Source organism: Pseudomonas sp. KH_046_2 (genome assembly GCF_057838985.1).
On sequence record NZ_CM174480.1, the window covers coordinates 2,152,271 to 2,209,267 of the forward strand.

The following is a 56,997-nucleotide window of genomic DNA, read 5'->3' on the forward strand; positions in this document are numbered from 1 at the left end:
TTGACCGGAGATTCGCCGATGAACAGCTCGAAATCATTACCGGCCAACACCTGGGGTTCGCCGGGGCTGCTGATCGCCCAGACCGGCGTGCGCCATAACCCGAGGCCGCCGAAGAGCCCGCCGATGGCCAGGCCTTTGACGAAGGTGCGTCTTGAAGTGTAGGAGTGCATGCCGTGTGTTCCGCCCGTCAGCCTGTTGAACTTGTCGACTAGTCTAGCGGGCGGTGCTTTCAGCAGGCTGAGGCGAAGATTACAGTTTTGACAGGTTGGGCGTCGCTTTCTGGCTTGAAGTGGACTTTTCTCTTGAGGCCACGGTGTCGCCGCCACAGTTGATGTAGGAAGACGACTTCAGCCAGCGTTGGTCCGGGTAGTAGGAAAACAACAACTGCCCGTCCTTCATCGAATCAATCAGGCGATGGGCAATCGCCGGCCTGACGGCGGGGCAACCGAGGCTGCGGCCGATACGGCCATTGGCGCGGGCCAGCACCGGGCTGACATAGGGCGCGCCGTGAATGACGATGGCCCGGTCAAAGGCGTTGTCGTTGAAGCCGGGCTCCAGGCCTTCCATGCGCAACGAGTAACCGTTCTGGCCGCGGTAGCTTTGCTGGGTGCGGAACAGGCCGAGGCTGGTGGCGTGGCTTTCGTTGCGGTTGGAGAACAGCGTGGCCATGTTTTCACCGCTGTTGCGGCCATGGGCGACCAGTTCGTGAAACAGCAACTTGCGCCGCTTAAGATCAAAGACCCACAGGCGTTGTTCGGTCGAGGGCAGGGAGTAATCGATCACCGCCAGTCTTTGGGCGGGGGCGACACCTTGGGCACGGCTGCATTGGGTGGCGCGAACGGCCAGGGCAATCACTTTGGCGTCGGCGCCGGGTGCTGCTTTGACCAGCGCGTTTTCAAGCGAATCGGCGTAGGCTGACGTTACTGAAAGGCACGTCAGTAAAATGGCAAATAAAAGGCCAAAGCGGTTTAGCGCCATAGTCGGGTCTCATCATGATAATTTCGAGTCTAGCTGGCAGCGAGTGGAAAGCTAGCCGTTTGAAACGCAGGATTAAGGATTATCCATGGTGCAATTAACAAGGTCATTCGTCATAAGCCGCATGTTTTTTATGGGCTTTCTGATCAGCGGTGCGGCGTTTGGACAAACTTCGCCGATTGAGCCGGTATCTGCGGCGAGCAGTGCAATCGATGCCGCAGCGCCCGACGACGCGGTCGGCCAAGCGATTCAAGCGACGCTGGAACCGCTGCGCTCGGCCTTTCCTCCGTTGCTCACCTCCAGGCGCCATCAGCGTGTGGATGTCAGCCGGGTGGTGCTGGATTTCTATATGCATCGCAACTATCGCGCGGCGTGGATGGACGATCGTGATGTGGCCCAGTTGCTCAAGAGCCTTGAAGACACTCGCATCGACGGTCTGAATCCGGCGGATTTCCGTATCACCGAACTGGCTCAGGCCCATGAATCGCTGATGGCCGCCATGCCGTCCACGGCGCAACGGGCGATGTTCGACATGGCAGCGACCCGCACCTTCATCACCGCGCTGCTGCAACTGCGGCGGGGCAAGGTCGATCCGTCGCGGCTGGACATTCACTGGAATTTCGATCCGGCCGGCGGCGATGCCCATGAGGACATGAACAACCTGTTCGTCGCCCTCGATGCCCATGACGTGGCGCGTGCATTCGCCGATGCACCGCCTCAGGAAGTGATTTACCGCAACTTGCGTGAGGGTCTGGCCCGGTTGCGCCAGGTCCGGGATGCGGGCGGCTGGCCGAAAGTCACCGAAGGTCAATCGCTCAAGCCCGGCATGGACGGGGTGGCGGTCGCACAATTGCGTGCGCGTCTGGTGGCGGGCGGTTACCTGGACCCGCACCTGTCGAAAAAAGCCGGATACGACGACAAGGTCATTGCCGCGGTGAAGAGGTATCAGACCGAGCAATACCTGGGGACCGATGGCGTGGCAGGGGCGGCGACGCTGGCGGCACTGAACGTGCCTGTGGAGGCGCGGATCGATCAGGTGCGGGTCAACATGGAGCGCGCCCGCTGGCTGTTGTACAAACTCCAGGGAACCTTCGTGATCGTCGATATCGCCGGCTACAAGGTGGCGATGTACCGCGACGGTCTGCCGATCTGGCGTTCGCGGGTGCAGGTCGGTAAACCGGTGCGCAGTACGCCGGTGTTCCAGGCCGAAATCACCTACATCACGTTCAACCCGACCTGGACCGTGCCGCCGACCATCCTCAAGCAGGACGTGATTCCGAAGGTCCAGAACGATCCGGGCTATCTGGCGGCCAACCGCATTCGCGTGCTCGACCGCGAAGGCAATGTGCTCGACCCGTCGGACGTTGACTGGAGCAATCCGCGGGGCATTCACCTGCGTCAGGATGCCGGGCCTGACAGTTCGCTGGGGCAGGTGGTGATCCGCTTCCCCAACGACTATGCGATTTACCTGCATGACACGCCGCACCGCGAGCTGTTTGCCAAGACAGTCCGGGCCACCAGTTCAGGCTGCATCCGCGTGGAAAACCCGCTGCAACTGGTCGAGCTCTTGTTCAACGACCCGGTGCGCTGGAACAGCGCCGGCATCCAGAAGCAATTGGCCAATGGCCGGACCGAGAACGTCCTGCTGCCGGTGAAAGTGCCGGTGCTGTTGGCCTATTGGACCGTGGACCTGAGCGATGACGGGCGGGTGACGTTCAAGCCCGACATTTATGATTACGATGCCAGGGTGCTGCAGGGCTTGAGTCAGCCTACGAAGTTGCCCGCCCTGGACTTGCGTCGTGCAGAGATACCGCTGGTGGTGACGGGGCAGAACCAACAGTAATGACCAAACCCGGACACTGTAGGAGCGAGCCTGCTCGCGAAGACGTCGTGTCAGTCACTATCAGTTTGGTCTGACACACCGCATTCGCGAGCAAGCTCGCTCCTACAGGGGGGCGGTATACAGCTCCCCCTAAAGCGCCAACCCTTGTTGCACCACCACAAGCAGATCGGTTTCAGTCAGCGCCACCGCGTCCAGTTGCGCGGTGGCCTGCTCGATCGTTTGTAGCCACCAGTGTGTTTCACCGTGCTCGTCCACGGTGCGCAACAGGGCGAGTTCGTTGCCAGTTGTGTGGATCTCGACCCGCCCCTCGCCATCGGCGGTGAAGCGTGCAACCGGGTCAAAGGTGAGGCTGTGCTCGTTGCCGGAGATGACCAACTGGTCGATGGCGTAGTCGTAAGCGTCGCCGTCGGGGTGACTCTCGAACACATGGGTGGGGTTGCGCCGCAGGACCAGGCCCGCTTCGGTCAAGGGCAGCAGCCAGGCCTCTATCCGTTGATACAGTTCGTAGACCTGGCCCGGCCAGCCATCGATCGCCTGATCCGCGCTGGTCAGCCGTGTCTGTTTCAATCTTGCGGCGAGTTCGTCTGCCTTGCTCATGTCGATTCCCTGTATGGAGTTCAGACTAATCGTAGCTCGTTGACGCGCAGGCAGCGCTTGCCCTGGATCATGTTTGCTGCACGGGCAGGGCAGGCGTGATACCGCTGGGCAAGTGGCCACCCATTTATCATGGATAACCCCGTAAACTACGCCCCCCCCGAAGACTGAGTGCTTTGGGTTGTTGCCCATGCCTTGCCCCCCGACAGGATGAATTTTTGCCCACGCGCTTTAACGACCCGGACCACGCCCCTGGCGTCGCATTGAAACGCATACCGCTGCGCAAGGCCGCGGTATTGTTCATTGCCACGGTGTGCCTGTGCCTGTGCGGTTTGCTCTACCTGCAACTGGAACAGTCCCGTCGCCATGATCTGAACCTGGCGCAAGTGGCATCCTCGAACCTGACGCGGGCCATGGCACAGCAAGCCGAAGACACCTTCATGAAGGCTGACCTGGTGCTGACCAGCCTGGTGGATTGGATTCAGGTCGACGGGTTCGGCCCGGACCAGAGACCACGCTTGCAGCAGATCTTCGCCCGGCGGGTGCTGGCGCTGGATCAACTGCACGGCATCCTGCTGTTCGACCGAAAGGGCCTGTGGGTGGTGACCTCGTTTGAAAACCTGCCCCGGGGGCCCGGCGTCGCCGATCGCGAGTACTTCAAGTATCACCAGCAGAATGTATCGTCGGTGGCGCATATCGGCCCGGCCATCCGCAGTCGGGAAAACGGCGAGTGGATCATTCCGGTTTCCAAGCGGGTCAACGACAGGAACGGGCATTTCCAGGGCGTGTTGCTGGCCGGCATCAAGATGTCTTACTTCGACCAGTTCTTCAAAAGCTTCAGCCTCGACGACAACGGCTCGATGTTTCTTGGTCTGACCGATGGCACCTTGTTGGCGCGGCGACCTTTTGTAGAGGCGCAGATCGGCGTGTCACTGGCCCAGAGCGAGATTTTCCAGAAGTTCCTGCCACTGGCCACCTCCGGCAATGCGATGATCACGTCCATCATCGATGGTGTAACGCGCATGTACGGTTACCGACAGCTGGAGGCCTACCCGCTGGTGGTCGCCGCTGCGTCGTCCACGGAGTCCATTCTCGCGGGCTGGTACGACACGGCGTTTCGCTCCAGCCTCATCGTTGCCCTGGTGTTGCTGGGCGTGGGGTTGTTCGGGTGGGTGTTCCTGCATCAGGTGCGTGTTGGCGAGCGGATCGAGTCGGATTTGCGCCGGGCCCAGCAAGCGCTGGAGCTGATTGCCACCCACGACAGCCTGACCGGGCTGGCCAATCGCAGATTGTTCGAGCGGGCGCTGGACATCGAGTTCGGGCGCGGCGCCCGGCAGGCCAGCCCGTTGAGCCTGATCATGCTCGATATCGATTACTTCAAGCGCTACAACGATACCTATGGCCACGTGGTGGGGGATCACTGCCTGGCCGAAGTGGCACGCGCGCTGAAGGGTTGCTGCCACCGCAAGGCCGATCTGGCGGTGCGTTACGGCGGTGAAGAGTTTGCGGTGCTGCTGCCGGACACCGACATCCACGGCGCCATGACGATTGCCGAGCAGATCCGCCGCAGCGTCATCGACAAGCACATCAGTCACACCGGCTCGCCCAACGGTTACGTGACGGTCAGTCTGGGTTGCTATTCGTTTGTGCCATCGGGGCGTGACAGCATGGATGTGTTTGTCGAGCGGGCGGATGCGGCGTTGTATCAGGCCAAGCATTCGGGGCGAAACCGCGTGGCAACCTTGTCGATGGCCGGTGGCGTCGAGGCGTTGATGCGCTCCGACCGTTGAAGTGCTTTTGCTGCCGGTGGTCCTTCTCCCGGGCCTGGCGGCCGTTCAACCTGACCATGCGTCTGTACGGCTCGAAAACCGAGGCGTTGAATGGAAAATGGAACCCGCCGGCGGTCAAGCCGATGTAAGTCTCAGGTGACCTGAAGCCGCCAACGACTGTATGTCATTGGCGGCTTTGGCCTGTCCAGCTACCCGTCCCGCCGCCAGCACCGCCGGTTCCGCCACCGGGCGCACCGGTGCCACCGCCCGCGCCACTGCCCGGACCATTGACGCCGGTGCTGCCGCTTGACGAGCTGGGGCGCTGACTGCGGCTGTTGTTGCCCGAGGGATCGCTGGGTCGGTTGTTGTCTGGCAGCAGGGTTGAGTTGCGGGTTGCGCCGGGTGCCATACCGGACGCGCCAGGGCCATCACCGGACGCCGCAAAGGTGGCCAGGGACGCTGCCGACAACCATCCGGCCATGAGCAGCGAAGTCATTTTGATGTTCATCATGGTCGTCTCCTGGGATGAGTCGTTACCCGATGTTGGTGTGACGGGACACGCGGTTGGTGCCGAACGGTTGACGAGTGGCTGTCTCAGCGCCGGCCATCATCGTCCAGTTTACGCTCAAGGTACTACCGCACCCGAGATTGCTGACGCAACCACCCAAACGTGCTGGTGTCACAAGTCAGGCACCTCGTCCTCAGGAGTGTCCGTTCATGAAGAAGCTGCGGATCGCCACGTTCAACGTCAATGGCCTGCGCGCACGGCTGCCGAATCTGCTGGCCTGGCTTGAGCGGGAAAAACCGGACATCGCCTGCCTGCAGGAACTGAAGGCGGTGGACAGCGCATTCCCGGCGGCTGAACTTGAAGCGGCCGGCTACGGTGCCATCTGGCAGGGTCAGGCGTCCTGGAACGGCGTGGCGATCCTGGCGCGAGATGCGCAGCCGCTGGAAAGCCGGCGCGGGTTGCCCGGCGATGACAGCGACACCCATAGTCGTTATCTGGAAGCCGCTGTCCACGGGGTGCTGGTGGGTTGCCTGTATCTGCCCAACGGCAACCCGCAGCCGGGGCCGAAATTCGAGTACAAGCTGGCGTGGTTCGAGCGGCTTATCCGTCATGCGCAGACACTTCAGGGCAGTGAACATCCGGTGGTGCTGGCGGGGGACTACAACGTGGTGCCCACCGACCTGGACATCTACAACCCGCGCTCCTGGCTCAAGGACGCCTTGCTGCAACCGGAAAGTCGCGAGTGCTACCAGCGGTTGCTGGACCAGGGCTGGACCGATTCATTGCGGTATTTGTATCCGCAGGATCGGCTCTACACGTTCTGGGATTATTTTCGCCAGCATTGGCAGAAAAACTCGGGGCTGCGCATTGACCATCTGCTGCTCAACCCGGCACTGAGTCCGTATCTGCAAGATGCCGGGGTGGATGCCTGGGTGCGCAACGAGCCCCATGCCAGCGACCACGCGCCGACCTGGATTCAATTAGGCTCGCACAAGCGGCGTTGAGTTGTTTCATGCCGGGTGATTGGCTAAATCAATTGTCGGTGGCAGTGCTTGATCCCGTATACATAGCGGCCACTGGCGGAGCAATCCGCCGCTTGCGTGCAAAAGGACTGAACGATGAGCGAGCCACGCCTGACCGACCTTGCTTTGTATCTGCGGCGCCTGGGTTTCGATGCACCTCCGGCACCGACCCTGGAAACCTTGCGCCAGCTGCAACTGCGCCATACCGGCGTTTTCCCGTTTGAGAACCTCACCACGTTATCCGGCGAGCCGGTGCTGATCGACTTGCCGTCCATCGAGCAGAAGGTCTTGCACGATGGTCGTGGCGGTTACTGCTACGAACTCAATAATCTGTTCCTGGCCTTGCTTCAGGATTTGGGTTTCGACGCCCGCGCCATCAGCGGCCGGGTGGTGATGGGCCAGCCAGAGGGTGCCTGGACTGCCCGGACCCATCGCCTGAGCCTGGTCATCATCAATGACGTGCGCTACATCACCGACGTCGGCTTCGGCGGCATGGTGCCGACCGCGCCCCTGTTGCTCGATACCCGCGCCGAACAACCCACCCCGCACGAGCCGTATCGCATCGACCTGCACGTCGACGGTTTTACCTTGCGCGCCAACGTCGCGGGTGAATGGCGAGCGATGTACATCTTCGACCTGCAACGCCAGGAAGATGTCGATTTCGCTGTGGGCAACTGGTACGTCTCGACCCACCCCGAGTCGTCCTTCGTCAAGCAATTGATGGTGGCGCGCACCGGCGAGGGCTGGCGGCGCACGCTCAACAACGGCAGCTTCGCGATTCACCGGATTGGCCATGACAGCGAGCGGCGGGAGGTAACGGATGTGCAGGAACTGATTGGCCTGTTGGGCAGCGAGTTCGGCATTCGCGTACCGGAACAGGCGCAATTGGCGCGGACGCTGGAACGATTGATCGCTGCACCCCAGTAGCTGGCTGATCCAGGACATTGCAATGGGCTGATCTGATGATCGGCCCTTTGTGTTTCAGGGTCGAACACCTGGCTCCATCACCCGTTGGATTTCGCGCAAGGCCTCTGCCAGTTTCTGCTCCAGGCCCTTGAGTTCGGCAGGGGTGAGGGTTTGTTTCAGGTGCGCGCTCTTGCCTTCGTTGAGCAGGGCCCGGCGCAACGTATTGTTGATCGCCGTCTGGTAGCCGTACCCCTCGTTTTCTGCCAGGGCCCGGGCGGCTTCGATGACCGCGTCATCGAGCATGATGGTAATGCGGGTCTTGCCTTTGGCGGGCACCACGGCCCCGCGCCTGGCGTTACTGAAATCGTATTCGTCTTTCATCGCTCATGCCTCCAGGTACTGACGGCGCTCGCTTTTGGTGGCGATGCGCGCGGAAATGATTCGAACGAAATTCGGATCGCGATGGGTGTACGCGACGACCAGCAATCGGCCTTTGGCATCCAGACCCAGGGTGATCCAGCGTTGTTCATCATGGTGGTTGTCCTCGATGGTCAGCGCTCGTTCGTCATGGAATACCGGTTCAGTCTCTGCGAGGCTGATGCCTTGGTGCTTGAGTTTGTTGGCTGCGTTCTTTGCCTTGTGGAACTGAATTTCGAATGACTTCATTATGCATACTTTATATGTATATGGAAGCGGCGGGCCTTACCGATGGTCGCCAGGAATTCGAAAGACTAGTCAGCAGCAGGGAGTGGACACCGAGGGATGTATTTCAAGGTTTTTGAGCGGGGCCAGGAGGGTGGGAGAGCAGAGGAAATGGACAGGTATCCACTTTGTGACTGATAAGTTGTATACAACTCTATAGACATTTGTCCTGACTATTGCATACAGTGTGCGAATAACAAAAACCAGGGAACCCCCTACCATGAAAACGCCCCATGTTTCACACCAACGGCCCGAGGACGAAAATCTTGGGATCGGCGCGAATATGGCTTATGGCCTGCAACATGTTCTAACCATGTATGGCGGTATTGTCGCGGTGCCATTGATCATCGGCCAGGCGGCCGGGCTCTCGCCGGCGGACATCGGTTTGTTGATTGCTGCTTCATTGTTTGCGGGGGGGCTGGCAACGCTGCTGCAAACCCTGGGCTTACCGTTTTTTGGTTGTCAATTGCCGCTGGTACAGGGCGTGTCCTTCTCCGGCGTCGCGACCATGGTGGCGATTGTCAGCAGTGGCGGGGAGGGCGGGTTTCAGTCGGTGTTGGGCGCGGTCATTGCGGCGTCCCTGATCGGACTGCTGATAACTCCGGTGTTCTCACGCATCACCAGGTTCTTCCCGCCGCTGGTGACCGGGATCGTGATTACCACCATCGGTTTGACGCTGATGCCGGTAGCCGCGCGCTGGGCCATGGGTGGTAACAGCCATGCGCCGGACTTCGGCAGCATGGCGAATATCGGTCTGGCGGCGGTGACACTGGTGCTGGTGCTGTTGCTGAGCAAAATCGGCAGTGCGACCATCTCCCGCCTGTCGATTCTGCTGGCCATGGTCATCGGTACGGTGATTGCGGTGTTCCTCGGCATGGCGGACTTCACGTCCGTAACCCAGGGTCCGATGTTCGGCTTCCCGACGCCGTTCCACTTCGGTATGCCGACCTTCCATTTCGCCGCAATCCTGTCGATGTGCATCGTGGTGATGGTGACGTTGGTGGAGACGTCGGCCGACATTCTGGCCGTCGGTGAAATCATCGGCACCAAGGTCGATTCCAAGCGCCTGGGCAACGGTCTGCGCGCCGACATGCTGTCGAGCATGTTCGCGCCGATCTTCGGTTCGTTCACCCAGAGCGCCTTTGCCCAGAACGTCGGGCTGGTGGCGGTCACCGGCATCAAGAGCCGCTATGTGGTGGCCACTGGCGGTCTGTTCCTGGTCATCCTCGGCCTGCTGCCCTTCATGGGCCGGGTCATCGCCGCCGTGCCGACCTCCGTACTGGGTGGCGCCGGCATCGTGCTGTTTGGCACCGTCGCGGCCAGCGGCATTCGGACCTTGTCCAAGGTCGATTACCGCAACAACGTCAACCTGATCATCGTTGCCACCTCGATCGGCTTCGGCATGATCCCGATCGCGGCACCGAGCTTCTACGATCAATTCCCGAGCTGGTTCGCGACCATTTTCCATTCGGGCATCAGTTCTTCGGCGATCATGGCCATCGTGCTGAACCTGACCTTCAACCACCTCACCGCCGGTAACTCCGACCAGCAATCGGTGTTTGCGGCCGGTACCGAGCGGGTGTTGCGTTATCAGGATCTGGCGGCGTTGCGCGAAGGGGACTACTTCAGCGACGGTAAACTGCATGATTGCGATGGCAAGGAGATTCCGGTGGTTGAGGTGGATCACGGGCATGGCGAACCACGCGCGACGCACTTAAAAAGCAGTGAGCATGTCTGACGTTCACGGCGACTGAAAAAAGGGCCGATCTGTCGAATAGACAGATCGGTTTTTTGTTTTTCAGCAGTTGGCTTTTCAATCGACCACAAAAAAGCCCCTGGATCTTTCGATTCAGGGGCTTTTCGATGTTGCTGTCTGGCTCCACGACCTGGACTCGAACCAGGGACCCAGTGATTAACAGTCACTTGCTCTACCAACTGAGCTATCGCGGAATGGCGCGTATCTTACTGATTCAAAAAGAGAAGTCAAGCATCGAATAACAATTGGAGCGAATCAGCGGGACGGGCGGTGGTTTAGCGGCGATTGGCGGTTACCAGGATCGCCCCAGAGGTCTACCATGGCCACCCGGAAGTGGTGACACGCGCTGCCGGCCATTCGCCGAAAAGGTACGCGCCATGAATCATTTGACCCTCACACCTCGATACCACGGGGTGCACCCATGAGCATCTCTCAGATCAGCCTGCCCAAGGGTGTCGGCCCCCACGCCGAAAAGTTGTTCGACGCCATCACTCAGGCCGGTACCGCTGAAGCATTGAACCGCGCTGGCGGCAAGGCCGAAGGTTTTGTCCTGGGCCTGGAAAGCACTAAAGCGATCAAGAGCCAGGTCGCGGAATCGCTGTATGTCGCCTACGACGACGCTGCCAGCCAGCGTGCGACCGAACTGGCTTAACCGCCGAAGGTAATCGTGGCAAGCATCAGTTTGGCGTAGAGCGCCGTGGCCGCCAATTGCACCAGCCACAGGGCCAGGCCGCCGAGAAACACACCAGCGGCCACTTGCATCACCAGGTTGTTGCCACGTTTTGTCGGGGCGCGGGGGGTGAAGTGATCCAGGTCATCCAGGTCATCGCGATCGGCGCGCAGGTCATCGTTTTTCATGTGGGTTCTCGCAGGAATTCCAGGGTGTACACAAAACCTGTAGGAGCGAGCCTGCTCGCGATGGCAACAGCACATTCACCATCAATGGTGACGGGTACATCGCTATCGCGAGCAGGCTCGCTCCCACATTTTGGATTGTGTGGAGTTTAGAGGGCTGCGTCGTTGCGTTGAGAATTATCTGAAGCAAATAAAAAACGGGAAGCCAGTGGCTTCCCGTTTTCAGGTCAAGGCGTAATCAGATGACCTGGACGATAGCGTCCGTCACAACCTTGATGTTGCTCTGGTTCAGCGCGGCCACGCAGATGCGGCCGGTGTCCAGGGCGTAGATGCCGAACTCGTTGCGCAGGCGGTGAACTTGCTCAACCGTCAGGCCGGAGTACGAGAACATGCCGCACTGACGACCGACGAAGCTGAAATCGCGCTGAGGCGCTTTTTGTGCCAGCAGGTCGACCATCTGGGTACGCATGCCACGAATGCGCAAGCGCATTTCGGCCAGTTCGGCTTCCCACTGGGCGCGCAGTTCCGGGCTGTTCAGCACCGCAGCGACAACGCTGGCACCGTGGGTCGGCGGGTTGGAGTAGTTGGTGCGGATCACGCGTTTGACTTGCGACAGCACGCGCGCGCTTTCTTCTTTCGATTCGCTGACGATCGACAGGGCCCCAACGCGCTCGCCGTACAGCGAAAACGACTTGGAGAACGAGCTGGAGGCGAAGAAAGTCAGGCCCGACTCAGCGAACAGGCGTACGGCAGCGGCATCTTCGTCAATGCCATCGCCAAAGCCCTGATACGCCATGTCGAGGAACGGCACGTGGCCTTTGGCTTTAACGACTTCCAGGACGTTCTTCCAGTCCGCCGGGCTCAGGTCCACGCCGGTCGGGTTGTGGCAGCAAGCGTGCAGCACAATGATCGAGCCGTTTGGCAGCGCGTTCAGGTCTTCCAGCATACCGGTACGGTTCACGTCGTGGGTCGCGGCGTCGTAGTAACGGTAGTTCTGCACCGGGAAACCGGCGGTTTCGAACAGGGCGCGGTGGTTTTCCCAGCTCGGGTCGCTGATCGCCACGACGGCGTTCGGCAGCAGTTGCTTGAGGAAGTCGGCACCGATTTTCAGTGCGCCCGTACCGCCTACGGCCTGGGTAGTCATCACGCGGCCAGCGGCGATCAGTGGCGAGTCATTGCCGAACAGCAATTTCTGCACAGCCTGGTCGTAGGCGGCGATGCCGTCGATTGGCAGGTAGCCACGGGAAACGTGTTGAGCGGCGCGAATGGTTTCGGCTTCGACAACGGCGCGCAGGAGTGGAATTCGCCCCTCCTCGTTGCAGTAAACACCGACTCCCAGGTTGACTTTGTTGGTCCGGGTATCGGCGTTGAATGCTTCGTTGAGGCCCAGGATTGGATCGCGTGGTGCCATTTCGACAGCGGAGAACAGGCTCATTATTGCGGCGGCTCTGAATGGAGAGTGGAGGGACGTGTCGCGCTCCAGCCGAATGCACTAGAGCGGTGCACAAACGGGGAGCTAGTATAGAGGCCATCGGCGAGTGCTGGCGACAGGCGAATCAGTATTTCGGGTAAGTTTTTCCGATTATTTCTCGACCGGTAGTCAAATGGCGTCGGCAAAGGTTTTGCGCGATGTAGGACGTTTGCCTTGAAAGCGCTGGCAATCGGCTCCACATTGAGCACAATCCAGTTTTTTCTTCGGGCGACATCGGTCGTTTGCGGTCTTTCTCGTTCGTGCCGGTTTTACCGGCAAGAGTGATCCAGAGGTATTTCATGTCTGAATTCCAGCTAGTCACCCGTTTCGAGCCCGCCGGCGATCAGCCGGAAGCCATCCGCCTGATGGTCGAGGGTATCGAAGCCGGGCTGGCGCACCAGACGCTGCTCGGTGTGACCGGTTCGGGCAAGACCTTCAGCATTGCCAACGTGATCGCCCAGGTGCAGCGTCCGACCCTGGTGCTGGCGCCGAACAAGACCCTGGCGGCGCAGTTGTACGGGGAGTTCAAGGCGTTCTTCCCGAACAACGCGGTGGAATATTTCGTTTCCTACTACGACTATTACCAGCCGGAAGCCTACGTGCCGTCCTCGGACACCTTCATCGAGAAGGATGCCTCGATCAACGACCACATCGAGCAAATGCGTCTTTCGGCGACCAAGGCATTGCTGGAGCGCAAGGACGCGATCATCGTCACCACGGTGTCCTGCATCTACGGTCTGGGCAGCCCGGAAACCTATTTGAAGATGGTGTTGCACGTGGATCGCGGCGACCGGCTCGATCAGCGCGAATTGCTGCGACGCCTGGCCGACCTGCAGTACACCCGCAACGACATGGATTTTGCCCGTGCGACCTTCCGCGTACGTGGGGATGTGATCGATATCCACCCGGCGGAATCCGATTTCGAGGCGATCCGCATCGAGCTGTTCGACGATGAAGTGGAAAGCCTGTCGGCGTTCGACCCGCTGACCGGCGAAGTCATTCGCAAGCTGCCGCGCTTTACCTTCTATCCGAAGAGTCACTACGTGACGCCACGGGAAACCCTGATGGGCGCGGTCGAAGGCATCAAGGTCGAGTTGCAGGAGCGCCTGGAATACCTGCGCTCCAACAACAAACTGGTGGAAGCTCAGCGCCTGGAGCAGCGCACCCGTTTCGATCTGGAGATGATCCTCGAACTGGGTTACTGCAACGGCATCGAAAACTACTCGCGCTATCTGTCCGGTCGCGAAGCCGGCGCGGCGCCACCAACCCTTTACGATTACCTGCCGGCCGATGCCTTGCTGGTGATCGACGAGTCCCACGTCAGCGTTCCGCAGGTTGGCGCCATGTACAAGGGCGACCGCTCCCGCAAGGAAACCCTGGTCGAATACGGTTTCCGCCTGCCTTCGGCGCTGGACAACCGGCCGATGCGTTTCGATGAATGGGAAAGCATCAGCCCGCAGACGATTTTCGTCTCGGCGACCCCCGGTAACTACGAAGCCGAACACGCCGGGCGCGTCATTGACATGGTGGTGCGCCCGACCGGGCTGGTGGACCCACAAATCGAGATCCGCCCGGCACTGACCCAGGTCGACGACTTGCTGTCGGAAATCAGCAAGCGCGTCGCTCTGGAAGAGCGAGTGCTGGTCACCACGCTGACCAAGCGCATGGCCGAGGATTTGACCGATTACCTGGCCGACCACGGCGTGCGCGTGCGTTACCTGCACTCGGACATCGATACCGTGGAACGGGTCGAGATCATCCGCGATCTGCGCCTTGGCACCTTCGATGTGCTGGTAGGGATCAACCTGCTGCGCGAAGGCCTGGACATGCCGGAAGTCTCGCTGGTGGCGATCCTCGATGCCGACAAGGAAGGCTTCCTGCGTTCCGAGCGCTCGCTGATCCAGACCATCGGCCGCGCGGCGCGTAACCTCAATGGCCGGGCGATTCTGTATGCCGACCGGATCACCGGCTCCATGGAGCGCGCCATCGGCGAAACCGAGCGCCGCCGCGACAAGCAGATCGCCTTCAACCTGGCCAATGGCATCACGCCAAAAGGCGTGTTCAAGGACGTTGCCGACATCATGGAAGGCGCGACCGTACCCGGTTCGCGCAGCAAGAAGCGCAAGGGCATGGCCAAGGCCGCCGAGGAAAACGCCAAATATGAAGCGCAATTGCGCTCGCCGGGCGAGATCGCCAAGCGTATCAAGGCCCTGGAAGAGAAGATGTATCAGCTTGCTCGTGATCTGGAGTTCGAAGCAGCAGCGCAGATGCGCGACGAGATTACCAAGTTGCGTGAGCGCCTACTGACTGTTTGATCCTTAGTGCTTGACAGGGCCTCATCGCGGGCAAGCCCGCTCCCACAGGTCTGTGGCTGGACACAAGTTTTGTGAGCACCATCAATCCTGTGGGAGCGGGCTTGCCCGCGAAGGCGTCCGAGAGGACGCTACTAGTTTTCAGGACTAATGAGTCTCACCTGCCTTCAACCCCTCCGGCAACTTCCTGGTCAACAACACCGCCACCATACTGATCCCCAGCGCAATCCCGACAAAGTGAAACGCATCGTTATAGGCCATGATCGACGCCTGCTGATGGGCGATCTCGCTGAGTTTGCCCAGTGCTGCCGTTTCGTTGCCCAGCCGGTCAGCCAGCGAGGCGATCCGTTCGGCCACCTGTGGATTGCTCGGCACGATGGATTCACGCAGGTAATCAAAGTAAACCTTGGTCCGCGCATCCAGCAGCGTGGCGAGCAGGGCGATGCCGATGGCGCCGCCGAGGTTGCGCAGGATGTTGAACAGGCTCGAGGCCGATCCCGCATCCTCGGGCAGGATGTAGGCGGTGGCGATCAGCGAGATGGTCACCATGATCAGCGGCTGCCCCAGGGCGCGGATGATCTGGATCTGATTGAACTGCGGCCCGGCAAAGTCCGGGTTCAGCACGCCCGAAGAGAAACTCGCCAACCCGAACAGCCCGAAGCCCAACGTGCACAGCCATTTCGGCGAGACATACTTCATCAACTTGGGCACCAGCGGGATCAGGAACAGCTGCGGCACGCCCATCCACATGATCACTTCACCGATCTGCAGTGCGTTGTAGTTCTGGATCTGCGCCAGGTACAGCGGCAGCAGGTAGATCGAGCCGTACAGCCCGACCCCCATCCCGACGCTGGAAATACTGGATAAGCCAAAGTTGCGATTGCGCAGGATGCCGAGGTTGATCAGCGGATTGGGTTTGGAGGTCTGCACGATCACAAAGCTGATCAGGCTGACCAGTGCGATGCTGCCCAGGGTTACGATCAGGCTTGATTCCAGCCAGTCCTTGCGATGGCCTTCCTCCAGGAACACCTGCAAGCAACCGAGCCCGACGCCGAGGGTGAGAATGCCGGCGTAGTCGGTGCTTTTCAGCAATTCCCAGTGGGCTTCTTTCTTCTCCAGGCCGTACATCAGGCCGGCGATCATGATCAGGCCGGGCGGGATGTTGATGTAGAAAATGTATTCCCAGCCCCAGTTCTCCGTCAGCCAGCCGCCGAGGGTCGGGCCGATGGAGGGGGCGAAGGTGGCGGTCATGGCGAACATGGCCATGCCTTTGGCGCGGTGGTGTTCCGGGAGCTTGATCAGGGTCAGGGTGAACGCCAGCGGAATCAGCGCGCCACCGGTAAATCCCTGTAGCGCTCGGAAGACGATCATGCTTTCCAGACTCCACGCCATGGAACACAGCAGCGAGGCGAACAGGAATCCGAGGGACACCCAAACCGCCAGGCGCCGGGCCGACAGCAACTGCACGAGCCAGGCGGTGAGCGGGATCATGATGATTTCCGCCACCAGGTACGAGGTGGAAATCCACGAGCCTTCTTCCAGGGTCGCCGACAGCGCGCCCTGGATGTCCTTGAGCGAGGAGTTGGTGATCTGGATGTCCAGCACCGCCATGAACGCACCGAGCATCACGCTCATCACCGCAATCCAGTCCCGCCGGGTCGGTTCGCCGACCGGGCGGACCAGTTGATCACCGGCCATCGTCAGGGGCGTCTTTGTGGCTCACTTTGGGGGTGACATCTTCAGGGGCGTCCTTGATGTTCACCTTGGCGGTGACCGACATGCCCGGGCGGATCTTGCCGCGTAGCGGATTGTCCGCGGCGAAGGTCAGTTTTACCGGAATCCGTTGTACGACTTTGGTGAAGTTGCCCGTGGCATTGTCCGGCGGCAACAGGCTGAACTGCGCCCCCGAGGCGGCGAACAGGCTGTCGACCCGGGCTTTGATCGGGGTGTCGCTGTAGGCGTCGAAGGTCAGTTCGGCTTCCTGGCCGGGCTGCATGTGGCCAATCTGGGTTTCCTTGAAATTGGCCTGAATCCAGATGTCTTCGTCCGGGACGATCGACAACAGGTAGGCGCCGGTCTGCACGTATTGGCCTTCGCGGGCTGCACGCTGGCCAATCAGGCCGCTGATGGGCGCGTGGATTTCGCTGCGGGTCAGGTTCAGTTCGGCCTGGGCCAAGTCGGTTTTGGCGTTGGCGATCTGCGCGTCGAGGCGTTTGATTTCCGCATTCAGCGCATTGACCTGTTGGCGCTGACTTTGCGCGTCGGCCTGGGCCTTGGCCACTTGCGAGCGGGCAATGTGGGATTCGGCGGAGAGGGTGGTCACCCGTTCTTCCGAGATATAGCCGGGTTTGCGCAAGGTCTCGGCGCGGGTCAGGTCGATCTGCGAGCGACCCAGGCTGGCCTGGCTGGACGCGACTTGCGCTTCGCTGGCGGCAATCAGGCTGGCCTGCCGGGTCAGTTTGCTCTGGGCTTGCAGACGCTCGGCCTGGCGGGTGGCCAGGGCGGCATTGGCGCGGTCGACAGCGAGGCGGAAGTCGTCGCCTTCGAGTTTGACCAGCAGCTGGCCTTTCTCGACATGCTGGTTGTCCTGCACCAGCACCTGATCGATACGCGCCCCCAATTGGCTCGACACGCGGGTGATCTCGCCCTGGACATAAGCGTTGTCGGTGCTTTCATAAAAGCGCCCCTTCAAGAGCCAATGGGCAAACAGGCCCCCGGCAATCAACAGGACAATCAGCAGAAACGAGAAGAGGCGACGCTTGAGTTGGGCAGGCATGGGGCAAACTGTAGTCGAGAAATTGTAAGAGAAGGTATCAGCAGGCAAATCTGGCATACAGCCGATAAGCGGTAAATGCCATCGGCTGATTTTCGACCATTCACCTCGCCATACGGGCGTTACAGACGCAACCTTGGCTTAAATGCCCTGTTCACTGGAGCCGGGCGGGTGTCGCCTGTTACCATTCGCGCCTTGTTTGAACTTCGCTTTTATTCTTTTTGAGACATGCCATGACCACCGTCCGCACTCGCATCGCGCCATCGCCTACCGGGGATCCCCACGTAGGTACCGCCTACATCGCCTTGTTCAACTACTGCTTTGCCAAGCAGCATGGCGGTGAGTTCATCCTGCGGATCGAAGACACCGACCAGTTGCGTTCGACCCGCGAGTCCGAACAGCAGATTTTCGACGCCTTGCGCTGGCTGGGGATCGACTGGAGCGAAGGCCCGGACGTCGGCGGCCCGCACGGTCCGTACCGTCAAAGCGAGCGCGGCGATATTTATCAGAAGTATTGCCAGCAACTGGTTGAGATGGGCCATGCCTTCCCGTGCTTCTGCACCGCCGAAGAGCTGGACCAGATGCGCGCCGAGCAGATGGCTCGCGGTGAAACCCCGCGTTACGACGGTCGCGCGCTGTTGCTGTCCAAGGAAGAAGTCGCCCGTCGCCTGGCCGCTGGCGAACCCCACGTCATCCGGATGAAAGTACCGAGCGAAGGCGTCTGCGTGGTGCCGGACATGCTGCGTGGCGACGTTGAAATCCCGTGGGACCGCATGGACATGCAAGTCCTGATGAAGACCGACGGCCTGCCGACGTACTTCCTGGCCAACGTGGTCGACGACCACCTGATGGGCATCACCCACGTATTGCGTGGCGAAGAGTGGCTGCCATCGGCACCGAAGCTGATCCTGCTGTACGAATACTTCGGCTGGGAACAACCGGAGCTGTGCTACATGCCGCTGCTGCGTAACCCGGACAAGAGCAAGCTGTCCAAGCGCAAGAACCCGACCTCGGTGACCTTCTACGAGCGCATGGGCTTCATGCCCGAAGCGATGCTCAACTACCTGGGCCGCATGGGTTGGTCGATGCCGGACGAGCGCGAGAAGTTCTCGTTGCAGGAAATGGTCGACAACTTCGATCTGAAGCGTGTGTCCCTCGGCGGGCCGATCTTCGACATCGAGAAGCTGTCCTGGCTCAACGGCCAGTGGCTGCGTGACCTGCCGGTGGAGGAGTTCGCCGCGCGCGTGCAGAAGTGGGCGTTCAATTCCGAATACATGATGAAGATCGCGCCGCACGTGCAGGGCCGGGTCGAAACCTTCAGCCAGGTGGCACCGCTGGCCGGGTTCTTCTTTGCCGGTGGCGTGAACCCCGATGCCAAGCTGTTCGAGTCGAAGAAGCTGTCGGGTGATCAGGTCCGCCAACTGATGCAGTTGATCCTGTGGAAGCTCGAAAGCCTGCGTCAGTGGGAGAAGGACAGCATCACCGCAACCATTCAGGCGGTGGTCGAGTCCCTGGAATTGAAGCTGCGTGACGCCATGCCGTTGATGTTCGCTGCAATCACCGGCCAGGCCAGCTCGGTGTCGGTGCTCGATGCGATGGAAATCCTCGGGCCGGACCTGACCCGTTTCCGTCTGCGTCAGGCGATTGACCTGCTGGGCGGCGTGTCGAAGAAAGAAAACAAAGAGTGGGAAAAGCTGTTGGGCGCTATCGCCTGATTGCGTTTGCCTCTGCGGTAATGGCCGAAGGCCGGGATCTTTTGCTCCCGTTCTTCGGCGCTTCCCCTGAATTTACGAGGGGGAGGGCGGTAAGTGGTTGTTATGTCGGCAAAAAATTTTAAATTTTTTGAAAAATAAGTTTGACAGACTTTCGATACGCCCTTAAGATTCGCCCCGTCCTCAGCGATGACATCCACGATGCATCAACGATGAGGGGCTATAGCTCAGCTGGGAGAGCGCTTGCATGGCATGCAAGAGGTCGACGGTTCGATCCCGTCTAGCTCCACCAATTTACACTTCAAGGCCTGGCCACACCGGCCTTGGAGCGATCAACACTCAGCGTTGATCAGTTGTATAGAAGGGTTTGCGTCCCCTTCGTCTAGTGGCCTAGGACACCGCCCTTTCACGGCGGTAACAGGGGTTCGAGTCCCCTAGGGGACGCCAGTTTTACAGAAGCGATGTTGCAAGATATCGCTCCGCCGCGAGGCGAAAAATCCGGGGCTATAGCTCAGCTGGGAGAGCGCCTGCATGGCATGCAGGAGGTCAGCGGTTCGATCCCGCTTAGCTCCACCAATTTTACAGTTCAAGGTCTGGCCACACCGACCTTGAATCGATCAGCTCTCAGCACTGATCAGTTGTATAGAAGGGTTTGTGTCCCCTTCGTCTAGTGGCCTAGGACACCGCCCTTTCACGGCGGTAACAGGGGTTCGAGTCCCCTAGGGGACGCCACGATTACCCGCTCTGCGGGATTTTATAAGGGTCATTCAATTATTGAATGGCCCTTTTGTTTGTCTGGCGTTTGGCCAAATTCCTCCATTTCCAAAAAAAACTGTTCTTCAGACCAGCGGTCACACCCATGACTTGCTAAAATTTATTATGAGAATAATATTTCAATCGTAATATTCGGAGGCAACGATGAACGATAAAAAAGCTCAAACCCGCGAACGCATCCTCAAGGCTGCCAGTGCAGCGCTGATTCAGCGCGGCCCGGCCGAGCCAAGTGTGGGCGAAGTGATGGGCGCGGCGGGCCTGACCGTCGGCGGCTTCTACGCACACTTCGAAAGCAAGGACGCGATGATGCTCGAGGCGTTCAGGCAATTGCTCGGTCACCGCCGCGATCTGATTGCCGACATGGATGCGCAGTTGACCGGCGAAGAGCGCCGGGCGCTGGTGGCAGCGTTTTATCTGTCGCGCAAGCACCGTGATTCCTCCGAATCGGCCTGCCCGATCCCGGCATCGGTCGGCGAACTGGGGCGGCTGCCGGAAGCGTTTCGTGTTGCGCTCAATGAGCATGTGGAATTGATGGTCGCGCAGTTGGCGGCCAGCCCTGAAGAAACCGAAAAAGCCCTGGCCGACATGGCCTTGATGGTGGGTGGGCTGGCTCTGGCGCGGGCGCTGGGGCCAGGAGAGTTGTCCGATCGATTGTTGCGCGCCGCCAAATCGGCAGTGCGTTGACCTGAAGGCTGCGGCCTGAGGAGAATGCGATGAGCGCGTTAAAGTGGGTTCGTGGCGTTAATGGCACCTTGGGCTGGTTTGCCCCGAAACTGGTCGCAAGCAAAATGCGACAGGCGTTCATGACGCCAAGGGATCTGCCGCTGCGTGACTGGGAGCTGCCACTGTTGGCCAAGTCAGAGCGGATCACCCTGCGTTTCGGTCTCTCGGCCTTGCGCTGGGGTCAGGGCCCGGCAGTATTGCTGATGCATGGTTGGGAAGGGCGGCCGACGCAGTTTGCCAGCCTCATCACCGCGCTGGTCGATGCCGGTTACTCGGTCGTGGCCCTGGATGGTCCGGCCCACGGTCGCTCGCCGGGTAGCGAAGCGAATGTGGTGCTGTTCGCCCGCGCCATGCTTGAGGCGGCTGCCGAACTGCCACCCCTGCAAGCGGTCATCGGCCACTCCATGGGCGGCGCCAGTGCGATGCTCGCGGTCCAGTTGGGCTTGCGCACCGAAACCCTGGTCACCATTGCCGCTCCGGCGCGGATTCTCGGCGTGTTGCGTGGCTTTGCCCGCTATGTCGGGCTGCCACCGAAAGCCCGCTCAGCGTTCATTCGTCAGGTCGAACAAGACGTCGGCATGCGAGCCGCGATGCTGGATGTCGCCCACTATCAACTCGAGATGCCCGGCCTGATTGTCCACGCCGAAGACGACAATCTTGTCTCTGTGAAGGAATCCCAGTTGATTCACGAAGCCTGGTTCGACAGCCGCTTGTTGCGTTTGAAGGACGGTGGTCATCAGCGAGTGTTGGCTGACCCGCAGGTGATTGATGGCGTGATATCACTGCTGGCCGGGCGCAGTCTGCAATCACGCCAATCCGCCTGAGCTTCCGTTACACTGCCCCGGTCGAAATTATCTGACCAGGGAGTCGGGCATGGGCTGGGATCGGGAAACGCCGTTCATCATTGATCTGCAAGTGAGCGCCGAGGACATTGACGGGTTGGGGCACGCGAACAACGCGGTCTACGTGACCTGGCTCGAACGCTGTGCCTGGCGCCATTCCCAGCGCCTTGGCCTGGATCTGGTCGAGTATCGCCGGCTGGACCGGGCGATGGCGGTGGTGCGGCACGAGATCGATTACCTGGCGGCAGCCTATGAGGACGATGAGTTGCAATTGGCGACCTGGATCGTCGATTGGGACCAGCGGCTGAAAATGACCCGGCACTTCCAGTTGATCCGCCCCAGTGACAACACCACTCTATTGCGTGCGCAGACCACGTTCGTCTGCATCGAGTTGTCCACCGGCAAGCCCAAGCGCATGCCGGTAGAGTTTATCGAGGGCTATGGTCCGGCGTTGCAAGTCCCGGCCTGACACGGCCCTGTGGCGAGGGAGCTTGCTCCCGTTAGAGTGCGCAGCACTCTTCATTTGCAGGGGGACCGCTTCGCGCTCCAGCGGGAGCAAGCTCCCTCGCCACAAAGGTATGCGCAAGTCTTTCGCTCGATAATCCAGTAAACTGCCGCACGTTTTTCCTCGAGTGTGTTTTTCATGCAAATTGCTTTGGCGCCCATGGAGGGGTTGGTCGACGACATCCTGCGCGATGTGCTGACCCGCGTAGGTGGTATTGACTGGTGCGTGACCGAGTTCATTCGAGTCAACGACCAGTTGCTCACACCTGCCTATTTCCACAAGTTCGGCCCGGAGTTGCTCAACGGTGCCCGGACGGCCTCCGGCGTGCCGCTACGTGTGCAACTGCTCGGTTCCGATCCGGTGTGCCTGGCGGAAAATGCTGCGCTGGCCTGCGAGCTGGGTTCCGAAGTGATCGACCTGAACTTCGGCTGTCCGGCCAAAACCGTCAACAAATCCCGTGGCGGCGCGGTATTGCTCAAGGAACCCGAGCTGCTCAACCAGATCGTCGAGCACGTCCGTCGTGCCGTCCCCGCGCACATTCCAGTCACCGCCAAGATGCGCCTGGGCTTCGACAGCCCGGACGGTTCGCTGGTGTGTGCCACAGCCCTGGCCGAAGGCGGCGCCGAACACATCGTGGTGCACGCGCGGACCAAGGTCGACGGCTACAAGCCGCCAGCACACTGGGAATGGATTCCGCGGGTGCAGGACGTGGTCAAGGTGCCGGTGTTCGCCAACGGCGACATCTGGAGCGTCGAAGACTGGCGTCGCTGCCGCGAGATCAGCGGCGTGGAAGACATCATGCTCGGTCGCGGCCTGGTTTCACGCCCGGATCTGGCCCGGCAAATCGCCGCAGCGCGGGCCGGTGAGGAGGTCGTCGAGATGACCTGGGCCGAGCTGCTGCCGCTGATCCAGGACTTCTGGCTGCAAGCCAAGGCGCAGATGACACCACGCCAATCACCGGGCCGCCTGAAGCAATGGCTGGCGATGCTGACCCGCAATTATCCCGAGGCGGTGGAGCTGTTCACCGTGCTGCGTCGTGAGACCGAACTGGATAATGTCTCGCGCTTGTTGGGGCTGCCGGTGGCAGAAGCAGCCTGAAACTTTTTATAAAAAAGCAGAAAATAATCTCTTGAAATGCAATCAGCGGTCCTTATCTAAGGGTTACGCGATGCGAACTCGGCATTGACCTGCTGCGGGTGATCCCGGAAGAGGCGAAAGCCAAGCGCATCCCGATCAACGGGGCGCAAAAACCGGCTCTGCAACACTGAGTCGAGCCTGATGCCGGGTGTTGTGATTGATCAAACGGCCGGCTAAAACAAAAAGACCCCGACTTGTCGGGGTCTTTTTTTGCGCTCAGGTCCAGCTGTAGCGCACCAGGTGAAAGAAGATCGGTGCTGCAAAGCACACTGTGTCGCCAGCCTGCTCGATGCCTTGGGTCAAGGGTTCGTCCATGGCGTGGCCAGTGACAGCTTGATGAGATAACGTTCCTCGGTGGGATGTCTGTAATCCTTGAAGCGATTAACCACCAGCATCACTTGATACTGGTTGCTCGCATGCCAATAAGTTTTGCCGCCTTTGTTCACATCCCGTAATTGGGCTCGCCATTGCGGCGTGTCGGCGAACGATGGGAACTCGTTGACCCGAATGGGTACCCAGCCGGCTTTACGCCATTGCTCTTGCAGATCCAGTACGACCTTGAGGGTGTCGTTGAGCAACAGCGGCTCGATTTGTGGGGACATGCGGACGCTGATGATTATCTCTTTGTTATAAACAATCACAAAAAAACGGGCCGGCGGAGTTACAAAACCATACTGGGGATCTATAAATCGCAGGCGGGCATCGGGCTTCGGAATGTTGAACGATACCTGTCCGGGAATGGCCGGATCTATGGCAGCACTAGAGCGTTGGCGCATATCTTCCCAGGGCTCGTCAATCATCAGAGCGATTTCCGGCTCATCCGATAACGCTTGAATTGCCGACAGCGTCAGGAGGGATACGACCGACAGTGCCAACATGCCATGCCGCCAGCCTACGCGGTGCATGAGGCTCATCGGATGCCCCCACCTAGGGCGATATCCCGAATCGATTGCTCAATCTGTTCACGTTTGTCGCTATGCAACAAGCTATCAAACTGCTCTGCGGATCTGAGCACGAAGGCCATGCGTTGCTTGACGTCGGCCAGGTTGGCAACGGGGTTGTTGCCAAACCCAATGGTGCGCCCGTCATCGACGGGATGGCACTGGCTGGCCAGGGTCAGCTCGATGGCTTGAGCGGCCCCAGAGGGCAAGTTGGTGACGTAGGAGGCATGGTTGCCACGTAGTAGCCATTTCAGTCCCGTGTCATCGTACATCGACGGTTGCAGGATGTTGACCTGTTCGTGCGTGGCAAGAAACGCGACGCTTTCGGCGATATTGCCGGCCTCAATCGCCTCGAAGGCCAGGAGGATTTCCCTCTGCTCAGTTCCGAACTCCAGCGTTTCCTGCCCGACTGGCCACACCACCGGGTGTCCACCCTGCCCGTAAATCCTGCTACGTGACGCCAAACAATCCTTCAACGCCTCCAACCCCCGTTCCTTGTAGAACAGATGCAGCGGATACACATCCAGGAACAGCGTGGTATTGCCCATGGCCAGCATTTCGTAGACGAACCGGTACAGTCGTTGTGCGTATGACAGCGAGCCGTCGCCAGCTCCGAGGGTGCCGCCCGGTACCGGGTTGTTGCGGTTGGCCTGTTCGTAGTCGCGCTGGCGCTGTTCGAACTCGCGTATTTTCGCCCGCTTTTCCCATTCGCTGGGGCTGAGCAAGCCCACCAGTCCTTGCCTGGTGCTGTACTTCAGGTGCACTGTGGCCTGGTATTCGGCGTGGATCCTGTCGATCGATTCGGCCGCGTGCAGCAGACCACAGCCGACCTGCTTGGAGGCGAAGGCGGCCAGGCCTGCCCACTGGAAACGCGGGTCGTGGCGCCACAGTTGGGCGTAGGCAGCATTGATCGCCTGGTTGCGTGCCTTGGGGTCGGCAATCAGCTGGCCGCCCGGCGCCACGATGTTTTCGACCCGTTGCTGATACCCGCGCCAGTAGTTCTCGCAGACCCGCCCCGGCCATTCGCTGAAGGTCGGCACAGAGGGTTTCGGCGTCGAGGTATAACTGGCGGGGCGATTGCCGGGGGCAGAAGGAGTTTCCGGTTGAGTGGCCGCCCTTGCCGCTCGTGGCGCCGGGGCCTCTTCGTTGCAGTAAGTGGTATCGAGCAAGGATGGAATCAGTTTGGCGTTGCAGGGGCAACTGCTGAAGCTGTCCAGCGTTCCGGCCACCAATCTGCCGTGACTTTCAATGTGTGAAATGCCACCGACGATGACGTAGATCCTGTTGTCCTTGCCGCAGGAAACCGGGTCCCCGGCACACGCGGCGGCAAAGTCAAACATCATCAGGTGGCCATCGGCATCCAGCACCTTGCCGCCGCAGGTGGTCCAGTCATCCTTGCGGATGAAATATCCCTCTGTCATTGCTTGAATTCCCTGTCTGTTGACGACTTGTGCGGGCACTCAGTGCACCCGCCAACACGCAATTTGCGTCTGCTCCTGGGTGAAAACGGGGGCACGGCAATGCGTGGCGCACAGGTTTAACGCAGGGGAAATACACGTAAATGGGACGTTTCCGGGATGTATGTAGGAAATGGAGAATCAATTGCCTTCTGCTACGGTCTTCCGGCGAAAAGTGTGGCGGAAAGCGTATTTTTCCAGCTTGCACGCATCATCGTTCGCGTGCATCGCGAGCGAGCTCGCTCCTACAGGGGGGTTATTTCAGTAGTTTTTGAAACTCTTCAACCGGCAACGGCTTGCTGTGCAAATACCCTTGGTAGAAATGACACTCCAGCCCCTGCAGGAACTCAAGCTGCTCCGCTGTTTCCACCCCTTCGGCAATCACCTTCAGATCCAGGCTGCGGGCCATGGCGACGATGGCGCGGATGATTTCGGCGTCGTTCGGGTCGCTGGTGGCGTCGCGGATGAACGACTGGTCGATTTTCAGGGTGTCGACCGGCAAGCGCTTGAGGTAGGTCAGTGAGGAATAGCCGGTGCCGAAGTCGTCCATGGCGAAGCTCACGCCGAGTTTTTTCAGGCGGCGCATTTTATTGATGGTGTCTTCCAGGTTCTGGATGACGATGCCTTCGGTGATTTCCAGCTTCAACAGGGAGCAGGGCAGGCCATAGCTGGCCAGGCTGTTTTCAATCCGTTCGACGAAGTCGTTCTGGCGGAACTGGCGCGGGCTGATGTTCACGCACAGGCTGAATTTGTACGGATTCACCAGGCCGTCGTCGATCAATTGTTTGAAGGCCTGGCAGGCTTCGTCGAGGATCCAGGTGCCGACCTCCAGAATCAGTCCGCTGTCTTCCAGCACCTTGATGAACTCGTTGGGTGACTGCGCGCCGAGCTCCGGATGATTCCAGCGCACCAGGGCCTCGGCGCCGACGATGCGGTCGCCCCGGGCGTCGACCTGGGGTTGGTAATGCACGCGAAACTCGCCCCGGGAAAGCGCCAGGCGCAAGTCGGTTTCCATGCGCAGGCGTTCGCTCGCGGCCTTCTGCATGGTGTTGTGGTACATCTGCGCGGTATTGCGCCCCGAGTCCTTGGCGCGATAAAGCGCGATGTCGGCACGCTTGAGCAGGTCGGTCGGGGTCGAGCCGTGATCGGGGATCAGCGCAATGCCGATGCTGGGCGTCACTTGCAGGCGCTGGCCGTCGAGGAACATCGGTTCGGACAGCAGCTCGCGGATGGTGTCGGCCAATTCGCGAACCTGATCGCTGACCTCGCTGCGCGAGCCTTCAAGGCCGCTGAGCAGTATCACGAATTCGTCACCGCCCAGGCGCGCGACGGTGTCCTCCATGCGCACGCTGGCCTCCAGGCGCGCGGTGATGATTTTCAGCACGGTATCGCCCACCGGGTGCCCGAGGGAGTCGTTGATGTGCTTGAAATGGTCGAGGTCGAGGAACATCAGCGCGCCGCGCAGGTTATGCCGTTTGAGCAGGGCGATCTGCTGGCTCAGGCGGTCCATCAGCAAGGCGCGGTTGGGCAGGTTGGTCAGTGGGTCGTGGTAGGCCAGGTGGCGGATCTGCGCTTCGGCGTTTTTCAGCAGGCTGACGTCGCGTGCGGTCAGCAGCAGGCAGGCGGTTTCGTTGAGGGTGATCGGTTCCACCGAGACTTCGACGGTGAGCAGTTCGCCGCGCTTGTTGCGCCCGAGCATTTCCTGGTGATGAACCCGGCCCTTGATCTGCAATTCGGCCAGCAGCGCCGAGCGCTGTTTTTCTTCTGCCCAAATCCCGACCTGGTACACCGTGCGGCCCACCACTTCCTCGGCGCGGTAGCCGGTCAGGCGGCAGAAACCGTCGTTGACCTCCAGATAGCGTCCGGTGTCGCGCTCGGTGATGGTGATGGCGTCGGGGCTGGAGTGGAAGGCCTTGGCGAATTTCTCTTCACTGGCCTTGAGCGCCGCTTCCGAGCGCTGTTGCTGGGTGATATCGCGCAGCGTGGTGACGATGCAGGCCTGGTCGCCGACGCTGATCTGGCGGCTGGAAATCACGCAGGTCAGGACCTGTCCGTCCTTGTGCTGGACCAGAATGGCCACGTTGTTCAGGCCTTGCTCGCGGATCACTTGTTCGATCCGTCGCAGGCTTTTCGCCGAAGCGTCCCACAGGCCGATTTCGTCAGCGCTGCGGCCGATCACATCGGCGGTACTCCAGCCGAAGGTCTGGGTGAAGCTGGAGTTGATCTCAATGAACTGGCCGGAGTCCTGGTGGGTGACGCAGATCGGATCGGGGCTGACCTGGAACAGCGTGGCGAATTTCTCTTCGGAGGCCACCAGCCGTTGTTCGCGCTCCACCTGGTCGGTGATGTCGAGCAAGGTGCCGGCCATGCGCACCGGCACGCCGTTGTCATCACGGTAGAGGCGGGCACGGCTTTCCAGATAGCGCGAGCTGCCGTCAGGCAATTGCACGCGGTAGGTCAATTGGTAGTTGCCGGCCGGGCCTTCACGCAGGCTGCGGTAAGCGTCGCGCATGGTGTCGCGCTCTTCGCCGGGCACGCCTTCGAAGAATTCGTCGAAGGACTCGTGAAAGGGTTTGGCGTCCAGACCGTGCAGTTGGGCGGCCCGTGCCGATCCGTAGAGCATGCCGCTGGGAATGTGCCAGTCCCAGGTGCCGAGTTGCGCCGAGTCCAGGGCCAGGTCGAGGCGTTCCTGGCTGTCCTTGAGGGCCTGTTCGGCGACTTTGCGTTCGGTGGTGTCAAGGAAGGTGCTCAGTAGATAGGGCTGGCCTTCGAGTTCGACCTTTTGCGCACTGAGGATGCCGTCGTGGATCTGGCCATTGCTGGCGCGAAACTGCACTTCCATGCTGACCAGGTCGCCTTTGGCTTTAGTGGCCTTGACCAATTCGTCCCGTTGCTCGGGGTGTACCCACAGGCCCAGTTCCAGGGTGGTGCGGCCGATCGCATTTTGCACCGGCCAGCCGAACAGGCTTTCGAAATACTGGTTGGCCTCGGAGATCAGGCCGTCTTCCTGGCGGGTCAGCAGAACCATGTTCGGGCACAGGTGGAACAGGGTGGCGAAGCGTTTTTCCGAACTGCTCAACGCCTGTTCGCGCTGGCGCTGGTGGGTAATCTCGCGGATCACACCGATCATCCGTGGCCGGCCGTGCTTGTCCGGCAACAGGCTGCCGTTGATTTCCAGCCAGTGCAGGCTGCCATCGGGCCAGCGGATGCGGTGATGCATCGCTTGCTCCAGCGGCGCGCCAGCAATGACCGCGTGGAATGCGCGAAGGGTTTTCGCACGATCCTCCGGAGGCAGCAGGTCGAGGTATTCCAGATCCGATGGCAACGGTTTGCGGGGGTCGAAGCCAAACAGCGCCTGCGTACCCCGGGACCAGCTGATCTGCCCGCGCTCGATGTCCCAATACCAGGCACCCAGGCGCGCGCCGTTGAGTGCGGCCAACAGTTGAGAGGCACTTTCCCAGCTCTGTTCGGAGTTTTTCGGGTCAAGTGCCTGTATACGCGGCATAGGCGGAATACGATCAACAGATTTGGGCATTGGCAAGCCTTAGGCTGAATGGGCGTTTGGCACGGGAGTTCGCGGCTCTATAGGAGTAGCACAACTTAGCCTTGAGTCCCTGGCGGATCGAGTTGAGCATCCAGCAGCGCCATGAAGGCCCGCGCGGCGTTCGACAGTGTCCTTTCCGTGTGCAAGATATAGCCTAGCTGGCGAGTGAGCTGTATGCCCGGCAAAGGTATGCGCGCGACCTGGTCATCGAGCATGGTGCGCGGTAAAACGCTCCAGGCCAGGCCGATCGAGACCATCATCTTGATGGTTTCCAGGTAGTTGGTGCTCATGGCGATGTTTGGCGTCAGGCCCTGGGCTTCAAACAGCCGCTGCACAATGTGGTGGGTAAAGGTATTGCCGCCGGGGAAGACCGCCGGGTGTCGGGCAATGTCCGCCAGGCTGACCTTGCCGTTATTGAGTAGCGAATGCTCCGGGGCAACCACGAAATCCAGCGGGTCGTCCCACACCGGGGTGGCCTTGACCAGCGCGTGGGGTTCCGGTGCCAGGGTGATGACCGCCAGTTCGGCGCGGCCATGGAGAATTTCCTCGTAGGCCACTTCCGAATCGAGGAACTGAATATCCAGCGCCACTTGTGGGTAGCGCCGGGTGAACTCCCTTAATAACGGCGGCAAACGGTGCAGGCCAATGTGGTGACTGGTGGCCAGGGTCAGACGGCCGGTCACTTCGCCCGTGAGGTTGGTCAGTGCGCGGCGCGTATCATCGAGGACATTGAGAATCTGGTAGGCCCGCGGCAGCAGGGCGCGGCCGGCCTCGGTCAGGCCCACTTCACGGCCCAGTCGGTCGAACAGTCGCACCTTCAATTGCTGCTCCAGCCCGGCGATGCGTTTGCTGATCGCAGGCTGGGTCAGGTGCAGCCGTTCACCGGCACCGGAGAAGCTTCCGGTCTCGGCGATGGCAATAAAAGCATTGAGGTTGGCCAGGTCCATGGTTGTATTCCAGCTGGTTATCCAAAGCATAAAAAATATGAATTTGAGTTATTTAATGTAACCCCATAGGATCAGCCTCACAAGCCAAAGGGTTATTGAGTACATCAAAGCCCGGGGCATAGAAACAAGCTGATGAGGAACCGTCTGATGGCCGGCAAAACGCTCTACGACAAGCTCTGGGATTCGCATTTGGTCAAGCAGCGCGACGATGGCTCTGCGCTGATCTACATCGATCGTCACATCATCCACGAAGTGACCTCGCCGCAAGCCTTCGAAGGCCTGCGTCTGGCCGGGCGCAAGCCATGGCGCATCGATGCCAACATCGCGACCCCGGACCACAACGTACCGACCACGCCGGAGCGCAAGGGCGGCATCGACGCCATCGTTGACCAGGTCTCGCGCCTGCAAGTACAGACCCTCGATGACAACTGCGATGAATACGGCATCGTCGAATTCAAGATGAACGACGTTCGCCAGGGCATCGTCCACGTCATCGGCCCGGAGCAGGGCGCAACCTTGCCGGGCATGACCGTGGTCTGCGGCGACTCCCACACCTCGACCCACGGCGCATTCGGCGCATTGGCTCACGGTATCGGCACTTCCGAGGTCGAGCATGTGCTCGCCACCCAGTGCCTGGTCGCGAAGAAAATGAAGAACATGCTGGTACGGGTCGAAGGCCAATTGCCGTTCGGCGTGACCGCCAAGGACATCGTGCTCGCCGTGATCGGCAAGATCGGCACCGCCGGCGGTAATGGCCACGCCATCGAATTCGCCGGCAGCGCGATTCGCGACCTGTCCGTTGAAGGCCGCATGACCATCTGCAACATGTCCATCGAAGCCGGCGCTCGCGTAGGTCTGGTGGCCGCGGACGAAAAGACCGTGGCATACGTCAAGGGTCGTCCTTTCGCACCGAAAGGGGCGGAATGGGACCTGGCCGTCGAAGCCTGGAAAGACCTGGTGTCCGATGCCGACGCCACCTTCGATACCGTCGTTGAGCTCGATGCCACCCAGATCAAGCCGCAAGTCAGCTGGGGTACTTCGCCTGAGATGGTGTTGGCGGTGGACCAGAACGTACCGGACCCTGCGAAGGAAATGGACCTGGTCAAGCGCGGCTCCATCGAGCGCGCCTTGAAGTACATGGGTTTGACCGCCAACCAGGCGATCACCGACATTCAGCTCGACCGCGTGTTCATCGGTTCCTGCACCAACTCGCGGATCGAAGACCTGCGCGCTGCGGCGGTAATCGCCAAGGGCCGCAAAGTGGCCTCGACCATCAAGCAGGCCATCGTGGTGCCGGGCTCGGGTCTGGTCAAAGCCCAGGCTGAATCGGAAGGCCTGGACAAGATTTTCCTCGAAGCCGGTTTTGAATGGCGCGAGCCGGGTTGCTCGATGTGCCTGGCGATGAACCCGGACCGCTTGGAGTCCGGCGAGCATTGCGCTTCGACCTCCAACCGTAACTTCGAAGGCCGTCAAGGCGCAGGTGGTCGTACCCACCTCGTCAGCCCGGCCATGGCCGCGGCCGCCGCTGTGAACGGTCGTTTCATCGACGTCCGTGAATTGATCCAGGGAGCGCAGTAAGCATGAGAGCATTTACCCAACATACTGGTCTTGTCGCGCCTTTGGATCGTGCCAACGTCGACACCGACCAGATCATTCCGAAGCAATTCCTGAAGTCGATCAAGCGCACGGGCTTTGGCCCGAACCTGTTCGATGAATGGCGCTACCTGGATGTGGGGCAGCCTTACCAGGATAACTCCAAGCGTCCGCTGAACAAGGACTTCGTCCTCAACGCCGAACGTTACCAGGGCGCCAGCGTGTTGCTGGCCCGTGAGAACTTCGGTTGCGGCTCCAGCCGTGAACACGCGCCATGGGCGCTGGAAGAATACGGTTTCCGCAGCATCATCGCGCCGAGCTACGCCGACATCTTCTTCAACAACAGCTTCAAGAACGGCTTGCTGCCGATCATCTTGAGCGATGCCGAAGTCGATGAGCTGTTCCAGCAGGTCGAGGCCAATCCGGGCTATCAGTTGCAGGTCGATCTGCAAGCCCAGACCGTGACCCGTCCGGATGGCAAAGTGTTGAGCTTCGAAATCGATGCCTTCCGCAAACACTGCCTGCTCAACGGCCTGGACGATATCGGCCTGACGTTGCAGGACCATGAGGCGATTGCGACGTTTGAAGCCAAGCATCGTGCGAGCCAGCCTTGGTTGTTTCGTGACGCTTGATTGATCCGCAATTGATGTAGTCAGGGCTGACCTCATCGCGGGCAAGCCCGCTCCCACAGGTTTTGTGTACACCGCAATTACTGTGGGAGCGGGCTTGCCCGCGATGAGGTCGGAACAGGCACCACAAGACTAAAAGGAAGTCCCCATGACCAGCACCGCCCAGCACACCCAGGTAGTCCAGAAGCAATTCGGTGAACAGGCCTCGGCCTACCTGAGCAGCGCCGTACACGCTCAAGGCACCGAATTCGCGCTGCTCCAGGCTGAACTGGCGGGGCAGGGCGATGCCCGGGTCCTGGACCTTGGCTGCGGCGCAGGCCACGTGAGTTTTCACGTAGCCTCTTTGGTGAAAGAAGTGGTGGCCTACGACCTGTCGCAGCAGATGCTCGACGTGGTGACTGCTGCCGCTGTCGATCGTGGCTTGAGCAACGTGACCACGGTCAACGGTGCCGCTGAGCGCCTGCCGTTCGCCGATGGCGAATTCGATTTCGTCTTCAGCCGCTATTCGGCGCACCATTGGAGCGATCTGGGCGTGGCGCTGCGTGAGGTGCGTCGAGTCCTGAAGCCGGGCGGTGTGGCGGCGTTCGTCGACGTGTTGTCACCGGGTAGCCCGCTGTTCGACACTTACCTGCAAAGCGTCGAAGTGCTGCGCGACACCAGCCATGTGCGCGATTATTCCGCCGGCGAGTGGTTGCGCCAGATCAGCGAGGCGGGGCTGCACACCCGCAGTACCACTCGTCAGCGCCTGCGCCTGGAGTACAACAGCTGGGTCGAGCGCATGCGCACGCCTGAAGTGATGCGCGCGGCGATCCGCGAGTTGCAGCAGTCGATGGGCAATGAAGTACGCGAATATTTTGAGATTGAGGCCGATGGTTCGTTCAGTACCGATGTACTGGTGCTGATGGCTGAACGATAGAATTTTTCCGGGTGCGTCCAAGGGCGCACCGACTGATGACATGAGGAAAGCATGAGCAAGCAGATTCTGATTCTCCCAGGTGACGGTATTGGCCCGGAAATCATGGCCGAAGCGGTCAAGGTGCTGGAGCTGGCCAGTGACAAGTTCGCCCTGGGCTTCGAGTTGAGCCATGACGTGATCGGCGGCGCGGCCATCGACAAGCACGGCGTGCCATTGGCCGACGAGACCCTGGAACGTGCCCGCGCAGCCGACGCCGTGTTGCTGGGCGCCGTTGGCGGCCCGAAATGGGATGCCATCGAACGTGACATCCGCCCTGAGCGCGGCCTGTTGAAGATCCGTGCGCAACTGGGCCTGTTCGGCAACCTGCGTCCGGCGATCCTGTACCCGCAACTGGCCGAGGCTTCCAGCCTGAAGCCGGAAATCGTTTCCGGGCTGGACATCCTGATCGTTCGCGAACTGACCGGCGGCATCTACTTCGGCGCGCCACGCGGTACCCGTACCCTGGAAAACGGCGAGCGTCAGTCCTACGACACCCTGCCGTACAGCGAAAGCGAAATCCGCCGCATCGCCCGTGTCGGTTTCGACATGGCCATGGTTCGTGGCAAGAAGCTGTGCTCGGTGGACAAGGCCAACGTACTGGCCTCCAGCCAACTGTGGCGTGAAGTGGTCGAACAAGTGGCCAAGGATTATCCTGAGGTCGAACTGAGCCACATGTACGTCGACAACGCCGCGATGCAGCTGGTGCGCGCACCGAAGCAGTTCGACGTGATCGTTACCGACAACATGTTCGGCGACATCCTGTCCGACCAGGCCTCGATGCTCACCGGTTCCATCGGCATGCTGCCGTCGGCGTCCCTGGACACCAACAACAAGGGCATGTACGAGCCGTGCCACGGTTCGGCGCCGGACATCGCGGGCAAAGGCATCGCCAACCCGTTGGCGACCATTTTGTCGGTGTCGATGATGCTGCGCTACAGCTTCAACCAGCAGGTCGCGGCCGATGCCATCGAGAAAGCCGTCAGCCTGGTGCTGGATCAGGGCTTGCGCACCGGTGACATCTGGTCGGCCGGTTGCACTAAAGTCGGTACGCAGGAAATGGGTGACGCAGTAGTCGCCGCGCTGCGGAATCTGTAATCTCTCGGGCCCGCTGCCAAATTCAAGACAAGGTAGCGGCCCACATTTCAAGAAGGTGTAGTTGCGATGAAACGTGTAGGTCTGATCGGTTGGCGCGGTATGGTCGGTTCCGTGCTCATGCAGCGGATGCTGGAAGAGCAGGATTTCGATCTTATCGAGCCGGTGTTTTTCACCACTTCCAATGTCGGTGGCCAAGGCCCGTCCGTGGGCAAGGACATTGCTCCGCTCAAGGACGCTTACAGCATTGAAGAGCTGAAAACCCTCGACGTGATTCTGACCTGCCAGGGTGGCGACTACACCAGCGAAGTCTTCCCCAAGCTGCGTGAAGCCGGCTGGCAGGGTTACTGGATCGACGCCGCTTCCAGCCTGCGCATGCAGGATGACGCGGTCATCGTTCTGGATCCGGTCAACCGCAAGGTCATCGACCAGCAGCTGGATGCGGGCACCAAGAACTACATCGGCGGCAACTGCACCGTCAGCCTGATGCTGATGGGCCTCGGTGGCCTGTTCGAAGCTGGCCTGGTGGAGTGGATGAGCGCCATGACCTATCAGGCGGCCTCCGGTGCCGGCGCGCAGAACATGCGTGAACTGATCAAGCAAATGGGCGCGACCCACGCCTCTGTTGCCGATCAACTGGCCGATCCGGCCAGCGCGATCCTCGACATCGACCGTCGTGTGGCCGAAGCCATGCGCAGCGACGCGTACCCGACCGAAAACTTCGGCGTACCGCTGGCCGGCAGCCTGATCCCGTGGATCGACAAGGAATTGCCGAACGGTCAGAGCCGCGAAGAGTGGAAGGCCCAGGCCGAGACCAACAAGATCCTCGGTCGCTTCAAGAGCCCGATCCCGGTCGATGGCATCTGCGTGCGCATCGGCGCCATGCGCTGCCACAGTCAGGCGCTGACCATCAAGCTGAACAAAGACGTACCGATCGCTGATATCGAAGGGCTGATCAGCCAGCACAACCCTTGGGTCAAGCTGGTGCCGAACAGCCGCGAGACCAGCATTCAGGAGCTGAGCCCGAACAAGGTTACCGGCACCCTGAACATCCCGGTTGGCCGTCTGCGCAAGCTGAACATGGGGTCGCAATTCGTCGGCGCGTTCACCGTCGGCGACCAGTTGCTGTGGGGCGCGGCCGAACCGCTGCGCCGCATGCTGCGGATCCTGCTCGAGCGTTGATCGATTGATGCAATGAAAGAACCCGCGCCTTGCAAGAGGTGCGGGTTTTTTTATCCCTGTAGGAGCGAGCTTGCTCGCGATGAGGTCGGCACGAACACCACAAATCTCCCGCCGAATTGCCTGCATCCCCACCACCCGGTAAAGTGCCGCTCCCCCCGTTTCGCCAGAGGTAAAAACCCATGAGCCAGTCCATTGATATTGCAGTGATCGGCGCCACCGGTACTGTCGGCGAAACACTCGTGCAGATTCTTGAAGAGCGCGACTTCCCGATCGGCAATCTGCACCTGCTGGCCAGCAGCGAGTCCGCCGGCAGTTCGGTGCCGTTTCGTGGCAAGAACGTGCGAGTGCGTGAGGTCGATGAGTTTGACTTCGGCAAAGTACAATTGGTGTTTTTTGCCGCAGGCCCGGCGGTAACCCTGAGTTTCGCTTCGCGCGCCAGTGCTGCCGGTTGCTCGGTGATAGACCTGTCCGGCGCCTTGCCGGCCGATCAGGCGCCGCAGGTGGTGCCGGAAGCGAACTCGCAAATTCTCGCCGGTCTGAAAAAACCTTTCCAGGTCAGCAGCCCGAGTCCATCGGCGACCACCTTGGCGGTGGTCCTTGCGCCATTGCTGGGTTTGCTCGATTTGCAACGCATCAATTTGACCGCCAGTCTGGCGGTGTCTGCCCAGGGTCGCGAAGCCGTGAGTGAACTGGCGCGGCAAACCGCCGAACTGCTGAATGTGCGGCCGCTGGAGCCGAAATTCTTTGATCGGCAGATGGCATTCAATCTGCTGGCTCAAGTCGGCAAGCCGGATGAACAGGGTCATACACTGCTGGAAAAACGGCTGGTACGTGAACTTCGCCAGGTCATTAACCTGCCTTCATTGAAGATTTCCGTCACTTGCATTCAAGCCCCGGTGTTTTTTGGCGATAGCTATAGCGTGACCCTGCAGTCCGCGAGTGAAATCGACCTGGGGAAAGTCAATGCGGCCCTGGAAGATGCACCCGGCATCGAGCTGGTGGAAGCCGGCGATTACCCGACCCCGGTGGGCGATGCGGTAGGGCAGGATGTGGTCTACGTTGGTCGGGTTCGCCAGGGTATTGACGACCCGTCGGAACTTAATCTGTGGCTGACGTCAGATAACGTACGCAAAGGCGCGGCGCTCAACGCTGTGCAGCTGGCCGAGTTGTTGATAAAAGACCTGCTGTAAAAGATACTTTGCAACAATTTGTCGAATGATCGCGCGCGACGACCCTCGCCGTTGCGCGCAATGCCTTACGGCAGCGACTGTCAATACCTTCTCGCTGGCCGAGGAATGTTCAAACTAAGGATGAGCTAATGGTTCAAGTTCGCAAACTGGTGTTAGCAATAGCGGCCGCCTCGGCGCTGTCCTCCGGTATGGCGCATGCCCTCGGGCTCGGGGAGTTGACCCTGAAATCGACGCTCAACCAGCCGCTGGTAGCGGAAATCGAGCTGCTCGATGTCAAGGATCTCACCGCCGCCGAAGTGGTGCCAAGCCTGGCCTCACCAGACGATTTCGCCAAGGCCGGTGTCGACCGCCAGGCGTTTCTCAACGACTTGACCTTCACCCCGGTGCTCAACGCCAGCGGCAAAAGCATCCTGCGCGTGACCTCCAGCAAGCCACTGTCCGAACCCATGGTGAAGTTCCTGGTTCAGGTCATGTGGCCGAACGGCCGTTTGCTGCGCGACTACAGTGTGTTGCTCGATCCGTCCAAATTTTCGCCGCAAACCGCTGAAGCGGCTGCGCAGCCGACGTCATCGGTTGCCGCGCCCGTCACCGGTGCGACCAAACCGGCGCAATACACCACCACGCCGCGCGATACCCTGTGGGAAATCGCCGCGAAGGCACGTAATGGCGGTTCGATCCAGCAAACCATGCTGGCCATCCAGGCGCTGAACCCGGACGCCTTCATTGATGGCAACATCAACCGTCTGAAAACCGGCCAGGTGCTACGCATGCCGGACCAGGCACAAAGCACCGGCCTGCCGCAAACCAAGGCGATTGCCGAAGTGGCCGCACAGAACAAGGCCTGGCGCCAGGGTCGCCGCTATGTAGCGAAACCCGGGGCAGGGCAGCAACAGCTCGATGCCACCAATCGCGCTCGCACCGATGCTGCTCCGGCGCAAGCGGCCACCGACAAGCTGAGCCTGGTGTCTGCCGAGTCCGGCAAGAACCCTGGCAAAGGGGCTGCCGGAGATGCCAAGGCCCTCAGCAACAAGCTGGCGGTGACCCAGGAAAGCCTCGACACCAGTCGTCGTGATAACGCCGAACTGAAAAGCCGCATGGCTGATCTGCAAAGCCAGGTGGACAAGCTGCAACGCCTGATCGAGCTGAAGAACAATCAACTGGCCAAGTTGCAAACCGAGGGCGCTGCGGCTGCACCAGCGGCTGCGACCGCGCCGGCAATGTCGGCCGAGCTGGCTGCCAACCCGGCGGCAGCGCCTGCTCCGGCTGAAACTGCGCCAGCGCCCGAGGCAACTCCGGCGCCGGCCGAGAAGCCCGTTGAAGCGACACCGGCGGCATCCGACGATCAGAAATTCAATGAGTTGCTGACCAATCCGGTGCTGCTGGGCCTGGTCGGTGGCGGTGCGGTGATTCTGTTGCTCCTGCTGCTGTTGCTGGCGCGTCGCCGCAAAGCCCAGCAAGAAGCGGAAAAACATCTGCGCATGGCCCGCGCCTTGGCCGAAGAACAGCCGTTCTCGGCCGATCTCGACATGCCGGAAAGCAGCTTCGAAGGTCTGGAAGTTCCACCGCCGAGCATGAAGCTGGCGACTGCCCCGACGCCTGCTCCCGCGCCAGCGCCGGTGGTTGCTCCGGTGGTGATGACCACGCCGATCGCCGCGCCATTGGTGGCTCCGGCTGCCGAGCGCTCCAGCGACGTGCTGGGCCAGGCTCAGTCGCACATCAATGCCGGTCGCCTGAACCAGGCTGCCGCGTTGCTGGAGGACGGTGTCAAGCAAGAGCCGAAGCGCAGCGACTTGCGCTTGAAGCTGATGGAAGTCTACGGCCAGCAAGGCGATCGCGATGCGTTCGTCGGCCAGGAGCGTCAGTTGGTGGCCAATGGCGACAACTTCGCCCAGGTTGAAAAGCTCAAAAGCCGCTTCCCGGCCATGGCGCTGGTGGCTGCCGGTGGCATCGCCGCAGCCGCGGTTGCTGCGGAACTGGACGCGCAATACGTCAAGGATCTGTTGCTCGATGAGCCGCAAGCACCGGCGCCAGAGCCAGCGCCGTTCGAGGATGACCTCGACAGCGCCTTCGACCTGAGCCTGGATGATCTGGATGCGATTACACCTGTGGCGCCTGCACCTGCGCCTGCACTGGAGCCCGAAGTAGCGGGACTGGCAGACCTGGAAGAGTTCCCGCTGGACGATGATCTGAGTTTTGACTCGGTGTTGCAGCAACAGACTGAAATCAAGGAAAACCTCGACGACCTGTCGGACTTCGACCTCGACCTGGATCTCGGCGCGCAACCGTCGCCGGCGATTCTGGCTGAAGACGATTTCCTGCTGGATCTGGATGAGGGCGTGAAGGATTTCCCTGCTGCCGAAACCCCGGCTGTTCCTGAGGTCGCGCTGGATGACCTGGAATTGCCGGCTGATTTCGATCTGTCACTGGCCGACGAACTGGACGCACCGGATGCGTTCGCGGCAGAGCTGGATGATGTCAACGCCGAACTGGAGAGCTTGTCCAACAGCATCGGCGAGCCGACTTTCACCGAAGCAGATGCCGCACTGGGCGACGATGATGACTTCGACTTCCTCTCGGGCACTGACGAAGCCGCTACCAAGCTCGATCTGGCTCAGGCCTATATCGACATGGGCGACAGCGACGGTGCTCGCGACATCCTCAATGAGGTGGTAAGCGAAGGCAGTGCCGAGCAGAAGAGCGAAGCCAGGGAAATGCTTTCGCGCCTGGCTTGAGTGATTGGTTGGTTGTAAAAAAAGCGGCAGCCCATTGAGGCTGCCGTTTTTGTTTGGTCGGTGATGCGTTGGTATCTGCGAAATTGCTATCGCGGGCAAGCCCGCTCCCACAGGGTTCTGTGGCGTTCACAAAACCTGTGGGAGCGGGCTTGCCCGCGATGAGGCCGGAACAGTCAAAGGAGATCCCTCTGGCATCCCCGCCCGGCAGCCTTATAATGCCCGCCTTTGGTACATCAGCAGGCTGTCCCTCCTTGGCAAATATAGATAACCCGGCCGCCGAAATGGCAGCCGACGGCTTTTTCCGGATCGCGCTGGGCGTCGAATACAAAGGCTCGCGCTATCGCGGCTGGCAGCGCCAGGCGTCCGGGGTGCTCACCGTGCAGGAAACCCTCGAAAACGCCTTGTCCAAAGTCGCCGACTCACCCGTTTCGCTGATGTGCGCCGGGCGTACCGACGCCGGGGTTCATGCCTGCGGACAGGTGGTGCATTTCGACACCCCGGTCGAGCGTTCGATGAAGGCCTGGACCATGGGCGCCAACATCAACTTGCCCCACGACGTCAGTGTCAGTTGGGCCAAGGTCATGCCGGCGCATTTCCATGCGCGCTTCAAGGCCATTGCCCGGCGTTATCGCTACGTGATCTACAACGATCAGATTCGCCCGGCGCACCTGAACGAAGAAGTGACCTGGAATCACCGTCCGCTGGACGTCGAGCGCATGGCCGAGGCCGCCCAGTACCTGCTCGGCACCCATGATTTCAGTGCTTTTCGCGCCGGCCAGTGCCAGGCGAAGTCGCCGATCAAGGAACTGCATCACCTGCGCGTCACCCGTCACGGCAAGATGATCGTGCTGGATATTCGCGCCAGCGCCTTCCTGCATCACATGGTGCGCAACATTGCCGGTGTGCTGATGACCATTGGCGCCGGAGAGCGTCCGGTGGAGTGGATGAAAGAGGTGTTGGAGAGCCGGATTCGACGGACCGGTGGCGTGACTGCGCATCCATTCGGTTTGTATCTGGTTCAGGTCGAGTACCGTGACGAGTTCCAATTGCCCGAGCGTTACATCGGTCCACACTTCCTGACCGGCTTCTCTGAACTTGGCGGCTGACGCCCTCGAATGCTTTTGTTACCATCCGGGACTTTCCCGGATTTGTCTTGGAGTTGTGTCGACATGTCAGCCGTTCGCAGCAAGATCTGTGGGATTACCCGCATAGAGGATGCGTTGGCAGCCGTCGAGGCCGGGGCGGATGCCATCGGATTCGTGTTCTACGCCAAAAGCCCCCGTGCGGTGACGTTCCAGCAGGCGCGCTCGATCATCAAGGCGCTGCCGCCGTTCGTGACCACCGTGGGCTTGTTCGTCAATGCAAGCCGTTGCGAATTGGGTGAGCTGCTCGACGCGGTGCCCCTGGACTTGCTGCAATTCCATGGCGATGAAAGCGCGGCCGATTGCGAAGGCTGGCACCGTCCGTACATCAAGGCGCTGCGGGTCAAGGCGGGTGATGACATCGCCGCGGCCTGCGATGCTTATGCCAGTGCCAGCGCAATTCTGCTCGATGCCTATGTCGAAGGCGTTCCCGGAGGAACCGGCGAGGCATTTGACTGGTCATTGATACCGCAAGGCTTGAGCAAACCGATCATTCTGGCGGGCGGTCTGACACCGGATAACGTCGCCGAAGCGATTGCCCGCGTCCGGCCTTATGCCGTGGATGTCAGCGGCGGGGTAGAGGCGAGCAAGGGCATCAAGGATCACGCAAAGATCCAGGCATTTATCAAAGCGGTACGCGGTAGCACCTGTTGATGTGACGGCTGGCAGACTGCCGCCGTCCACTGCACTGTACAAAGCGGATGCACTGCACACAGCAGGCAGATCCGAGGGTTTGTGGTTGCACGCAGGTCATGTTTCGCGCTGACCGTGGCAGTCCTCGACCCTCTTCGCACACATGAATTTAGCGCTAGGGCATACACGGGGCCGCGAACCAGAGCGTTCGGGCCGCCGGTACTGGAGAAAGAAAGCATGAGCAACTGGTTAGTAGACAAACTGATCCCTTCGATCATGCGTTCCGAGGTCAAGAAGAGCTCGGTGCCTGAAGGTCTTTGGCACAAATGCCCGTCTTGCGAGGCTGTGCTGTATCGTCCGGAGCTGGAAAAGACCCTGGACGTTTGCCCCAAGTGCAACCATCACATGCGTATCGGCGCCCGCGCCCGTATCGACATCTTCCTCGATGTTGAAGGCCGTACCGAGCTGGGTGCGGACCTGGAGCCGGTTGACCGTCTGAAGTTCCGCGACGGCAAGAAGTACAAGGACCGCCTGACCGCTGCACAAAAGCAGACCGGCGAAAAAGACGCACTGGTTTCCATGAGCGGTACTTTGCTGGGCATGCCGGTCGTGGTTTCGGCGTTCGAGTTTTCCTTCATGGGCGGTTCGATGGGCGCCATCGTCGGTGAGCGTTTCGTGCGCGCCGCCAACTACGCCCTGGAAAAACGTTGCCCGATGATCTGCTTCGCCGCTTCCGGCGGTGCGCGGATGCAGGAAGCGCTGATTTCCCTGATGCAAATGGCCAAGACCTCCGCAGTGCTGGCTCGTCTGCGCGAAGAAGGCATCCCGTTCATCTCCGTGTTGACCGATCCGGTCTACGGCGGCGTTTCCGCCAGTCTGGCGATGCTGGGCGACGTGATCGTCGGCGAGCCGAAGGCATTGATCGGTTTTGCCGGTCCGCGCGTGATCGAGCAGACCGTGCGTGAAAAACTGCCGGAAGGCTTCCAGCGCAGCGAGTTCCTGCTGGAGCACGGTGCCATCGACCTGATCATCGACCGTCAGGAGCTGCGTCCGCGCCTGGGCAACCTGCTGGCGCAAATGATGGGCCTGCCGACGCCGAAGTTCGTGGCTGCACCCATCGAGCCGATCGTGGTTCCACCGGTACCCGCCAGCCTATGACCCAACGTACCCTTGGCGAATGGCTCGCCTACCTTGAACAGTTGCACCCTTCGGCCATCGACATGGGCCTGGAGCGGTCGCAGCAGGTAGCGTCCCGCATGGGACTGGGCAAGCCGGCGCCTCGGGTGATCACGGTCACCGGGACCAACGGCAAGGGTTCCACCTGTGCGTTCGTGGCGTCCTTGCTGCGGGCCCAGGGCTTGAAAGTGGGGGTGTACAACTCCCCGCACCTGCTGCGTTACAACGAGCGGGTAACGGTCAATGGCGTCGAAGCCACGGATGCCGAGTTGTGCGAGGCCTTTGCCGCGGTAGAGGCCGGGCGCGGCGACACTTCCCTGACTTACTTCGAAATGGGCACTCTGGCGGCATTCTGGCTGTTTCAGCGCTCCGGGCTCGATGCGGTGGTGCTGGAAGTCGGTCTGGGCGGTCGTCTGGACACGGTCAACGTGGTGGACGCCGACATGGCGCTGGTCACCAGTATTGGCGTCGATCATGCGGATTACCTGGGTGATACCCGAGAGTCCGTGGCCTTCGAGAAGGCCGGTATTTTCCGTCAGGGCGCGCCTGCGCTCTGCGGCGATCTGAATCCTCCACAACCTCTGCTGGACAAGGCGCGCGAGCTCAATTGCCCGTTTTTCCTGCGGGGGCGCGATTTTGACCTCGGTGTGACCGATCACAACTGGCAATGGCGCGGTGTTGATGGGCAAGGGCGCGCGGTTGAACTGCGCGACCTGCCGCTGCTCGATCTGCCGATGGAAAACGCTGCGCTGGCGTTGCAGGCGTACCTGCTGCTCGGCTTGCCTTGGGTGGATGCGCAGATTATCGAGGCGCTGCGGGCAACTAAGGTGGTCGGTCGTCTGGATCGCCGCGCGTTCGAGTGGCAAGGCAAGCGCCTGAATCTATTGCTGGATGTGGGGCACAACCCCCATGCGGCGGAGTATCTGGCTCGTCGCCTGGCCAGTCGCCCGCCGGTCGGCAAGCGTCTGGCGGTGTTCGGGCTGCTGGCGGACAAAGACCTGGGTGGTGTTGTCGGCGAATTGAATGCTAGTGTCCAGCACTGGGCCGTCGCACCGCTGGATTCGCCTCGGGCGCGTCCGGTTGCGGATTTGCACGATGCGTTGCAAGGTCTTGGTGCGTCGGTCACGTCATACGGCAGTGTCGCGGCCGCCCTGGACGGGCAGTGCGCGCAGGCCACGAGCGACGACGAAATCCTGTTGTTCGGATCATTTTATTGTGTTGCCGAGGCCCTTGAATGGCTGGCCCGGCGCTCCACGGAGGAAGCGGCAAATGGCATTGCTGGATAAGGCATACAAACAGCGCATGGTTGGCGCCCTGGTGTTGGTCGCGCTGGCGGTGATTTTTCTGCCGATGCTGTTTTCCCGCCAGGACGAACAGCGCCAGGTGACGGTCGAAGCGCCTGCGGCTCCGCAGGCGCCGGCGATGCCCCAGGTACAGGTCGAGCCCGTGGTGGTGCCCGAGCCGCAAGCCTTGCCTCAGGAGCCCGTGCCGAGCGATGACGAAATCGCCCAGCAGGAATCGGCGGTGCCAGCTGCTCCGGTGACTCCAGCACCTGCGGCGCCAGCGCCAGCAGCCAAGCCGGCTGCACCCGCGCCGGTCCCGGCTTTGGCGGCTAAGCCTGCAACGGCGCCTGCCCAGCCGATCACCGCGGCACCGGGCAAGCCGGACACCACGCAAAGCCGTGTCGATGCCAATGGGTTGTCTGTCAGCTGGTCGGTGCAACTGGCCAGCCTGTCGAACCGTGAAAGCGCGGAAAAGCTTCAGAAAACCCTGCGCAGCCAGGGTTACAACGCCTACATCCGTACCGCCGACGGCAAAAACCGGGTGTTTGTCGGGCCGTTGATCGAGCGCGCTGAAGCCGACCGGCTGCGTGACTTGCTGAACCGCCAGCAGAACCTCAAGGGGTTCGTCGTGCGCTTTCAGCCGGAACGTGGCTAAAACTATCGTCCCGATATGAAATGCACTGACAATCGCAGCTTACCGATAAGCATGGGCTCTGCTAAAATGCGCCGCCTTATCCGTCTGTAGGCTGCACTGTGCCATTTACCTGGGTTGACTGGGCGATCGTAGCAATCGTCGCCATCTCCGCATTGATCAGTCTGAGCCGCGGCTTCGTCAAAGAAGCGCTGTCGCTGCTGACCTGGATCATCGCAGGAGTCGTAGCCTGGATGTTCGGTGGCTCACTGTCCGAGTACCTCGGCGGGTACATTCAAACGCCATCGGCACGTATAATCACGGGCTGTGCCATCATGTTTGTCGCCACTTTAATCGTAGGCGCAATGATCAATTATCTGATCGGCGAACTGGTTCGCGTCACCGGGCTCTCCGGGACCGACCGATTCCTCGGCATGGCCTTCGGCGCCGCGCGTGGCGGGTTGCTGGTGGTCATCGCCGTCGGGCTATTGAGCCTGGGGCCGGTACAGCAGGACGGGTGGTGGAAAGAGTCACAGCTCGTGCCAAAATTTCTATTGGTTGCAGACTGGTCCAAAAACCTGATCCTCGGGTGGAGCAGTCAGTGGCTTGCCAGCGGAATCAGCGTACCCGCTGATATTCCGTTCAAGGAGCAACTCTTGCCGACGGCCAAAACGCCTCAGTGAGTAGTGCTCAGTTCAGATCCATTAAGTAGGGGTTGCGTCGCATGTGTGGCATCGTCGGTATCGTCGGTAAGTCGAACGTCAATCAGGCGCTGTATGACGCGCTAACCGTCCTCCAGCACCGCGGCCAGGACGCTGCCGGTATCGTGACCAGCCACGATGGCCGGTTATTCCTGCGCAAGGACAATGGCCTGGTGCGTGACGTGTTCCATCAGCGTCACATGCAGCGTCTGGTCGGCCACATGGGCATTGGCCATGTGCGTTACCCGACCGCGGGCAGCTCGACTTCGGCCGAAGCCCAACCGTTTTACGTCAACTCGCCGTATGGCATCACTCTGGCGCACAACGGTAACCTGACCAACGTTGAACAGCTGGCCAAGGAGATTTACGAATCTGACCTGCGCCACGTCAACACCAATTCCGATTCGGAAGTGCTGCTCAACGTGTTCGCGCACGAACTGGCCCAGCGCGGCAAGTTGCAGCCGACTGAAGAAGACGTTTTCGCCGCCGTCACCGACGTGCACAACCGTTGCGTCGGTGGTTATGCCGTCGTAGCGATGATCACCGGCTACGGCATCGTGGGCTTTCGCGACCCGCACGGCATCCGCCCGATCGTTTTCGGTCAGCGTCACACCGACGAAGGCGTCGAGTACATGATCGCCTCCGAAAGCGTCTCTCTGGACGTGCTCGGCTTCACCCTGATTCGCGATCTGGCGCCGGGCGAAGCGGTCTACATCACTGAAGACGGCAAGCTGCACACTCGTCAGTGCGCGACTAACCCGTCGCTGACTCCGTGCATTTTCGAACACGTCTACCTGGCGCGTCCGGATTCGATCATCGACGGCGTATCGGTCTACAAGGCCCGTCTGCGCATGGGTGAGAAACTGGCCGAGAAGATCCTGCGCGAGCGTCCGGATCACGACATCGACGTGGTCATCCCGATTCCCGACACCAGCCGCACCGCGGCGCTGGAGCTGGCGAACCACTTGGGCGTGAAGTTCCGCGAAGGCTTCGTGAAGAACCGCTACATCGGCCGGACCTTCATCATGCCGGGCCAGGCCGCGCGGAAAAAATCCGTACGCCAGAAGCTCAACGCCATCGAGCTGGAATTCCGCGGCAAGAACGTGATGCTGGTGGACGACTCCATCGTTCGCGGTACTACTTGCAAGCAGATCATCCAGATGGCCCGCGAAGCCGGCGCCAAGAACGTCTACTTCTGCTCCGCGGCGCCAGCGGTTCGCTACCCGAACGTCTACGGCATCGACATGCCGAGCGCTCACGAGCTGATCGCGCACAACCGTTCGACCCAGGACGTGGCTGACCTGATCGGCGCCGACTGGCTGATCTATCAGGACCTGCCTGACTTGATCGAAGCGGTCGGTGGCGGCAAGATCAAGATCGACAAGTTCGATTGCGCGGTGTTCGACGGCCAGTACGTCACTGGCGACGTCGACGAGGCTTACCTGAACAAGATCGAGCAGGCACGCAACGATGCCTCCAAGGTCAAGACGCAGGCAGTCAGTGCGATCATCGATCTGTACAACAACTGAGTAATTACCGGCCCTGAGGGGCCGGTTTTGTATCTGGCTTTTAATTTACGAGAATAGGGAAAGGAGTGACAGCATGAGTCAGGATTGGGATGCCGGTCGGCTGGACAGCGACCTCGAAGGCGTAGCGTTCGATACCCTGGCCGTACGTGCCGGTCAGCACCGTACGCCGGAAGGCGAACACGGTGATCCGATGTTCTTCACTTCCAGCTATGTATTCCGCACCGCTGCCGACGCCGCCGCGCGTTTTGCCGGGGAAGTGCCGGGCAACGTTTACTCGCGCTACACCAACCCGACCGTACGCGCCTTCGAAGAGCGCATTGCCGCCCTGGAAAGCGCTGAGCAAGCCGTGGCGACTGCCACCGGCATGGCCGCGATCATGGCCGTGGTGATGAGCCTGTGCAGCGCCGGTGATCATGTGCTGGTGTCGCGCAGCGTATTCGGCTCGACCATCAGCCTGTTCGAGAAATACTTCAAGCGTTTTGGCATTGAAGTCGATTACGTGGCCCTGGCGGACTTGTCCGGCTGGGATGCGGCAATCAAGGCCAACACCAAATTGCTGTTTGTCGAGTCGCCGTCCAACCCGCTGGCCGAGTTGGTCGACATCGCCGAGCTGTCGAACATCGCTCACGCCAAAGGCGCGATGCTGGTGGTCGACAACTGCTTCTGCACTCCGGCGTTGCAGCAGCCGCTGAAAATGGGCGCGGACATCGTCGTGCACTCGGCCACCAAGTTCATCGATGGCCAGGGCCGTTGCATGGGCGGCGTGGTCGCCGGCCGCAGCGAGCAGATGAAAGAAGTGGTGGGTTTCCTGCGTACCGCCGGGCCGACCCTGAGCCCGTTCAACGCCTGGATCTTCCTCAAGGGCCTGGAAACCCTGAACCTGCGGATGAAGGCCCATTGCGCCAACGCCCAGCAACTGGCCGAGTGGCTGGAGCAGCAGGAAGGTATCGAAAAAGTCCATTACGCCGGCCTCAAGAGCCATCCGCAGCACGAACTGGCGCTGCGCCAGCAGAAGGGATTCGGTGCGGTCGTCAGTTTTGAAGTGAAGGGCGGCAAAGAGGGTGCCTGGCGCTTTATCGATGCCACGCGCCTGATTTCGATCACCGCCAACCTGGGCGACAGCAAGACCACCATCACCCATCCGAGCACTACCTCCCATGGTCGCCTGGCGCCGCAAGAGCGTGAAGCGGCGGGCATTCGTGACAGCCTGATCCGCGTTGCGGTCGGCCTCGAAGACGTGGCGGACCTGCAAGCCGATCTGGCGCGCGGCCTGGCTGCGTTGTGATCGAGTTGTCTACGCCGACCACTGGCTCGAATGGCCGCGTAGCGCTGGTGACCGGTGCTGCGCGGGGCATTGGCCTGGGGATCTCGGCCTGGCTGATCAGCGAAGGCTGGCAGGTCGTGCTGACGGATCTGGACCGGGAGCGCGGTTCGAAAGTGGCGAAAGTGCTGGGCGACAACGCCTGGTTCATCGCCATGGATGTCTCCAACGAGGGGCAAGTCGCGCTGGGCGTGGCCGAGGTGCTCGGCCAGTTCGGGCGCCTGGATGCGTTGGTATGCAATGCGGCGGTTGCCGATCCACACAACATCACCCTGGAAAGCCTCGATCTGTCTCACTGGAATCGGGTGTTGGCGGTGAACCTCGGTGGGCCGATGTTGCTGGCCAAACACTGTGCGCCGTACCTGCGCGCTCACAGCGGTGCCATCGTCAATCTGGCCTCGACCCGCGCCGGGCAGTCGGAGCCCGACACAGAGGCTTACGCGGCGAGTAAGGGTGGTTTGTTGGCCCTGACACATGCGTTGGCCATCAGCCTTGGCCCGGAGATCCGGGTCAATGCGGTCAGCCCTGGCTGGATTGACGCGCGCGATCCTTCGGTGCGGCGTGCAAAACCGTTGACCGAAGCCGATCATGCCCAGCATCCGGCGGGCAGGGTAGGGACGGTCGAGGATGTGGCAGCGATGGTGGCTTGGCTGCTGTCGAGAAACGCCGGGTTTGTCACCGGCCAGGAATTCGTGGTCGATGGCGGCATGACCAAGAAGATGATTTACAGCGAGTGATACAGGTGTTGAATGTATTGCCGTCTTCGCGAGCAGGCTCGCTCCCACATGAGAACCGCGGACTACTGTAGGAGCGAGCCTGCTCGCGATGGCGGACTGATGGTTGCCGACGCTGGCCGGAATGAAAGATTTCGTCTTTTTCAGAAAAACTTCAATCCTGCTATTGACTTAGGTTCGCTACCTGCGTAAATTTCGCGGCCTCGGAGATGCAAACGGGTGATTAGCTCAGCTGGGAGAGCGTCTGCCTTACAAGCAGAATGTCGGCGGTTCGATCCCGTCATCACCCACCACTTCCGAGATACTTGCGAAAGCAAGAGGTAGGCTGAAATGCCTCCACCGACGCGCAGCGGTAGTTCAGTCGGTTAGAATACCGGCCTGTCACGCCGGGGGTCGCGGGTTCGAGTCCCGTCCGCTGCGCCATATTTTCCGGGTCAGGCATGTCCTGATTTGAGATTAAAAGAGAGATTGAAAAGTCTCAGAGCTTTTAATCAGACGAGTTAATTGAGCGTCAGCTCAAAGCGATACGCAGCGGTAGTTCAGTCGGTTAGAATACCGGCCTGTCACGCCGGGGGTCGCGGGTTCGAGTCCCGTCCGCTGCGCCATATCTGCCCCGAGGCCCACTGAACGCCTTGGAGCTACGAAGAAACCACTGGTTACTTCGAGTCGATAGCAAAGACCCTGGTCGAAAGACCGGGGTTTTTTGTGTCTGGAATTCAGATCTTCCCCTCTCGCCTTACTCCAGCCGGACCTTTCTGCATGCCACTTTGCAGGGTTGACCGATTGGGTACTGACGACGCCGTCGTTCAGCGGCGCCTCTGACCTCGCGCTACCGGGATTCACGTCTACTATTACTGTGCTGCGTCGAATAGTCGCGTTTTTTTGATTTGCTGGTCAGTTTTTGGTTTTCCGTAAGGGCATAAGCCTATAAACTTAACCTTTCGGTCAGCTTTGCACTGTCAACAACAGCCCTTTGTATCGTCAAAAGGGGCTTCTGCAAGACTCGAGATTTTCCAGTACATAACCAGAAGGGCGGACCCCATAACCGCCCAGAGGATGATCCATGTCCAACCGTGATATATCCCGGCGCTCGTTCCTTCAGGGCGGGCTGGTAGCGGGTGTGAGCGTGACGCTCACGCCATTGAGCAGCCAGGCGCTGGCCGCCTTGATGGAAAACAGCGTGACCGTGCCGTCCGAGCAGTGGCTCGGCAACAATGGCAAGGCGCGCGCCCGTAACGATGCCTTGTCCAAGGTCTGCGGCAGCAAAGTCTTTGCCCGCGACATCCGCGCCAAGGACATGCCGGGCTGGCCGCAGCAGCAAGGCCACGCCATGCTGCTCAAAACCATCAAGGCCGACCACATCTTTGCAGGTATCGACCTGTCGTGGCTCGGTGCCGAGTTGCAGCCGGACCGCATCGTCACCGCCGAAGACCTGGTCAAGGACGGTATCGTGTTCCCAGAGGAGCACGCCCCGGATCCGCTGTTGCCGGCCGGCAAGGTGCCGATGTTTATCGGTCACCCGGTGGCGATCCTGATCTGGAACGATTTCGAGCGCTTCCGTCAGGCCAAGAACCAACTCAAATTCAATGACAAGGCGATTCGTTACGGTGCCCAGGTGCCGTTCTATGAAGGCGATCCTTACGGCAGCTTCCGCTACGTGCGCGTCGGCGGCGCGACCTCGGCGGACGAAGACGAGTTCGCCAGCCTCAAGGATTCGATCCTGTTCCCGATGCTGAAAAACCGTCGTCCGGTGTGGAACTCCCAGCCGAACCTGCACGGCAACCTGACCGAGCGCGGGTTGTTCTACGCCGACCGCATGAAGCAGCAGATCGATACGCCGCCGGACAACTGGCTGGTGTTCGACGAGCGCTACAAGACCCCGTCGATCGAACCGGCCGCCCTGGAGCCGGACAACGGCAACGGCTGGTACGACCCGGCCACCAAGACCCTGCATTTCGTCGTCGCCACTCAGTGTCCGCTGGAAGCGGCGACCGAAACCGCGAAGATGATCGCGCCGTCGCGTTTCGGCCTGGCCAACCTGAACATGCACCCGGGTTACACCGTTGGCTACGGCTCCAAGGACCACAACATTTTCGTCTACTACGCAGCGTTGGCCGCGTTGTACGGCGCCGGTGTGCCGGTACGCCTGGCCAACGACCGTTACGAGCAGTTCCAGAGCGGCATCAAGCGTCACCCGTTCGACATTCACTACCAATTGGCGGTGGACAAGAACGACCACAGCTTCAAGATTTTCCGCTCCGAGATGAGCGTCGACGGTGGCGGGCGAATCAACTACAGCCCATCCGTAGCTGCGGTGGGCGCCACGGCGGCACAGTCGATCTACTACATGCCGCAGAACGATCTGCAGGTCACGGCCTATCACTCCCGCGCCGTTGAAGCCGGGTCAATGCGTGGCTACGGCACCCTGCAGAGCATGGCGGCGACCGAGATGATGGTCGACGAAATCGCCGATCGCCTCGGTATCGATGCCATCGAACTGCGCCGCAAGAACGCGCTGCGCTCGGGCATGAAAAACACCCAGGGCGCGATCCCTGCCGGTGCCTTGCGCCTGCACGAGATTCTCGACAAGGCGGCGGTCCACGACACCTGGAAAAACCGCGACGCGATCAAGAAACAACGCGAAGCCGCCGATCCGGACAACTGGTACGGGGTGGGTTTCGCCATCTGCCAGAAAGACTTCGGTACCGGTTCCGAAGCGCCGATGGCCAGCATTGAATTCACGGCCGAAGGTCGCATCAGCCTGCGCCACATCGGTATCGAAATCGGCACCGGCATGTCCACCTCGCAGGCCATGGTCGTGGCCGATTTCCTCGGTATCCCGGCGCACGAAGTGAAGACCGGCGAAACCGAATGGAAAGAGTTGCAGCTGGTCAGTGGCGGCAACCCGTACATCATGAGCCAGGCCGAGCAGGACAATTTCCTGCGCAATCCACGCTGGGTCGGCAAGGTCGCTTCGGCTTCGTCGGCCACCAACTCGGCGTACTACTTCAGCCACGCCACCCGTGAAGCGGCGCGCGTGCTGTTCAACCACGGCCTGTGGCCGGCGGCGCTGGAGATCTGGCGCCAAGGCCCTTACGGCGGCCAGGCCAACCCTTACGTGGTGCGCCGCGAAGACGCCCATTGGGTCGACGGCAAGCTCACGGCCAACGGCATGGAGCCACTGCCGTTCGCCATGCTGGCCAAGCGCGTTCACGAACGTGGCCTGGTGAGCGGCGCCACCGTGCACGGCTTCAACCGCTGGAGCTGGGCCGAGGCCGAGTTCAGCATCGATGGCGTGCGTGAGCGCTTGCCGCTCGACGGCCTGGCGGTCAAGTACGGCGACGGTGCACCGAAGGCGAAGAAGGCGCAGATGAACAGCGCCGGTTTCCATCTGCTGGATCGGCAGGGCATCGCCTACCCGGCGACCCAGCTGAACAACGCGGCGGTGACTTACTACAGCCCGGTCGCGACGCTGGTGGAAGTGAAGGTCAACAAGGGTTCGGCAGAAGTGTCGGTGCTCAACCACCACTCGTGGGTCGAGTGCGGTCGGGTGCTGGTGGAAGAGCTGGTCAGGGGCCAGCTCGAAGGCGGGATCGCCATGGGCATCGGCCATGCGCTGATGGAAGAAATGCCATTGTACGAAGGCGGTCCGGGGGAGGGTGACTGGAACTTCAACCGTTACCGCCTGCCAATGGCGCGTCACGTCGCGGTGTGGAAACAGACGGCGGACATCCTGCCGCCGCTGTCGCCGAGTGACCCGTCCAAGGGCATCGCCGAAGTGGTGATGATCCCGGTGGTGGGTGCCATCGGTAACGCCGTGGCCCATGCCATCGGTAAACGTGTCCGCGACTTGCCTATCACTTCTGCACGCATCAAGGAGGCCCTCAATGGCTAACCGTCCGCTTCAACTGACCCTCAACGGTCAATCCGTCGGCCCGGTGGACATCCCTGATGACCTGCCGATGATCGACTACCTGCACGAGTACAAGAACCTCACAGGTTCGCGTCTGGGCTGCGGCCAGGGCATCTGCCACGCCTGCGTGGTGATCGTCGACAACCCCGACGGCACCAGCGAAGAAGTGCGCACCTGCATCACCGGTGCGCACTATTTCGAAGGCAAGAAAGTGCGGACCATCGAAGGCCATGCGACCCGCGACGAGCAGGGCAAGGTCACCGAACTGAACCCGATCCAGCAGCGCTTCGTCGACGAATTCGCCTTCCAGTGCAGCTACTGCGCGCCGGGTTTTGTGAACGCCGCGACCGTATTGGTAGAGAAGCTGCAGCGTCAGCCGATCGTCAAAAGCCAGCTGGAAAAAGTCATCGAGGACAGCCTCGGTCATCACATCTGCCGTTGCACCGGGTACGTGCGTTACTACAGCGCCACCCGCAACGTGCTGACCGATCTCGGCCTGGTCAAGGAGGGTTAAGCATGAAGTATCTACTGTCCCGCCTGGCGTTGGCGGTTGGTCTGGCTGCGCCTGTGGTGGCGGCTCACGCGGATGATGCGCAGGTCAAGCAAGGCGAATACCTCGCCCGCGCCGCCGATTGCATGGCGTGCCACACCGCACCGGGTGGCGCGCCCTATGCGGGCGGCCTGCCGATCGTGTCGCCGTTCGGCACGATCTACGGCACCAACATCACCCCGAGCAAAGAGCACGGCATCGGCAAGTACAGCGATGACGAGTTCTTCGCCGCGCTGACCGAAGGCAAGCGCCGCGATGGCGCGAACCTGTATCCGGCAATGCCCTACACCTCGTATCACCTGATGCCGCGAGCAGATTCCGACGCGATTCATGCCTACCTGAAAACCGTCGAGCCGATCGAGCGTGCAGCACCGGTCACCAGCCTGAGCTTTCCGTTCAACGTGCGCCTGGGCCTGATGGGCTGGAACATGATGTACGGCAAGGACGTGAAGCTGGAGCCGGCTGAAGGCAAAAGCGAAGCCTGGAAGCGCGGCCAGTACATGGTCGACGTGCTGGGGCACTGTGGCGAATGCCACACCCCACGCGGCTTGCCCGGTGCGATGCAGCAAGACAAACGCATGACCGGCGGCATTCTCAATGGCTATCTGGCGCCAAGCCTGCTGGCCACCGACCTGGCGGCCCGTGGCTGGAACCATCAGGACCTGAGCTCGTTCCTCAAGCACGGCATGAGCGCCCAGGGCACGATGTTCAACGAGATGTTCCCGGTGTTCCACAACAGCACCCAGGGCCTGAGCGATCCGGATCTGGCGGCGATGGCGACTTTCCTGCTCGGCGATCAGCCACCCGCGGCGAAAGTGCTCACCGAAGTGCCGTTGGACAAACTGAGCCCAAGTGCCCAACGCGGCCGTCAGGAATATTTGAATGTCTGCGCCGGTTGCCATGCGCCGGGCGGTGAGGGCAAGCCGCACATCGCGGTGGCCATGCGCGGCAACACCACGCTGCGCCTGGAAGATCCGCGCAACCTGGTGCGGGTGATCGATGACGGTATCGGCGAGCAGAAGTTCTCCGGTTTCGAACACATGCAACCGATGCCAGGGTTCGCCAAGAAGTTGAGCGACGAGCAACTCACGGATCTGCTGAACTACCTGCGTCAGGGCTGGGGCGGTCAGCCGAATGACCTAGCGGTGAACGACGTGCAGAAGTTGCGGGCCGATGCGCCGCCGCTCGAGCACAAGGCTCACTGATATGCAGCATCTTGATTTGCAAGTGGTGCGCCGGGCGCTGGAATGGTCGGCGGCCGGTCAGCGCATCTGGCTGTGTACGGTGCTGGCCACTTACGGCTCGGCACCGCGCGCACCGGGTTCGTTGCTGGCGGTGAACGCGCAGGGGCACTGGATTGGCTCGTTGTCCGGTGGCTGTGTCGAGGAAGACTTTCTCGAGCGAGTCGCCGAGGGCGCGTTTCTGCAGCCAGTCAGCGTTGTTCGTTACGGCGAAGGCGACGACCCACGCTCGCGCGTCAGCCTGCCATGTGGCGGGGTGCTGGATGTGCTGGTCGAGAAGCTTGATGCCGATTGCGAAGTGCAAGCGCATCTGCGGGAGCTGGAGTCGGCGCTGCTGGGCCGACGTCGGTTGATCCGCGAAGTCGATCTGCATAGTGGTGCGCGCAGTCTGTTCGATGATCGTGAGCAGGGTGTGCGTATCGAGCGTGAAATCGACCGGGTGCGCGTGCGCGTCGGCGCGGCTCAGCGCTTGCTGCTGGCGGGGTATTCCAGTGTCGCCCAGGCCTGTGCGGAGTTTGCCGTAGGACTTGGGTTCGAGGTGATTCTGTGTGACCCGCGGGACGAAGTGCTGGAAGGCGTCGTGCTGGACAACGTGGAGGTTCGTCGCCAACTGCCGTCGGTGTTCATCGCCGACGGCGGCTGCCACAGCGACACGGCGGTGGTGGCGCTGACCCACGACCCACGTATCGATGATCTGGCGATGATGGAGGCTGTTCGCACCGAGGCGTTCTACATCGGTGTGATGGGCTCCATGCAGACCTCGCAGAAGCGCTTCGAGCGCTTGCGGCGTATTGGTGGGCTGGGGGATGTCGAGTTGGGGCGGATTCACGCGCCAATCGGGCTGAACCTGGGCAGCAAGACGCCGGCGGAGATTGCTTTGGCGGTGCTGGCGGACATCCTGCGGATTCGCAGCGGTATTGCGCGGGATAAGCTTTGACGCCAAACCTGCTTTTGTAGGAGCGAGCCTGCTCGCGATAAGGCCATAACATTCAACTTATTCGTTGGCTGTGAGACCGATATCGCGAGCAAGCTCACTCCCACACATCTTTTGTTTCTGCAAGTAAAAGGGCCGCATCAGCGGCCCTTTTTGCATCTCTCGGTCACATGCCGAACTTATCCCGCAATCCGTAATACCACGCACCCAATGCCGCGAACGGAGTACGCAGCATTTGCCCGCCGGGGAACGGGTAGTGAGGCAGGTCGGCAAACGCGTCGAAACGCTCGGCCTGGCCACGCAACGCTTCAGCCAGGACCTTGCCCGCCAGATGCGTGTAAGTCACGCCGTGGCCGCTGCAACCCTGGGAATAGTAGATGTTGTCGCCCAGGCGCCCGACCTGAGGCAGGCGCGACAGGGTCAGCAGGAAATTACCGGTCCAGGCGTAATCGATCTTCACGTCCTTGAGCTGCGGGAATGCCTTGAGCATCTTCGGCCGGATGATCGCTTCGATGTTCGCCGGATCCCGCGCGCCGTACACCACGCCACCACCGAAAATCAGGCGCTTGTCGCCGCTGAGGCGGTAGTAGTCGAGCAAGTAGTTGCAGTCTTCGACACAGTAATCCTGAGGCAACAGTGTCTTGGCCAGTTCTTCACCCAGTGGCTCGGTGGTAATCACCTGCGTGCCGCAAGGCATCGACTTGGCGGCCAGCTCCGGCACCAGGTTGCCCAGATAAGCGTTGCCGGCGACGATGATGAATTTGGCCCTGACCTTGCCTTGCGGCGTATGCACCACCGGATTCGCGCCGCGCTCGATGCGTACCGCCGGCGACTGCTCAAAGATCGTCCCGCCCAGGGACTCAACGGCCGCCGCTTCACCCAGCGCCAGATTGAGCGGATGAATGTGCCCGCCACTCATGTCCAGCATGCCGCCGACGTATTGATCGCAGGCAACCACCTCGCGGATACGGCGTTGATCCATCAACTCGAGCTGGGTATGGCCGAAACGCTCCCACAGGCGCTTCTGTGATTCGAGATGACCCATCTGCTTGGCGGTCAGCGCGGCGAACACGCCACCGTCCTTCAAGTCGCACTGAATGTTGTACCTGGCGACCCGCTCACGAATGATCCGGCCACCCTCGAACGCCATCTGCCCCAGCAACTGAGCCTGCTTGGGGCCGACTGTGCGTTCGATGACATCGATATCGCGGCTATAACTGTTAACGATCTGCCCACCATTACGCCCGGACGCCCCGAAACCCACCCTGGCGGCTTCGAGCACCGTGACCTTGAAGCCGTTCTCCAGCAGAAACAGGGCAGAGGACAGGCCCGTATAACCGGCGCCAATCACACAGACATCGGTCTCGACGTCATCCTGCAACGCCGGGCGCGGTGGAACCGCATTGGCCGATGCGGCGTAGTAGGACTCGGGGTAGGGAGTGTTAGCCATCCGGCAGCCTCTGTTTAATATATTTTACGAGTGCGTTGATCCTACCCGAGTTGAAAATCGCCCGCCAGCCACCCGGAAAATCTTCTTTGTACCGACAAAATTAAATATTTTGCATATTCATAGGGTTAGCGCGAAAAAAGGTGTTGACACCCCTCCGGAATTCCGTAGAATGCCGCCTCACAGCAGGCACGTAGCTCAGTTGGTTAGAGCACCACCTTGACATGGTGGGGGTCGTTGGTTCGAGTCCAATCGCGCCTACCAAACAAAATCCGCTCTGCTGGGCGGTCTGGAAGGGCTCACCGAAAGGTGGGCCCTTTT

Annotated in this window: 48 protein-coding genes, 9 tRNA genes and 1 pseudogene (1 of these 58 running past the window's edge); 41 read left to right on the plus strand and 17 right to left on the minus strand. The window is 60.7% G+C overall.

What is annotated here, in order from left to right:
* Both AC3IX1_RS09710 and AC3IX1_RS09715 read right to left on the minus strand, forming a co-directional pair.
* On the minus strand, window positions 1–170 hold the 5' end (the start) of the coding sequence (locus tag AC3IX1_RS09710) for a copper resistance system multicopper oxidase (protein ID WP_489387991.1). Its footprint begins 1,537 nt before the window's first position; only the first 170 of its 1,707 coding nucleotides appear in the window; the start codon lies at window positions 168–170; its stop codon lies beyond the left edge, outside the window.
* Between the two features lie 79 nt (window positions 171–249).
* Window positions 250–978, minus strand: a complete 729-nt coding sequence (locus AC3IX1_RS09715; RefSeq protein ID WP_489387992.1) for a murein L,D-transpeptidase catalytic domain family protein — start codon at window positions 976–978, stop codon at window positions 250–252.
* A gap of 85 nt (window positions 979–1,063) precedes the next feature.
* Here AC3IX1_RS09715 and AC3IX1_RS09720 point away from each other — a divergent pair, with 85 nt between their 5' ends.
* Window positions 1,064–2,818, plus strand: coding sequence for a L,D-transpeptidase family protein (locus AC3IX1_RS09720; protein WP_489387993.1), 1,755 nt, complete (start codon window positions 1,064–1,066; stop codon window positions 2,816–2,818).
* Between the two features lie 129 nt (window positions 2,819–2,947).
* Here AC3IX1_RS09720 and AC3IX1_RS09725 read toward each other — a convergent pair whose 3' ends face one another.
* Window positions 2,948–3,415 (minus strand): hypothetical protein, encoded by a 468-nt coding sequence (locus tag AC3IX1_RS09725; RefSeq protein WP_489387994.1) that lies wholly within the window; start codon window positions 3,413–3,415, stop codon window positions 2,948–2,950.
* Between the two features lie 215 nt (window positions 3,416–3,630).
* Between AC3IX1_RS09725 and AC3IX1_RS09730 the strand changes: the two genes are divergently transcribed.
* Complete coding sequence (locus tag AC3IX1_RS09730; RefSeq protein WP_489387995.1) at window positions 3,631–5,202, plus strand: sensor domain-containing diguanylate cyclase; 1,572 nt, start codon at window positions 3,631–3,633, stop codon at window positions 5,200–5,202.
* Between the two features lie 163 nt (window positions 5,203–5,365).
* Here the strand turns inward: AC3IX1_RS09730 and AC3IX1_RS09735 are convergent, their stop codons facing one another.
* The gene (locus AC3IX1_RS09735; protein WP_489387996.1) at window positions 5,366–5,692 is read right to left on the minus strand and encodes a hypothetical protein; all 327 of its coding nucleotides are present in this window, start codon (window positions 5,690–5,692) and stop codon (window positions 5,366–5,368) included.
* A 206-nt stretch (window positions 5,693–5,898) separates the two neighbouring features.
* On the opposite strand from AC3IX1_RS09735, the gene AC3IX1_RS09740 reads away from it, so the two are divergent.
* Both AC3IX1_RS09740 and AC3IX1_RS09745 read left to right on the plus strand, forming a co-directional pair.
* Window positions 5,899–6,693 carry an exodeoxyribonuclease III gene (locus AC3IX1_RS09740; protein ID WP_489387997.1) on the plus strand — a complete coding sequence of 265 codons (795 nt, stop codon included), beginning with the start codon at window positions 5,899–5,901 and terminating at the stop codon, window positions 6,691–6,693.
* A gap of 114 nt (window positions 6,694–6,807) precedes the next feature.
* Window positions 6,808–7,638 carry an arylamine N-acetyltransferase family protein gene (locus tag AC3IX1_RS09745; RefSeq protein ID WP_489387998.1) on the plus strand — a complete coding sequence of 277 codons (831 nt, stop codon included), beginning with the start codon at window positions 6,808–6,810 and terminating at the stop codon, window positions 7,636–7,638.
* 54 nt (window positions 7,639–7,692) lie between these two features.
* Here the strand turns inward: AC3IX1_RS09745 and AC3IX1_RS09750 are convergent, their stop codons facing one another.
* Window positions 7,693–7,998, minus strand: a complete 306-nt coding sequence (locus AC3IX1_RS09750; protein ID WP_489308755.1) for a BrnA antitoxin family protein — start codon at window positions 7,996–7,998, stop codon at window positions 7,693–7,695.
* A 3-nt stretch (window positions 7,999–8,001) separates the two neighbouring features.
* Window positions 8,002–8,283 (minus strand): BrnT family toxin, encoded by a 282-nt coding sequence (locus AC3IX1_RS09755; protein ID WP_218428866.1) that lies wholly within the window; start codon window positions 8,281–8,283, stop codon window positions 8,002–8,004.
* Window positions 8,284–8,539: 256 nt separating this feature from the next.
* On the opposite strand from AC3IX1_RS09755, the gene AC3IX1_RS09760 reads away from it, so the two are divergent.
* Window positions 8,540–10,057: a nucleobase:cation symporter-2 family protein gene (locus AC3IX1_RS09760; RefSeq protein ID WP_489387999.1), complete on the plus strand. Its 1,518-nt coding sequence runs from the start codon at window positions 8,540–8,542 to the stop codon at window positions 10,055–10,057.
* Between the two features lie 136 nt (window positions 10,058–10,193).
* Here AC3IX1_RS09760 and AC3IX1_RS09765 read toward each other — a convergent pair.
* Window positions 10,194–10,269, minus strand: a tRNA-Asn gene (locus AC3IX1_RS09765).
* Window positions 10,270–10,496: 227 nt separating this feature from the next.
* Between AC3IX1_RS09765 and AC3IX1_RS09770 the strand changes: the two genes are divergently transcribed.
* Window positions 10,497–10,727, plus strand: a complete 231-nt coding sequence (locus AC3IX1_RS09770) for a hypothetical protein (RefSeq protein ID WP_007978659.1) — start codon at window positions 10,497–10,499, stop codon at window positions 10,725–10,727.
* On the opposite strand, the gene AC3IX1_RS09775 is transcribed toward AC3IX1_RS09770, so the two are convergent.
* From AC3IX1_RS09775 to AC3IX1_RS09785, 3 genes are all read right to left on the minus strand, one after another.
* Window positions 10,724–10,933 carry a hypothetical protein gene (locus AC3IX1_RS09775; protein WP_489388000.1) on the minus strand — a complete coding sequence of 70 codons (210 nt, stop codon included), beginning with the start codon at window positions 10,931–10,933 and terminating at the stop codon, window positions 10,724–10,726. The genes AC3IX1_RS09770 and AC3IX1_RS09775 overlap by 4 nt on opposite strands.
* Window positions 10,934–11,168: 235 nt before the next feature.
* Complete coding sequence (locus tag AC3IX1_RS09780; protein WP_489388001.1) at window positions 11,169–12,365, minus strand: amino acid aminotransferase; 1,197 nt, start codon at window positions 12,363–12,365, stop codon at window positions 11,169–11,171.
* Window positions 12,366–12,486: 121 nt separating this feature from the next.
* On the minus strand, window positions 12,487–12,702 hold the full coding sequence (locus AC3IX1_RS09785) for a hypothetical protein (RefSeq protein ID WP_489388002.1): 216 nt from the start codon (window positions 12,700–12,702) through the stop codon (window positions 12,487–12,489).
* On the opposite strand from AC3IX1_RS09785, the gene uvrB reads away from it, so the two are divergent.
* Window positions 12,701–14,716, plus strand: coding sequence for an excinuclease ABC subunit UvrB (uvrB, locus tag AC3IX1_RS09790; RefSeq protein ID WP_489388003.1), 2,016 nt, complete (start codon window positions 12,701–12,703; stop codon window positions 14,714–14,716). The two genes, AC3IX1_RS09785 and uvrB, sit on opposite strands and share 2 nt — an antisense overlap.
* Before the next feature lie 144 nt (window positions 14,717–14,860).
* On the opposite strand, the gene AC3IX1_RS09795 is transcribed toward uvrB, so the two are convergent.
* Window positions 14,861–16,411: an MDR family MFS transporter gene (locus tag AC3IX1_RS09795; RefSeq protein WP_489388004.1), complete on the minus strand. Its 1,551-nt coding sequence runs from the start codon at window positions 16,409–16,411 to the stop codon at window positions 14,861–14,863.
* Window positions 16,401–17,489 (minus strand): HlyD family secretion protein, encoded by a 1,089-nt coding sequence (locus AC3IX1_RS09800; RefSeq protein ID WP_489388005.1) that lies wholly within the window; start codon window positions 17,487–17,489, stop codon window positions 16,401–16,403. Before AC3IX1_RS09800 ends, AC3IX1_RS09795 begins: the two co-directional genes overlap by 11 nt.
* 230 nt (window positions 17,490–17,719) lie before the next feature.
* On the opposite strand from AC3IX1_RS09800, the gene gltX reads away from it, so the two are divergent.
* The 10 genes and pseudogenes from gltX to AC3IX1_RS09850 all read left to right on the plus strand — a co-directional run.
* On the plus strand, window positions 17,720–19,201 hold the full coding sequence (gltX, locus tag AC3IX1_RS09805) for a glutamate--tRNA ligase (protein WP_090454210.1): 1,482 nt from the start codon (window positions 17,720–17,722) through the stop codon (window positions 19,199–19,201).
* Between the two features lie 213 nt (window positions 19,202–19,414).
* Window positions 19,415–19,490 (plus strand) — tRNA-Ala (locus AC3IX1_RS09810).
* Between the two features lie 79 nt (window positions 19,491–19,569).
* Window positions 19,570–19,645, plus strand: a tRNA-Glu gene (locus AC3IX1_RS09815).
* A gap of 53 nt (window positions 19,646–19,698) precedes the next feature.
* Window positions 19,699–19,774, plus strand: a tRNA-Ala gene (locus AC3IX1_RS09820).
* 80 nt (window positions 19,775–19,854) lie between these two features.
* Window positions 19,855–19,930, plus strand: a tRNA-Glu gene (locus tag AC3IX1_RS09825).
* A 186-nt stretch (window positions 19,931–20,116) separates the two neighbouring features.
* Window positions 20,117–20,656: a TetR/AcrR family transcriptional regulator gene (locus tag AC3IX1_RS09830; protein WP_008050839.1), complete on the plus strand. Its 540-nt coding sequence runs from the start codon at window positions 20,117–20,119 to the stop codon at window positions 20,654–20,656.
* Window positions 20,657–20,685: 29 nt separating this feature from the next.
* Window positions 20,686–21,519, plus strand: a complete 834-nt coding sequence (locus AC3IX1_RS09835; protein ID WP_489388006.1) for an alpha/beta fold hydrolase — start codon at window positions 20,686–20,688, stop codon at window positions 21,517–21,519.
* Window positions 21,520–21,568: 49 nt separating this feature from the next.
* A complete protein-coding gene (locus AC3IX1_RS09840) occupies window positions 21,569–22,006 on the plus strand; it encodes an acyl-CoA thioesterase (RefSeq protein WP_489388007.1) in 438 nt (145 codons plus the stop codon).
* Between the two features lie 174 nt (window positions 22,007–22,180).
* Window positions 22,181–23,140: a tRNA dihydrouridine synthase gene (locus AC3IX1_RS09845; protein ID WP_008050845.1), complete on the plus strand. Its 960-nt coding sequence runs from the start codon at window positions 22,181–22,183 to the stop codon at window positions 23,138–23,140.
* A gap of 77 nt (window positions 23,141–23,217) precedes the next feature.
* A pseudogene (locus AC3IX1_RS09850) lies at window positions 23,218–23,310 on the plus strand (heat-shock protein); the annotation flags it as partial.
* 168 nt (window positions 23,311–23,478) lie between these two features.
* On the opposite strand, the gene AC3IX1_RS09855 reads toward AC3IX1_RS09850, so the two are convergent.
* From AC3IX1_RS09855 to AC3IX1_RS09870, 4 genes are all read right to left on the minus strand, one after another.
* On the minus strand, window positions 23,479–24,093 hold the full coding sequence (locus AC3IX1_RS09855; RefSeq protein ID WP_489388008.1) for a hypothetical protein: 615 nt from the start codon (window positions 24,091–24,093) through the stop codon (window positions 23,479–23,481).
* Window positions 24,090–25,541, minus strand: a complete 1,452-nt coding sequence (locus AC3IX1_RS09860; RefSeq protein WP_489388009.1) for a PAAR domain-containing protein — start codon at window positions 25,539–25,541, stop codon at window positions 24,090–24,092. Before AC3IX1_RS09860 ends, AC3IX1_RS09855 begins: the two co-directional genes overlap by 4 nt.
* A gap of 292 nt (window positions 25,542–25,833) precedes the next feature.
* On the minus strand, window positions 25,834–29,112 hold the full coding sequence (locus tag AC3IX1_RS09865; RefSeq protein ID WP_489388010.1) for a sensor domain-containing protein: 3,279 nt from the start codon (window positions 29,110–29,112) through the stop codon (window positions 25,834–25,836).
* A 65-nt stretch (window positions 29,113–29,177) separates the two neighbouring features.
* Window positions 29,178–30,068, minus strand: coding sequence for a LysR family transcriptional regulator (locus AC3IX1_RS09870; RefSeq protein WP_008047336.1), 891 nt, complete (start codon window positions 30,066–30,068; stop codon window positions 29,178–29,180).
* 147 nt (window positions 30,069–30,215) lie between these two features.
* Here AC3IX1_RS09870 and leuC point away from each other — a divergent pair, with 147 nt between their 5' ends.
* From leuC to AC3IX1_RS09985, 23 genes are all read left to right on the plus strand, one after another.
* Window positions 30,216–31,646: a 3-isopropylmalate dehydratase large subunit gene (gene leuC, locus AC3IX1_RS09875; RefSeq protein ID WP_489272828.1), complete on the plus strand. Its 1,431-nt coding sequence runs from the start codon at window positions 30,216–30,218 to the stop codon at window positions 31,644–31,646.
* Between the two features lie 2 nt (window positions 31,647–31,648).
* On the plus strand, window positions 31,649–32,293 hold the full coding sequence (gene leuD / locus AC3IX1_RS09880) for a 3-isopropylmalate dehydratase small subunit (RefSeq protein ID WP_045057951.1): 645 nt from the start codon (window positions 31,649–31,651) through the stop codon (window positions 32,291–32,293).
* A 145-nt stretch (window positions 32,294–32,438) separates the two neighbouring features.
* Window positions 32,439–33,206 carry a class I SAM-dependent methyltransferase gene (locus tag AC3IX1_RS09885; protein ID WP_489388011.1) on the plus strand — a complete coding sequence of 256 codons (768 nt, stop codon included), beginning with the start codon at window positions 32,439–32,441 and terminating at the stop codon, window positions 33,204–33,206.
* A 51-nt stretch (window positions 33,207–33,257) separates the two neighbouring features.
* Window positions 33,258–34,340 (plus strand): 3-isopropylmalate dehydrogenase, encoded by a 1,083-nt coding sequence (gene leuB, locus AC3IX1_RS09890; RefSeq protein WP_489388012.1) that lies wholly within the window; start codon window positions 33,258–33,260, stop codon window positions 34,338–34,340.
* Between the two features lie 66 nt (window positions 34,341–34,406).
* The gene (asd, locus tag AC3IX1_RS09895) at window positions 34,407–35,519 is read left to right on the plus strand and encodes an aspartate-semialdehyde dehydrogenase (RefSeq protein ID WP_110662242.1); all 1,113 of its coding nucleotides are present in this window, start codon (window positions 34,407–34,409) and stop codon (window positions 35,517–35,519) included.
* 179 nt (window positions 35,520–35,698) lie between these two features.
* Window positions 35,699–36,709, plus strand: coding sequence for an aspartate-semialdehyde dehydrogenase (locus AC3IX1_RS09900; RefSeq protein ID WP_489388013.1), 1,011 nt, complete (start codon window positions 35,699–35,701; stop codon window positions 36,707–36,709).
* Window positions 36,710–36,837: 128 nt separating this feature from the next.
* Window positions 36,838–39,441 (plus strand): motility hub landmark protein FimV, encoded by a 2,604-nt coding sequence (locus AC3IX1_RS09905; protein WP_489388014.1) that lies wholly within the window; start codon window positions 36,838–36,840, stop codon window positions 39,439–39,441.
* Window positions 39,442–39,722: 281 nt separating this feature from the next.
* On the plus strand, window positions 39,723–40,547 hold the full coding sequence (truA, locus tag AC3IX1_RS09910; RefSeq protein WP_489388711.1) for a tRNA pseudouridine(38-40) synthase TruA: 825 nt from the start codon (window positions 39,723–39,725) through the stop codon (window positions 40,545–40,547).
* A gap of 63 nt (window positions 40,548–40,610) precedes the next feature.
* Window positions 40,611–41,237, plus strand: coding sequence for a phosphoribosylanthranilate isomerase (locus AC3IX1_RS09915; protein ID WP_489388015.1), 627 nt, complete (start codon window positions 40,611–40,613; stop codon window positions 41,235–41,237).
* A gap of 216 nt (window positions 41,238–41,453) precedes the next feature.
* Entirely contained in the window at window positions 41,454–42,374 is a 921-nt protein-coding gene (gene accD, locus AC3IX1_RS09920; protein WP_489388016.1) for an acetyl-CoA carboxylase, carboxyltransferase subunit beta, read from the plus strand.
* Window positions 42,371–43,678: a bifunctional tetrahydrofolate synthase/dihydrofolate synthase gene (gene folC, locus AC3IX1_RS09925; protein ID WP_489388017.1), complete on the plus strand. Its 1,308-nt coding sequence runs from the start codon at window positions 42,371–42,373 to the stop codon at window positions 43,676–43,678. The genes accD and folC overlap by 4 nt, the downstream gene beginning before the upstream one ends.
* On the plus strand, window positions 43,662–44,330 hold the full coding sequence (locus AC3IX1_RS09930; RefSeq protein WP_489388018.1) for an SPOR domain-containing protein: 669 nt from the start codon (window positions 43,662–43,664) through the stop codon (window positions 44,328–44,330). Before folC ends, AC3IX1_RS09930 begins: the two co-directional genes overlap by 17 nt.
* Window positions 44,331–44,428: 98 nt before the next feature.
* Window positions 44,429–44,989, plus strand: coding sequence for a CvpA family protein (locus AC3IX1_RS09935; RefSeq protein WP_056722189.1), 561 nt, complete (start codon window positions 44,429–44,431; stop codon window positions 44,987–44,989).
* Between the two features lie 41 nt (window positions 44,990–45,030).
* Window positions 45,031–46,536, plus strand: a complete 1,506-nt coding sequence (purF, locus tag AC3IX1_RS09940; protein WP_489388019.1) for an amidophosphoribosyltransferase — start codon at window positions 45,031–45,033, stop codon at window positions 46,534–46,536.
* Window positions 46,537–46,609: 73 nt separating this feature from the next.
* The gene (locus AC3IX1_RS09945) at window positions 46,610–47,821 is read left to right on the plus strand and encodes an O-succinylhomoserine sulfhydrylase (RefSeq protein WP_489388020.1); all 1,212 of its coding nucleotides are present in this window, start codon (window positions 46,610–46,612) and stop codon (window positions 47,819–47,821) included.
* Complete coding sequence (locus AC3IX1_RS09950; protein ID WP_489388021.1) at window positions 47,818–48,594, plus strand: SDR family oxidoreductase; 777 nt, start codon at window positions 47,818–47,820, stop codon at window positions 48,592–48,594. Before AC3IX1_RS09945 ends, AC3IX1_RS09950 begins: the two co-directional genes overlap by 4 nt.
* Window positions 48,595–48,808: 214 nt before the next feature.
* Window positions 48,809–48,884 (plus strand) — tRNA-Val (locus AC3IX1_RS09955).
* 53 nt (window positions 48,885–48,937) lie between these two features.
* Window positions 48,938–49,014: transfer RNA gene (locus tag AC3IX1_RS09960), tRNA-Asp, on the plus strand.
* A 105-nt stretch (window positions 49,015–49,119) separates the two neighbouring features.
* Window positions 49,120–49,196 (plus strand) — tRNA-Asp (locus AC3IX1_RS09965).
* A gap of 458 nt (window positions 49,197–49,654) precedes the next feature.
* Window positions 49,655–52,486 carry a xanthine dehydrogenase family protein molybdopterin-binding subunit gene (locus tag AC3IX1_RS09970; RefSeq protein ID WP_489388022.1) on the plus strand — a complete coding sequence of 944 codons (2,832 nt, stop codon included), beginning with the start codon at window positions 49,655–49,657 and terminating at the stop codon, window positions 52,484–52,486.
* Window positions 52,479–53,018, plus strand: a complete 540-nt coding sequence (locus tag AC3IX1_RS09975; protein ID WP_007982256.1) for a (2Fe-2S)-binding protein — start codon at window positions 52,479–52,481, stop codon at window positions 53,016–53,018. The genes AC3IX1_RS09970 and AC3IX1_RS09975 overlap by 8 nt, the downstream gene beginning before the upstream one ends.
* Window positions 53,019–53,020: 2 nt before the next feature.
* The gene (locus tag AC3IX1_RS09980; RefSeq protein WP_489388023.1) at window positions 53,021–54,259 is read left to right on the plus strand and encodes a c-type cytochrome; all 1,239 of its coding nucleotides are present in this window, start codon (window positions 53,021–53,023) and stop codon (window positions 54,257–54,259) included.
* A gap of 1 nt (window position 54,260) precedes the next feature.
* Window positions 54,261–55,232 carry an XdhC family protein gene (locus AC3IX1_RS09985; protein WP_489388024.1) on the plus strand — a complete coding sequence of 324 codons (972 nt, stop codon included), beginning with the start codon at window positions 54,261–54,263 and terminating at the stop codon, window positions 55,230–55,232.
* A 163-nt stretch (window positions 55,233–55,395) separates the two neighbouring features.
* On the opposite strand, the gene AC3IX1_RS09990 is transcribed toward AC3IX1_RS09985, so the two are convergent.
* Window positions 55,396–56,679, minus strand: a complete 1,284-nt coding sequence (locus AC3IX1_RS09990; RefSeq protein WP_489388025.1) for an NAD(P)/FAD-dependent oxidoreductase — start codon at window positions 56,677–56,679, stop codon at window positions 55,396–55,398.
* Window positions 56,680–56,863: 184 nt separating this feature from the next.
* Here AC3IX1_RS09990 and AC3IX1_RS09995 point away from each other — a divergent pair.
* Window positions 56,864–56,940, plus strand: a tRNA-Val gene (locus AC3IX1_RS09995).
* Window positions 56,941–56,997 lie beyond the last annotated feature (57 nt).

Bases quoted from the DNA above. Each gene is read 5' to 3' on its own strand.
- AC3IX1_RS09715 (WP_489387992.1), bottom strand. From the start codon at position 978: ATGGCGCTAAACCGCTTTGGCCTTTTATTTGCCATTTTACTGACGTGC.
- AC3IX1_RS09720 (WP_489387993.1), top strand. From the start codon at position 1,064: ATGGTGCAATTAACAAGGTCATTCGTCATAAGCCGCATGTTTTTTATG.
- AC3IX1_RS09725 (WP_489387994.1), bottom strand. From the start codon at position 3,415: ATGAGCAAGGCAGACGAACTCGCCGCAAGATTGAAACAGACACGGCTG.
- AC3IX1_RS09735 (WP_489387996.1), bottom strand. From the start codon at position 5,692: ATGATGAACATCAAAATGACTTCGCTGCTCATGGCCGGATGGTTGTCG.
- AC3IX1_RS09740 (WP_489387997.1), top strand. From the start codon at position 5,899: ATGAAGAAGCTGCGGATCGCCACGTTCAACGTCAATGGCCTGCGCGCA.
- AC3IX1_RS09745 (WP_489387998.1), top strand. From the start codon at position 6,808: ATGAGCGAGCCACGCCTGACCGACCTTGCTTTGTATCTGCGGCGCCTG.
- AC3IX1_RS09750 (WP_489308755.1), bottom strand. From the start codon at position 7,998: ATGAAAGACGAATACGATTTCAGTAACGCCAGGCGCGGGGCCGTGGTG.
- AC3IX1_RS09755 (WP_218428866.1), bottom strand. From the start codon at position 8,283: ATGAAGTCATTCGAAATTCAGTTCCACAAGGCAAAGAACGCAGCCAAC.
- AC3IX1_RS09760 (WP_489387999.1), top strand. From the start codon at position 8,540: ATGAAAACGCCCCATGTTTCACACCAACGGCCCGAGGACGAAAATCTT.
- AC3IX1_RS09770 (WP_007978659.1), top strand. From the start codon at position 10,497: ATGAGCATCTCTCAGATCAGCCTGCCCAAGGGTGTCGGCCCCCACGCC.
- AC3IX1_RS09775 (WP_489388000.1), bottom strand. From the start codon at position 10,933: ATGAAAAACGATGACCTGCGCGCCGATCGCGATGACCTGGATGACCTG.
- AC3IX1_RS09780 (WP_489388001.1), bottom strand. From the start codon at position 12,365: ATGAGCCTGTTCTCCGCTGTCGAAATGGCACCACGCGATCCAATCCTG.
- uvrB (WP_489388003.1), top strand. From the start codon at position 12,701: ATGTCTGAATTCCAGCTAGTCACCCGTTTCGAGCCCGCCGGCGATCAG.
- AC3IX1_RS09785 (WP_489388002.1), bottom strand. From the start codon at position 12,702: ATGAAATACCTCTGGATCACTCTTGCCGGTAAAACCGGCACGAACGAG.
- AC3IX1_RS09795 (WP_489388004.1), bottom strand. From the start codon at position 16,411: ATGGCCGGTGATCAACTGGTCCGCCCGGTCGGCGAACCGACCCGGCGG.
- AC3IX1_RS09800 (WP_489388005.1), bottom strand. From the start codon at position 17,489: ATGCCTGCCCAACTCAAGCGTCGCCTCTTCTCGTTTCTGCTGATTGTC.
- gltX (WP_090454210.1), top strand. From the start codon at position 17,720: ATGACCACCGTCCGCACTCGCATCGCGCCATCGCCTACCGGGGATCCC.
- AC3IX1_RS09830 (WP_008050839.1), top strand. From the start codon at position 20,117: ATGAACGATAAAAAAGCTCAAACCCGCGAACGCATCCTCAAGGCTGCC.
- AC3IX1_RS09835 (WP_489388006.1), top strand. From the start codon at position 20,686: ATGAGCGCGTTAAAGTGGGTTCGTGGCGTTAATGGCACCTTGGGCTGG.
- AC3IX1_RS09840 (WP_489388007.1), top strand. From the start codon at position 21,569: ATGGGCTGGGATCGGGAAACGCCGTTCATCATTGATCTGCAAGTGAGC.
- AC3IX1_RS09845 (WP_008050845.1), top strand. From the start codon at position 22,181: ATGCAAATTGCTTTGGCGCCCATGGAGGGGTTGGTCGACGACATCCTG.
- AC3IX1_RS09855 (WP_489388008.1), bottom strand. From the start codon at position 24,093: ATGAGCCTCATGCACCGCGTAGGCTGGCGGCATGGCATGTTGGCACTG.
- AC3IX1_RS09860 (WP_489388009.1), bottom strand. From the start codon at position 25,541: ATGACAGAGGGATATTTCATCCGCAAGGATGACTGGACCACCTGCGGC.
- AC3IX1_RS09865 (WP_489388010.1), bottom strand. From the start codon at position 29,112: ATGCCCAAATCTGTTGATCGTATTCCGCCTATGCCGCGTATACAGGCA.
- AC3IX1_RS09870 (WP_008047336.1), bottom strand. From the start codon at position 30,068: ATGGACCTGGCCAACCTCAATGCTTTTATTGCCATCGCCGAGACCGGA.
- leuC (WP_489272828.1), top strand. From the start codon at position 30,216: ATGGCCGGCAAAACGCTCTACGACAAGCTCTGGGATTCGCATTTGGTC.
- leuD (WP_045057951.1), top strand. From the start codon at position 31,649: ATGAGAGCATTTACCCAACATACTGGTCTTGTCGCGCCTTTGGATCGT.
- AC3IX1_RS09885 (WP_489388011.1), top strand. From the start codon at position 32,439: ATGACCAGCACCGCCCAGCACACCCAGGTAGTCCAGAAGCAATTCGGT.
- leuB (WP_489388012.1), top strand. From the start codon at position 33,258: ATGAGCAAGCAGATTCTGATTCTCCCAGGTGACGGTATTGGCCCGGAA.
- asd (WP_110662242.1), top strand. From the start codon at position 34,407: ATGAAACGTGTAGGTCTGATCGGTTGGCGCGGTATGGTCGGTTCCGTG.
- AC3IX1_RS09900 (WP_489388013.1), top strand. From the start codon at position 35,699: ATGAGCCAGTCCATTGATATTGCAGTGATCGGCGCCACCGGTACTGTC.
- AC3IX1_RS09905 (WP_489388014.1), top strand. From the start codon at position 36,838: ATGGTTCAAGTTCGCAAACTGGTGTTAGCAATAGCGGCCGCCTCGGCG.
- truA (WP_489388711.1), top strand. From the start codon at position 39,723: ATGGCAGCCGACGGCTTTTTCCGGATCGCGCTGGGCGTCGAATACAAA.
- AC3IX1_RS09915 (WP_489388015.1), top strand. From the start codon at position 40,611: ATGTCAGCCGTTCGCAGCAAGATCTGTGGGATTACCCGCATAGAGGAT.
- accD (WP_489388016.1), top strand. From the start codon at position 41,454: ATGAGCAACTGGTTAGTAGACAAACTGATCCCTTCGATCATGCGTTCC.
- folC (WP_489388017.1), top strand. From the start codon at position 42,371: ATGACCCAACGTACCCTTGGCGAATGGCTCGCCTACCTTGAACAGTTG.
- AC3IX1_RS09930 (WP_489388018.1), top strand. From the start codon at position 43,662: ATGGCATTGCTGGATAAGGCATACAAACAGCGCATGGTTGGCGCCCTG.
- purF (WP_489388019.1), top strand. From the start codon at position 45,031: ATGTGTGGCATCGTCGGTATCGTCGGTAAGTCGAACGTCAATCAGGCG.
- AC3IX1_RS09945 (WP_489388020.1), top strand. From the start codon at position 46,610: ATGAGTCAGGATTGGGATGCCGGTCGGCTGGACAGCGACCTCGAAGGC.
- AC3IX1_RS09970 (WP_489388022.1), top strand. From the start codon at position 49,655: ATGTCCAACCGTGATATATCCCGGCGCTCGTTCCTTCAGGGCGGGCTG.
- AC3IX1_RS09975 (WP_007982256.1), top strand. From the start codon at position 52,479: ATGGCTAACCGTCCGCTTCAACTGACCCTCAACGGTCAATCCGTCGGC.
- AC3IX1_RS09980 (WP_489388023.1), top strand. From the start codon at position 53,021: ATGAAGTATCTACTGTCCCGCCTGGCGTTGGCGGTTGGTCTGGCTGCG.
- AC3IX1_RS09985 (WP_489388024.1), top strand. From the start codon at position 54,261: ATGCAGCATCTTGATTTGCAAGTGGTGCGCCGGGCGCTGGAATGGTCG.
- AC3IX1_RS09990 (WP_489388025.1), bottom strand. From the start codon at position 56,679: ATGGCTAACACTCCCTACCCCGAGTCCTACTACGCCGCATCGGCCAAT.